Below are 56,490 nucleotides of genomic sequence, written 5' to 3'. Positions count from 1 at the left end.
GCAGCACCGGCAGCTTCGCGTACGTCACCTCGACCGGGCCCGGCGTCCCGCCGACCACGTTGCGCGCCACCGCGACCAGGTCGCCGAGCACCGCCGACGCCGTCGGGGCGCCGCCCGCGCCCGCGCCGTAGAACATCAGCGACCCCGCCGACTCCGCCTCGACGAACACCGCGTTGTAGGCCTCGCGGACGCTCGCCAGCGGATGCGTCCGCGGGATCATCGCCGGGTACACCCGCACCGACACCCCGCGCCCGTTCCGGCCGTCCTGCGCACCGCCGTCGGACGGCACCCGCTCGCAGATCGCGAGGAGCTTCACCACGCAGTCCATGCCCTGGGCGCCCGCCACGTCCGCCGCGGACACCTCGGTGATGCCCTCGCGGTGCACGTCCGCCGCCGTCACCGGGGTGTGGAACGCGAGCTGCGCCAGGATCGCCGCCTTCGCCGCCGCGTCGAACCCCTCCACGTCCGCCGTCGGGTCCGCCTCCGCGTACCCGAGCGACTGCGCCTCCTCCAGCGCCTCGTGGAACCCGGCTCCGGCGGAGTCCATCTGGTCGAGGATGTAGTTCGTCGTGCCGTTGACGATGCCGAGCACCCGGTGCACGTGATCGCCGACGAGCGACTCCCGCAGCGGCCGCAGCAGCGGGATCGCGCCCGCCACCGACGCCTCGTAGTACAGGTCGGCGCCGTACTCGCGGGCCGCGGCGAACAGCGTCGCCCCGTCCTCGGCCAGCAGCGCCTTGTTCGCGGTGACGACCGACTTGCCGGTCTTCATCGCCTCCAGGATCAGCGTCCGGGCCGGCTCGATCCCGCCGATCACCTCGACGACGATGTCCACGTCGTCCCGCGTGACCAGCGCCTGCGCGTCCGTCGTGACCAGCTCCGGATCGACGCCCGCGCGCACCCGCTCGGGCCGCCGCACCGCGACCCCGGCCAGCTCCAGCGGCGTCCCCACCCGCGCCGCGAGATCGTCGGCCTGCTCGCGCAGCAGCCGGACGACCTCGCTGCCGACGACGCCGCATCCCAGCAGCGCGACCCGCAGCGGGCCACGTTCGGGTTTCACGCTCCGACCTCCGCATCCGCATCCAGCCGCAGCAGGTCCTCGGCGGTCTCCCGGCGGACGATCACGCGCGACCTGCCGTCCTTCACCGCCACCACGGCGGGCTTCGGGACGTGGTTGTAGTTACTGGCCATCGATCGACAGTACGCACCGGTCGCGGCCACCGCCACCAGGTCCCCCGCCGCAATATCTTCGGGGAACCACAGGTCCCGCACGACGATGTCCCCGCTCTCGCAGTGCTTGCCGACAAGCCTACTGAGCATGGGGGACGCCTCGGACGACCGGCTGGCGAGCGCGCCGGTGTACTCCGCGCCGTACAGGGCGGTCCGCAGGTTGTCGCTCATCCCGCCGTCCACCGACACGTACGTCCGCAGCCCCTCGACGTCCTTCACCGTGCCGACCTCGTACAGCGTCACGCCGCCCGGGCCGATGATCGCCCGGCCCGGCTCCACCGTCAGCCGCGGCATCGCCAGCCCGTACGCCCGGCACTCGTGCGCCACGATCTCCCGGAGGCCGTCCGCCATCGACTTCGGGTCGTGCGGCTCCTCCCCCGGCACGTACGCGATCCCGTAGCCGCCGCCGAGGTCCAGCTCCGGCAGCTCGATCCCGTGCTCGTCGCGGATCGCCACCAGCAGCTCCGCCAGCCGGTGCGCCGCGACCTCGAAGCCGTCCACGTCGAAGATCTGCGACCCGATGTGGCTGTGCAGCCCGACCAGCTCCAGCTGCCTGAGCGCCAGCACCCGCCGGACCGCCTCCAGCGCCGCCCCGGAGCCCCGTGAGAAGCCGAACTTCTGGTCGTCGTGGGCCGTCGCGATGAACTCGTGAGTGTGCGCCTCGACGCCCGTCGTGACCCGCACCATCACCTTCGGCCGGACGCCCCGCTCCTGCGCCAGGTACCCGAGCCGCGCGATCTCCTCGAACGAGTCGACCACGATCCGCCCGACCCCGGCCTCCAGGGCCTTCTCCAGCTCCCAGGGCGCCTTGTTGCTGCCGTGCAGCGTGATCCGCTCCGTCGGGAAGCCCGCCGCCAGCGCCACGGCCAGCTCGCCGCCGCTGCACACGTCCAGCCCGAGGCCCTCCTCGTGCAGCCATCGCGCCACCGCCGTGCACAGGAACGCCTTGCCCGCGTAATGCACGTCACCATCGTGGAACGCCGCCGCGTACTCCCTCGCCCGGGACCGCACGTCCTCCTCGTCATAGACGTACAGGGGCGTCCCGTACTCCTTCGCCAGGTCCCGCACGTCGACGCCGCCGATGGTCAGCACGCCGTCCTCACGGGTCGCGCCGCGCGGCCACACGTGCGCGTCCAGGGCGTTCAGGTCCTCCGCCGGCCCCGGCGGGTGGTCCTCGGGCAGGACGTCAGCGTGCCGGGGCCCGGCAGGGTGAACTCGACTCATATCCGCTCTCTAGGGGTCTCACCGATCATCTTCAGGCCGTTGCCGAGGGCGATGCGCGCGGCCCGCGCCAGTCCGGCGCGCCCCGCGTGCACCGCCCCGGGTTTCTCGTCCCCCAGGGGCACGGCCGGGCACCGCTCATGGACGTCGTGGTACGCCCCGGCGACCCTCTCCAAGCAGAACGCCAGCGGCCCGGCGTCGCCTTCCCGCTCGGCCTGCGCGGCCCGTCCGGGCACCTCCGCGAGGGCCCCCACCAGCCGCGTCTCCGCGTCCGCGGGCTCCACCAGCGCGCCTTCACCGACCCCGAGCTCCCGCGCCCACCGCCCGGCCCAGCAGGCCCGCGCGTACGCGTACCGGACCGAGAACCCGGGGTTCTCGAACGTCCGCGGCCGGTCGGCCCACGCGAAGCGCGGGACCCGGGCCAGGCCGTAACCGGGATCCCGCAGAATGCCGTTCACCACATCCGCCGGCGGCACCTGCACCCGCACGAACCCGCGCCCGCTGACGGACCCTCCTACCCGCGCCGCGACCGCCTCCGGGCTCACCCCCAGCACCAGCGCCACGGGGCTCTCGAAGACCCCGGCGCCACGGGCGAGGACGAGCACCTCATCGGGCACCGCGACGTCCAGCCCGCCCTCGGCGACGGCAGCGCGCGCCGCCGCCACCAGGGCATCGCTCACCTCGGCCGGAGTCACTCTGGTGAGACTATCCGACCACTATCTGGACACCGCAGCGAGTTTCCGCACCGTCTGGATCAGCTGGTTCGGGTCGAACGGCTTCGTCACGTAGGCGTCCACGCCGATCTCGTGCCCGCGCCTGACGTCGTGCTCCTGCGCCCGCGCCGTGATCATCACCACCCGGATGTGCGCGGTCCCCGGGTCCTCCCGGAGCCGGACCGCCGTCACCCACCCGTCCAGCCGCGGCATCATCACGTCCAGCGTGATCACGTCCGGCCGCACCTCGACCACCTTCTCCAGGCAGTCCTGACCGTCCACAGCGGTCGAGACCTCGAACCCCTCGAGTTGCAGGTTCACGGCGATGAGCTGCCGGATCACCTCGTCGTCGTCGACGACCAGCACGCGTCCCAGGGGCTCGGTCACGGCCTTGAAGTTAGTCGACTCCACCCTGGAACGCACGGCGAACGTCCACGTACGCGTCACCCCGCCAACCCTGGTAACCTTCAACACGCGCCGCACCGCGACGCAAGGGCCCCCTTAGCTCAGGGGATAGAGCAACGGCCTCCGGAGCCGTGTGCGCAGGTTCGAATCCTGCAGGGGGCACCTCGAAACGATCAGCCAATACCCCGGTTGACCAGGTACAACACCGGTCTCCGGGGTTTCGTGTATCTGCAGCCGCGCACCAGCGAAAGCCACCGCCCGCCGCCGTTCACGGAACATAGGCGGAACGGCCCCGAGCCCATCCGCCCAAGGCCCGTCCTCGCCGTCGAGGGGCGGCGGTACTCAGGCCGCTGCGCGGCCCCGCCCCAGGCCGCCCGGAGCGTGCGACGTGGGCGCCGGTCGCCGGCGACCAGGCCGAACGGCGCATCGCGTCAGCTTCACCGGCGTCGTCCCAACCAGTCGCCGCGGGGGCCGCACCGCCGCCGGTCATTCAGCGAAGCCACCGGTGCCAAAGAACCCATGTGCACCACAACAGGGCTGCCCCGATGAGAGCCTCCAGGCACCGCACCCACCACTGCCCGTCCCCTGCCAGCGCCAAGACCAGCACCAGAACCAATCCCAGCCAGCCGAGCAGCACAACCGCTATGCGTCGAAGCACGCGAGACAGCATTCCGGGAGCTTAAACCGCGCGGGAGGGCCTCGTTCATAGCTGAGCTTGAAGGGTGCGAGGCTCCCCCGAGCCGATGCGTTGAGGATGGCGGCTACGCCGCACACCCAAGGCGGTCGCGGGGACCGGATACCACGTGACGAGAGCGCCGCGGAGACGTCCCAGACGCTATCCGGCCCAGTGGCAGCGGCTGGCCCTTGGCTCCTCGCCGTTTCCTCCTGTATCGGGCCGGATTCTCAGGTGGCGAGCGTGTCTCGGAGGTATTCGACCAGGCCACGCTCGCTTTGCTCGCGGGTAGCCCGGGGCCGGCCGCACGGGAACCACCGTGATCGGACCAGCCTGGCAACTTGCAGGAGTGCGCTGCGCAGGTCAACTCTCCAACTCGGCGTTCAATTTCGCCAACTGCGCGTCGTAGATGCTTCGCAGCCCCTTCGGAGCGAAGGTGCGCTCGAAGAACCCGCCCACACCGCCGGCTCCGTCCCAGGTCGTCCGGACCTGAACCCGCGTACCTCCGGTCACGGGCGACACGGTCCAGGTGGTGACCATTGAGGAGTTCGCGTCCTTTTCGACGAGCGTGTCGGCCGAGGGGACGCTGACCGAGAAAAGGCAGTCGCGCACCCGCTTGCTCGTGGCGGCGAGCTTCCAGTGCACCACCGTGCCCTCGCCCTGCCCGCCCTCACGCACGTCGTACTCGCTGTAATGCTCGGTCAGCATCCTCGAGCGCACGCCCCTGTAGTCGGCGAGTGCTTCGAACACCCGCTCCGGGCTCGCCTTCAACGTCTTCTCCGCGGTGACCACGACTTGTCCCATGCCTCACATCCTGCCCCACCCCTCCCTGGGACCACCGCACGCCACCCCCTGGCGTGCCGAACCTTAAGCGGGTCCAGGGCTGCATCGGAGGTCTCGTACTTGGCCCGTGGCCGACCAGCGTCCAGGTCGCTTGAGACACCTACGCTGCCGGGCCTCACGCCAGCCACCTCGCCGGAGCCAGCTCCTCCACCTGACCGGCGTCCGATACCGACGGGGCGCTCGCTCATGAGCCGACGGCATCGCTGAACGGTCGCGACTGCAAGCTGGCTATTCGCGTTGATATCGGCGCTGGCTACGTCTCGCGCCTCCTACAGCGATTACTTATGGTTGGTCGGGGGCTACAGTCAGAGAATGGAGTGAGTCAATCCGACAACCAGCCGCGAGAAGCACGGTATCCGTTGATGCGTTGATCAGCGCCCCGATACCCGATGGCCGCAACCGCCTTTTCGCCCACTCGCGAGCACTGCACGACAGGCGGCATCCCCCGCGCGCTGAACAGGTGGCCTACGGCATCGCGGTCTTGTCCAGGCTTGCTGGCATCGCAGGTCTCGCGGTCACCGGCGACAGCCGTAGTGTGACGCGAGGGGGGCGAGAAGTAACGACATTGCACTCCGGGGGGTATGACTCTAGGCGAGTTCGGGGGTATGGGAGCATCAGGTCCCGGAATTGTTCCTCTTGGCCTTGGTCGAATCCATGCGACCACATCGCCTTGTTCATTCTCGTCGCAAGCCAGCGCCCTTTCGGCGTGGCTTTTGGGCAGGTTGTGCGGATCGCCCTGGCGACCTCTGATCAGCACGGGCTCGGAGCCCTGGCGGGTGGCCGTTCGTCTCGGACACCCGCCAGCCGCGGCTCCATAGCCGGTGTCACAGCGGAGTGAAGGAATCGGTTGTCGGGGAGTTCGCGGTCGGGGCGATGAAGACTCGACCGTCGGTCAGGTTGTAGAACCAGCCGTGGACGCGCAGGCGGCCCTGGGCGAGGCCACGAGCGATCTTGGGGTAGCGGCGGAGTTTGTCCAGCTGGGCCAGGAGGTGGAGATGGCCCGGATCGACCGGGGGCTCCGTCGCCGAGGGGCGAGAACGCTTGTTGGTGCGGGTGAGCCACCACCATGTGGTGAACGCGCTGATGGACAGGCCCCCTGGCCTGAGTGTGCGGACGGCGCCGCAGTCTGAGTGGCCACAGACCACGATGTCGGTGACACCCAGGACGCCGACCGCGTACTCGATGGTGGCGGCTTCACCGGTAGGGCGGCCGGGCCGGTGCGGCGGGACGACATTGCCGACATTGCGCAGCTCGAAGAGCTGGCCCGGCTGGGCTCCGGTGAGGAAGGCAGGAGAGACGCGCGCGTCAGAACAGGCGATGAACAGCGCTTCGGGCCGTTGCGTCGCCGTGGCGTTCGGTCCGGTCCGGACGTGCGGACTCGTGGGCGGATGCGGGGTGATGGTGCGGGCATGCTTGATCAACGACTCCATGGCGGATCTCCCATGGTCGGTACGGGTTGAGGGGATCACGGGCAGGGCCGCGCCGCTCGCGAAGAGCGAGATCGCGGGCGGTTCGCCCGAGGCGCACGGGTGTCTGTCAGAGACGGAAGATCTGCAGCGATGACGGCGTCAAGGGACGTGCCGCCATCGTCCGGGCACGCCATCTCGTCAACGACGAGTGATGGACGCCAGAACCGTGTTCCAGGTCTGCGCTTGCCCCGGCCACGCAAAGATGGCAGCCCGAAGCCGCTCCGGAAGCGATCAGCTCCTCGCCGACGAGCCGTTGACGTGGTGCGATGCCGCGCTCGCATTGGCCGGCGGTGCACCAGCGGGGGTGGGCGTCCTTCCCTCCATGGGAGGCGGCGACGACTTCTTTCGCGGGGGGCGTCGGCCGTGCGGCCTGTTCGAACTGCGGGCCTGCCAGAGGCAGGCGGGCGGTCTCGTGATGTCCGTCGGGATTGGCGGCGAGATGTCCGGTCAGCAGCAGGGCGAGCACCAGCACCAGCAGGCGTGTCGTACAGGTCGGGCAGGTCGCCATCCTGGTGTCCATCCGATCCTCGGAACCCTCGTACCAAGCCACCGAATATCACTATGCGTGACCAAGCATAGCGTGTTCATTACCGAACGTCACTGCCGCTGGAGAGAAACGCGAGGGAAGACGTCCGATGCAGTGGCCGCGGCCGGGCAGGTGCGTCGTCGCGGCGCCCCTCTGGCGGCTACGGGCTCTGGTCGCCTTGCTCGAGGGCGAGACGTGCATCTGCGACTCGGCCGTTGTGGCGCGCGCGGTGTGTCGGCGGTCTTGTGCCGACCAGCGGTGGCTCGGCGGAGCGCTTCGGCCCTCATGGCGGCGGAGGTCGTCTCTGGGGCGGTCCGTATGCTCAACGACGCCGCCTCCCCTGGTGGCGATGCGCCTGGCCGCCAAGCCTCCGCTAGGCGGCCTCAAGCGGGCGGAGATCCTGTCCGCCCAGGCGACGGGCTCACTGATCCCGTCGGCTTACGAGCGATCCGCCGTTCTCACCATCCGAGCTCACCGCCCTGATCGGCGTGCTGATCAATCTCGGCGCGGCTCACCACCGGGTCCGCCCGCGCCGTCGCCTTTCTGATCGCCCTCGTACTCAAGGCCGGTATCCGCCCACGTCCTGGTCTGCGGGTATGTCCTGCGCGACGATGCGTCCGCCATCCTTCTGGTCGGCGACGGAAGCCGGCAGGGCCGGTCGCATGTGCGACCGGTCCTGCGGCTCGAGAAGGTGGCTCGCGGTGCTACTGGCCGAGGGCCCGGCGCAGCGTGCGGAACAGGTCGGTCTGGTCGGTGACGCCGACCAGGTTGGCGGCCTGAGGCCCCTGGGCCGCGATCCGGACCTGGGTGCCGGTGTGCTCCTGCGACTGGCCGACGGTGTTGGTCGCGTAGTTGATCTGCATCGGGGCGCCGTCCGCCGTGACCAGCGTCGCGCTCTGCCCCGGGCTCTTGGCCTCGATCGGGATGATCTGGCTGGTGTGGCCGTGGTCGGCGCTGACGACCACGAGGGTGTCGCGGTGGGTGCGGGCGTAGTCGAGGGCCGCCTTGACGGCCTTGTCGAACTGGGCCGTCTCACCGATCTGGCCGCACGGGTCGGCGGCGTGGTCGCGCTTGTCGATCGACGCGCCTTCGATCTGCAGGAAGAAGCCCCGCTTGGACTTCTTGGTCTGGGCGTCGAGCAGTCCGATGGCCTTTCCGGCCATGTCGCTCAGGTGCGGGCCGCTGAACGAGGCGTTGGGCGCGCACTTGGCCGGGTCGGTGCCGCCGACCTTGGCCGCGGGCCCCGTCCACTCCTGCGGCATGTTGCCGTCGGCGAACAGGCCGAGCAGCTTCTGGCCGGGCCTGGCCGAGGCCAGCCCGGAGGTGTCGGTGACGACGTTGTAGCCGGCGGCCTTGGCCTGGTCGACGACCGTCTTGCCCTTGAAGGGGCCCGCCTTGATCGTCTGCGCCCAGCGGGCCTTGCCGCCGCCCAGGTAGAAGTCGGCGCCGGTCTGCACCTGCTGCTTGGAGATGGAACCCGGACCGCCGTTGGCCTTGTCCTGCACGGGGCAGTTGGCCATGCCGGCCGGTCCCTGGCAGGAGCGGTCCGCCACGTGCGCGGCCAGCACCGCCGGTGTGGCGTCCCCCAGTTCGGCGGTCGTCACGTCACCGGTACGGAAACCCGCCTTCTTGGCGATCTCGAGGATGGTCGGGACCGGCTTGCCGTCCGGGGTGACCGAGATCGCGCCGTTGTAGGTCTTGTGGCCGGTGGCCCAGCCGGTGCCGCTGGCGGCGGAGTCGGTCACATAGTCCGGCAGCTTGGGGTTGTTCTTGTTGACGGAGTAGGTCGTGTACGCGCCCGTCAGCGGAAGGGTGTCCAGCGCCAGCCGCCCGGCCGCACCCTGGGTGTAGTTGCGGGCGATGGTGATCTCCGAATCGCCCATGCCGTCACCGATCAGCAAGATGACGTTGCGCGCCTTCCCGCCCTCGATCGCGGAGCGGACCGCACCGGTGCGATCGCCGTTCGAGGCGAAGGTGGGGGCGGCGGCAGCGCCCAGCGCCGCCAGCAGAGCGACGGCGGAGACCGCCATCCGCCGAGTCGGTCGCCACGAAGAGGTCATAGGTCGCGCTCCTCAGTAAAGATCTTCCCGATGCCGGGAGGAGACCATCAGGCCCCGGCGGACCCACGCCCCGTCGGGCGTGACGTGACGATGAAATCTCCACGAGCGCGCTTGCGACACGCCTGGTCACAGGCAAATGGGGACCGCCGAGCGCCCGCTCCTCAGCGGGATCCGCCGCCGTCACGGAGGGAACCGGCCGTGTCCGGCTGTTGAGCCTTCTGACCTGGGGTGATGTCGTCGATTGACATTATGCAGGTGATTACCTGCATAATGGGCGGCGTGAATCGGGAAGCCACTGCGATGGACGCGGCCTTCAAGGCGCTGGCCGATCCGACGCGGCGCCTGCTGCTCGACCGGCTGCGGGAGCACAACGGGCAGACGCTGGGCGAGCTGTGCGAGCGCCTGGAGATGGCGCGCCAGTCGGCGACGCAGCACCTGAACGTGCTCGTCGACGCCGGCCTCGTGACCGTGGTGCGGCGCGGCCGGCAACGGCTGCACTACCTCAACCCGGCACCGATCCACGAGATCGAGCAGCGCTGGATCGCGGGGTTCGACAGGCCGCGGCTGGAAGCGCTCAGCGCCATCCGGAATCAAGCCGAGGAGTACGCCATGACCGAGACGACCGTCTCCGTGCCGACCTACGTGTACGTCACCTACATCCGCGCGAACGCCGAGCAGGTGTGGCGCGCCCTGACCGACGCCGATCTGACCGCGCGCTACTGGGGCCACGCCAACGTCTCCGACTGGCGGCCGGGCTCCCCCTGGGAGCACCGCCGCACGGACGGGTCGGACGCCGTCGACGTCGTCGGCCGGGTGCTCGAGGCGGAGCCCCCGACCCGTCTCGTGATCACCTTCGAGGACCGCCCGGACGCCGGGCTGGAGCGGGAGCCGTCGGTGGTCACGTTCCTCGTCGAACCGCACGAGGAGATCGTCCGGCTGACCGTGACCCACGAGAACCTGCCCGACCGGGACATGCTGAACGGGATCTCGCGGGGCTGGCCCGCCGTGCTGGCCAACCTCAAGTCCCTGCTCGAGACCGGCGACGTCCTTCCGCAGGCGCCCTGGGAGATGTCCGACGCGCACGCCTGACGCCCCGCGCCCCGCGGATCCGCGATCACCAGCAGAGAAAGGACGTCCCATGGAGACCACCCGGCTCGAGGCGGCCTACCGGGCGCTGCTCGACGCCGCCGCCACCGTGGACGGGTCCGGCGGAGCGGGCGCCGTGCCGCCGCCCGGCGAGTGGACGGCCGACCAGATCCTGGCGCACGTCTCGCTCATCACGTCGACCACGATCGCGGCGGCGTCGGCGGTCGCCTCCGGCGTGCACACCGCGTACGACAACCGCATCGCGCTCGACACCTGGACCATCGACCGCGTCATCGCGCTCGCGGGCGGCGCTGCCGGGCTCCGCGACCGCGTACGGCGGCAGGCGGACGCCCTGTGCGCGCTCGGCGGGCCGGCGTTGAGCGACGCCGAACTCGACACCCCGGTGCCCACCCGGCTGCTGTCCAACGGCACCTGCCTGGTCGATCAGCCCATGCCGCTGCGCGACCTCCTCGGCGGACTCGCAGAGACGGAACTGCCCGGCCACACGCGGCAGATCCTGTCCCTCCTCACCGCGCCCGCGGGCATGAACTCCTGAGCATCGCGTCCTGTCCGAGGCGTCATCGCATCACGGCGGGCGGACGGTGCCCGAGGTTCGCCATCGGCGGCAGGTCGGCCGACCGGTGGCGGGGCACCTCGCCCGCCGTGGCTGCGCGGTGCCGATGTTCACCATGCGGCTCGGCCGGGCCGACGCGGGCGCCGCCCCGTCCCTCGCGCCACGCCTACTCGCTCTGCGGACGGTGCCGGCGGATCGTCTCGGCGACGATGCCGGCGGTCACCCGCAACGGGGCGGTGTCGTGGCCGGTGCGGCTCAGGACGAGGGCTCCCTCGAACGCGGCGAAGACGTAGGTCGCCAGGTCGTCCGCGGGTTCGATCCCCTCGGACGCGAAGCGCCGCGCCGTCGCGGCGCGCCAGCCGGCGAACACGTCGGCGCAGGCGTGGCGCAGCGGCTCGCTGGTGGTGGCCGCCTCCAGCGCGACGGTGGCGATCGGGCAGCCGTCGGCCCATCCCGACCTCTCCAGGGCCTCGGCGCTGAGCCGGAACATGTCGCGGACGGCCTCGTCCGCGCCTCCCTCGGCCCGTTCGTAGACGAGGTCGAACAGCCGCAGGTAGCGCGCGCCCGAATGGCCGACCGTCTCGATGCCGAGCTGTTCCTTCCCGCCGGGGAAGAAGTGGTAGAGCGAGCCCCACGGCGCCTCCGCCTCCGCGGTGATCTGCTTCAGCCCGGTCGCCGCGTACCCCTGCTCGCGGAACAGTTGCGCCGCCGCCTCCAGCAGCCGCGCCCGCGTGTCGGAACCCATGCCGGCAGCCTAGCCCTTGCTCTCGCTAGATCGATCTATCTAGTATCGCTCGGCATGATCCGCACCGCGCGCCACGGCGACGTCCACCTGATCACCCTCGACCGCCCCGACCGCCGCAACGCCGTCGACGGCCCCATGGCCGAGGCGCTCGCCGAAGCCGTCGGCGCCGCCGAACGCGACGACGAGGTCCGCGCCATCGTCCTCACCGGCGCCGGCGGCGCCTTCTGCGCCGGCAACGACCTCAAGGCCATGGCGGCGGGCGACTTCCCCGTCCCCACCCCGGACGGCCCGCCGCCCATGCGGGTCACCCGCACGCCTCCGGCCAAGCCCGTCGTCGCCGCCGTCGAGGGCTACTGCTTCGGCGGCGGCTTCGAACTCGCCCTCTGGGCCGACCTGCGGGTCGCGTCCGCGACCGCCGAGTTCGGCACCCTCAACCTGGCCCACGGCCTTCCGTGCCTGGACGGTGCGACCGTGCGGCTCCCCCGCCTCGTCGGCCAGGGCCGGGCGCTCGACATCCTCCTGACCGCGCGCCGCGTTCCCGCCGACCAGGCCCTCGCGTACGGCCTCGTCGACCGCCTGGTCGACGCCGGCCAGGCACTGGAGGGGGCCCTCGAACTGGCCGGTGCGGTGGCGCGCCTGCCGGTCGAGGCGCGGAACGCCGCGCGCCGCTCCGTCCTGGAGCAGTGGGCACTGCCGGAGGACGAGGCGGCCGGGAACGAAGCCCGCCTGGCCCTCGGGGCGTGAAGCTCGGAAGCGCGGGTGCCGCGACCGGTCAGCGCGCCGTCCAGATGGCGATCGCCAGGGCGGCACGGTCCTCGAAGTCGAGGGGGTCGCGGCCCGTCAGCGCCTGGATCCGGGACAGCCGGTGGCGCAGCGTGCTGGGATGCAGGGACAGCGCGCGGGCCGTCGGGCCGACCGCGCCGCCCCGGTCGAGGAACGCGCTCAGCGTCTCGACGAGCCGCCCGTCGTGCGCCTCGTCGTAGTCGGCGAGCGGACGGGCGATCTGGTCGGTGAACGGGGCGATCTGCTCCCGGTCCAGCCGTCCGAGCAGCGCCCGGAACGTGGCCAGGCCGGAGGCGTGCACGACGTCGCCGGTGCGGCGCGCCGCGTCCAGCGCGGCCCGCGCCTCCGCCAGCGACCGCGGCAGGTCGAGGAGGGGGCCGGGGGTACCGATGCCCGCCACGTCCGTCCCGGCGTACTCGTCCCCCGTGATCATCAGCGCGACGTCGTCGTCCAGGCCGAGGACGCCGGGCGCGCCGGACGCCTCGGGCGCGTCCGCGGCCGGCATCGCGACCGCGACCAGCAGGCCCGGGTCGAGCCCCGCCTCCTCGACGCGCAGTCGCAGCGCCTCCGGCGACGCCAGGCCGTGCTGGATCTCGTGCAGCAGCCGGCCGATCTCCTCCCGCTCGTCCCACTCCTCGCGGGTGGACGCGAGCCGCTCGGCGAACCACTCGGAGAAGCCGAGGAACGGGACCCCGGCCGGGACCTCGACGAGCGGCAGCCCGAGCCGCTCGCAGTGCCGGCGGAGCGCGTCCGGGACGGCCTCGGTGACGTCGCCGACGCCGTAGGCGATCGCGCCGGCGCGTCCCGCCTTCACCGACGCGGCGAACGCGGCGCACGCGTCCGCGTCCCGCAGGGCCGCCCCGACCGTCAGGACGACCTCCTGGCCCCGCAGGTAGGGGGCGGGATCGAGCAGCTCGGTCGAGTGCGCCGAGCGGATCGGCCGGTCCAGCCCGGCGGACCCGGCGACCAGCCGCAGCCGGAAGCGCGGGACCTCCAGGAGGTGCCGGACGGTGAGGCGCGGCATCGAGGGATCGCTGGTCACACCGTCACCTTCTCACCCCGGCCCGGCGGGGTGGACGGGCCGGGCTCCCGGTTCCGGCGAAGGTCACGGCAAGCCCCGCGTCCGGCAGTGCATTTGGCCAAGAATCGGCCATGACCCTTGCCACCTGGGCTAATGCCGGGTTTGCCTGGGTGCTCAGGAGATGGGGAGTGCGCATGCGTGAGCGAGTCGCGCTCGTGACCGGGGCGGCCGGCGGGATCGGCGGCGCGATGGTGCGCGAGCTGGCGGGACGCGGCTGGACGACGGCCGCGCTCGACCTGGGCCAGGCCCCGGACGCCGCCTACACGGCCGGGGTGGACGTCGCCGACCCGGCCCAGGTCACCGCGGTCGTCCGCCGGATCGAGCGGGAGATGGGTCCGATCGAGGCGGCGGTGTGCGCGGCGGGGCACTACGCGATCGTCCCGGTGTCCGACATCGCGTGGGAGGACTGGACCCGCATGCTCCGGGTCCATCTGGGCGGGCTGGTGAACGTGTGCCGGGCGGTGACGCCGGGGATGGCGGAGCGCGGGCACGGCGCCGTCGTCGGCGTCTCGGCGGGCCTCGCGCTGGGCGGCGGCGACGCGGAGGCGCACTACGCGGCGGCGAAGGGCGCGGTGATCGGGCTCGTCCGGTCGCTGGCGGCGGAGCTCGCGCCGTCCGGGGTGCGGGTGAACGCGGTCGCGCCGGGCCCCACCGACACGCCGCTGCTGCCGCCCGACTCGCCGTGGCGCCGCCCCGCCTTCGTCCAGGCCCTCCCGACGGGCCGGCTGGCGTCCGCGGAGGAGATCGCGCTCGCCGCGGCCTACCTGGTGGAGGACGGGACGTTCTGCGCCGGCGAGATCCTGTCGCCGAACGCCGGGGCGGTGATCTGATGGCCCTCGCGCTGGTCACCGGCGCCGGCGGCGTCCTCGGCGCCGCCGTCGCGCGGCGGCTGGCGTCGCGGGGGCACCTCGTCGCGCTGAACGACCGCCCGGACCGGCCCGTCGGCGAGCTCGCCGCCGAGCTGGACGGCATCGCCGCGCCCGCCGACGTGTCCGACCCCGACGCCGTCCGCGACATGGTCGAGCACATCGAGCGCCGCACCGGCGACCACATCGGGATCCTCGTCGCGAACGCCGCGTACAGCACCCTCGCCCCGTTCGCCGAGCACGACCTCGACGACTGGTGGCGGGTCGTGGACGTCAACCTCGGCGGGACGTTCGCGTGCGCGCAGGCCGTCCTGCCCGGGATGGTGGAGCGCGGCGGCGGCCGGATGGTCCTCGTCTCCTCCGAATGGGGGGTGGTCGGGCGGCCCGACGCGACGGCGCACTCGGCGTCCAAGGCGGGGATCATCGCGCTCGCCAAGTCGCTCGGCCGCGAGCTCGCCCCGCTCGGCATCGCCGTCAACGCGATCGCGCCCAGCATGGTCGGCACCCGGCTGATGGAGGTGGACGCGGCGGCCGCGGGCGTCACCGCCGAGGAGATCCGGGCCCGGTACGCGGCGCGGGTGCCGCTCGGCCGGATCGCCGCTCCGGAGGAGATCGCCGCGGCGATCGCGTTCCTGGCCGACGACCGGCTGCCCGCGCTCGTCGGGCAGATCCTGCACGTCAACGGCGGGACGACGCGTACCCGCGCGTGAATCCGCGCACCCGTCAGTCCGGGAGGGCCTCGACGGAGCGCCGGACCTGCGCCTCCAGGACGGCGAGCAGGTGCGCCGGGAGGTCGATCAGCGACCGTTCCAGCAGGCCGGGACGGTCGGCGACCGACTCGATGGCCCGGCGGCTCTCGGCCTTGGTGAGCGTCCGCCCGTCCGCCTTGCGGAGCGCGATGAGGCCCTCGCGCCAGCCGTTGCCGACCTTGCCGTGCGCGCGCGCGTGAATGTAGGCGAGGACCCGGTCGGCGGCGTCCTCCGGACGGTCGTTCCGCTCGGCCAGGACGAGCGCCATGCCGGACGACGGGGCGCCGCGCAGCATGCGCTCGACCCGGTACCCGGGGCCTACCAGCCGCCGGAACTCGCGCTGCCCCTCCGCGTCCCGCAGGAATGGCAGGTCGTTGCGGCAGACGAGCCCGACGCGCGGCGCGTTGGCGGCCAGCAGCGCCCGGACCGCCGACGCCTCGAACCCCGGATACAGGTTGATCAGCACCGTGCCGTGGCCCTGGAGCCCGCGCGGCAGCGGTGCCGCCATGAACTCGCGCAGCGGGACGCGGCGCCCGGCGGCCTTCGCGGGCCAACCGTCCCCGACCAGGAGCGGATCCTCGGCCGAGGCGAGTTCGGCGACGCGCGCGGCCGCCGCGTCGTCCAGGGCACCGGTGCCCGCCTCCACCGACTGGGCGCCGTGCGTGTACATCGCGGTGCGCGGATCCTCGGCGGCGGCGCGGACGGCCCCGGCGGTCCGCTTCGTGGGACGCAGCACGTACAGGGCGGCCGTGCTGCCGATCGCCTGCGCCCCCACGTACCGGTTGAAACCCGGCAGCATCGCCTCGTACGCCAGATGCAGCGGATTCAGCGCCTTCTGCACGGCGAGCCCGAGCGCCGGCTGCTGCTCCCCGTACCCGTACGCGACCAGCACCCGCCCGTTGCGCTGGTCCCCGAGCCCCTCCAGGCCCCGGGCGACGAACAGCCCCACGCCCTCCGGCGTGTACGGCGGATCGGTGAAGACGAGCTGGCACGATTCCCGCAGCGATGCCGGAAGGCCGAGCCGCAGGTCGGCGGCGTAGCAGCGGACGTCCCAGCCGCGCCGGGCCGCCTCGGCGTCGATGAACGCCAGCAGCCGCTCGTCGATGTCGGCCACGCTCACCCGCAGCCCCTCCGCGCCGCCCGCGGCGAACAGGCCCAGCGAGGTCAGATCATGGTCGCCGACGCACAGCACGTGCGCGCCGCGCAGGTCGAAGCCGTCCAGCATGAACCGGGCCCGCTTCAGCACGGTCTCCGGGGTCGCCGGCACGTGGTCCAGCGCCTGCACGGGAGGCGGCGCCGCGCCGACCAGCGCGTCCATCTCCGCGAGCGACGCGGGATCACGGCGGACCCGCTCCGCCCACGGGTCCGGGACCTCCACCGGCTCGCCGAACAGCTCGCGGTACTCACCGACGTACCGCCGCTCGATCCGCCGCCCGTCACCCTCGGTCTCCAGGTGCGGCCCGAGCGCCCGGAACACCGCCTCCACCGTCCGCCGCGACGTGCCCGTCCGCGACACGGCCTCCTCGACCGTGTGGAACCCGCCGTCGGCGAGCAGCCGCCCGATCCGGTCGATGCGCCGCGCGTCGATCCCGAACCCGGCCCGCAGCTCGCGGACGGCCTCCGTGGCCGCGCGCGCCGACTCGTCATCTGTCATGTGCGGGCCTGATCCGTTCCGACGGGGACGAGTGCGCACCGATCCTAGTGACGCGGCCGCGGATGCGCCCCGCACGACCGGCGTGGCACGATCCTGCCATGCCGATCGACCAGCACCTGCTCGCCGCGTTCCTGCTGACCTCGATCATCGCGATGCTCGTCCCCGGCCCGGACATGCTCTTCATCCTCGGCTGCGGCATGCGCGGCGGCCCCCGCGCCGGCCTGCTCGCCACCGCCGGCGTCGCGACCAGCGAGGCCGTCCACGTCGCCGTCGCCGCCGCGGGCCTCACCGCCCTGTTCGCCGCCGTCCCGATCGCGTTCACGACCGTCCGCCTCGTCGGCGCCGCCTACCTCGTGTTCCTGGGCGTCCAGACCATCCGCCACCGCAACGACCAGGACGACGCCCCCGCCGCCGCGCCCTCGAACCGCCGCGCCTACCTCAACGGCCTGGTGACCAATCTCCTGAACCCCAAGATGGTCACCTTCACCATCGCGTTCCTCCCCCAGTTCATCGACCCGGTAATGGGCCGGGTCTGGCTCCAGTTCGCGTGCCTCGGCGCCATTCTGATCGCCCTCGAATTCCTCGTGGACGGCACGGTCGGCGTCCTCGCCGGCCGGATAGGCGAATGGCTTCGCCGCCGCCGGACCGCCCGCCGCCGCCTCGACGTCGCGACCGGCTCCCTCTTCATCGGCCTCGGCCTCCGCCTGGCCGCCAAACCCTGACGCCGCCAGGATCCGGCCGCCCGAATGGGATCACGCCGCCCCTCCGAATTGCACCATCCCTGACGCCTGGTCAAGCCGTGTGACAGAGTCGACGGCGCGTCCGCGACGGCGCCAGGGACCAGCGGGACGGGAGCTGGAGGGGGACACCGGAATGCCGCCTGTCGATCCGAGATCGGTACCGCCCGGGGCCTACGGCAACTGGCCGGGCCTCAACCAGACCGGCGGGCTCCGCGTCGACCGCGCCCGCCTCCGAGCCATCGCCAAACGCCTCGAATCCGACCTCGAAGAACTCCTCGAAGCCACCAAGGACCTCCACCAGGCCAACGGAACCCCCGACGCGGCCTACGGCACCTGGGACGCGGCGACATCCCTCGTCCCCAGCATCGTCAGAGGCCGCGCAGTACTGGCCGACCAGCACGGACGCTTTCTCTTCGAAGCGTTGAACACCATCAAGCTGCTCCGCCGCACCGCCCAGTCTTACGACGACGCCGAGTCCGAGCTCCGACGGCGCGTCGCTGCCATCGAGAAGCAACTGCGCGAAGCCCCATGGGCGTCCAGCACACCACGTGAACCGACGAAACCCGGCAACGACTCTCCCCGGCCAGGTCCGGGGTCGTTGAAGTAGCGGAGGCCGCGATGACGGACAACATGGGCAGCGTTCCCATGCGCGCGAACGCCCCCGCCGGGTCGCCGGCCGGCTATGACCTGAAGAGCATCGAGCACTACCTGCAATCCACTGATCCTGCCGCGGTCACCGATGCAGGGCAGGCGTACCTGCGCTTCGCCAAGGCCTACGAGCGGATGACTCAAAGCCTCGCCCAGGTCGGTCACGACCTGAACGAGGCATGGCAGGGGACGGACGCCTCCGCCGCCCAGAGGAGAATGCGCGATCTCTGGACGTCGAGTCACATGATCAGCGTCACCGCGGGCGACTTCGGCACGGCGATCGAGCGTCACGGCTCCGAGTACCTGGCCTGGTACAAGAACAGCATGCCCCAGCCGAAGACGGACGCCGAGGCCCGCTCCTGGATGCAGGGGGCGAACGAACGGATCAGCGAGACCTGGACGGCACTGCCGCCCGACATCTCCACCGGTCTGTCGAGTCCCTACATAGGGCACGGCGATCCCCTGCCCACGGGCGGGTCCGGTGTTCCCGGTGCCCCGGCCGGCGCCTCAGGCGGTTCCGGTGGTGCGGGCAGCGGGCCTGCTGCATTCTCGCCTCATCATGGCGCGGTAGGCGGATCGAACGGATCGGGAGGCGAAGTACTGCCCTCGACCGGCACGGGGCATTCAAGCGGTGCACCCCTCACTGTTCCGTCCGGCCAAGAGGCGCCGGGCGGCGGGCCGCAGCTTGGTCAATCGCCGAACGGCTCGCAAGGCCCCGCGAGTGGCGTCGCGCCCGGCGGCCAGGGCACGGACCTCTCGGGGGCCAGTCCTCCCGGGTCCACAGGCGTCGGAGACACCAGCCCTCCCTCCTTGACATCGCCTGGTTCGGCACCGCCGATGACCACGCCACAGCCTTTCGACGGCGGGAAGCCCGGGCTCGGGTTCTCCGCTGGCGGCGCACTCCCTCCTCCCGGGCCCATCGGACCGGGCCTCCCAGGACGTACTGCGCTCGGCCTGCCGGGCGGCGGTTACGGACTGCCTGAAGGCGGCTCTCGTGCGGAGCCCGGAGCGCTCGACAGGAACGGCGTCATCGGCCGAGGCCGGCTGGGCCCGCCGACCGCCTCGCAGGCCGGCGCGGCCGGTGAGGGTCCCCTCGCACGTACCGGCCCGGCCGCGATGGGCCCGATGACCGGTGCAGGCGGCTCGCCTCACGGGGACCGAGAGCGCGAGCGCAAGTCCTGGTTGAGCGAGGACGCGGACGTGTGGAACGAGGACGCCCCGGTGGCGCCCCGTGTCCTCGGCTCTGAGTCCATCCGTTCTCAGGACGGCACCGGCGCGAAGAGCGGACGCGCGATCCGCACCGGCCGACCTCGCAGGGATGACGAGTGAGGCTCTTCCTCCGTCTTGCCGCGAGCACGGCGGTACCGTGCCTGATCGCGACGGCGGTTCAGCCGGCTCAGGCGGAGCCCCGGCCGCGGGAGGACGAGTGGTGGTTCTCCGCGTGGGACGTCCAGGACTCCGTCTGGCCGCTCTCGAAGGGGGCCGGCGTGACCGTCGGCCTCCTCGACTCCGGAGTCAACGCCGACCTTCCCGAGCTCTCCGGGGTCGTCCTCAAGGGCGGTGACACCGCGGGCGGAAAGACCGACGGCCGGAAGGACCTCTACACCAACGGCGGGCACGGCACCACGATGGCCGTCATGATCGCAGGCCAGGGCGGGGGCACCAGCGGCTTCGTGGGAATCGCTCCCGAAACCAAGATCCTTCCGGTCCACGTGCTGGTCAGCGACGTCCTCGACCCCGCCCAAGCGTCCCCCGACCAGCAAGCGATCGCCAATGGGATCCGCTTCGCCGTCGACAGGGGCGCCAAGGTGTTGAACCTGTCCTTGGGGTCCCCCGCACCCGGGGGGCCCGACCAGTGCTCCAGCGAGGTCCGCGACGCGGTCGCCTACGCCATCCAGCACGATGTCGTGACCGTCGCGGCATCGGGCGACAGCGGGGGCGGCGACAACCTCCCCGAGGCCCCCGCTTCCTGTCCAGGCGTGCTCGCCGTCGGCGGCATCAACTCGGACCTGCGGCCATGGACGGGGACCCAGCGGCAGCCTTACGTCGCGGTGGCGGGCCCGGCGAGCGGATCCGTCTTCGTCAGCAACACCGGCAGGCTCTACGCCAAAGCCGAAGGGACCAGCGCGTCGGCGGCGCTGGTTTCGGGGGCTGTGGCGTTGGTCCGTGCCCGTAATCCGAACATGTCCGGCCGCACCGTCGTTCAGCGGCTCCTCGCGACGGCGCTGCCGATCAACAAGCCCGTCCCGGACGAGGCGACCGGCTACGGCGCCATCCGCATCGCCCGCGCGATGGACCCTGTGAAGTATCCGGTGCCGGCGGACGCCCCCAACCCCGTCTACGACAGGTTCGACCAGTTGCAGGGAGCGGCGCACAAGGCGACGGCGGCACCCGCGGCCTCGACCACCGAGGGCCGCAAGCCGTCCGGTGGGAGCTCGCCTGTCGTCTACGCCGCCGTCGCAGGGGTGGCGGCGCTGCTCGTCGGCGGCTTGGCCTTCGTCTGGCGCCGCGCCCGCCGCCCGTCCGCGTTCTAGAGGCCGAGGCGGGTCAGATAGGTGCGGGTGGTGTCGGGGTCGCCGGTGTGGGCTCGGTAGCCGTCGGGGCGGACGAGGACGAGGGTCGGGGCGGTGATGCCGTAGGCCGCCTCCGCTTCGGGGTTCGCGGTGATCGGGACGGTGCGGACGGCGGGGCCGCAGGCGGGGGCGGGGGTGTCGAACGCCAGCAGGGTGAAGTGGGGGCCGCGGAAGGCGTCGAAGAGGGTGGTGCCGTCCGCGAGGGGGGCGTCGGGGGCGCGGGTGCCGCCGTGGGGGCCGGACGAGAGCGGGCTGTCGGGGTAGGCGAGGAGGAGCTGCTGGGTCTTCTCGCCGCGCTTGTGGGCGTCGGCCTGGCCCTCGGCGGCCTTGCGGTAGAGGGCGGTGCTGATGCCGAGGACGCCCGCGGCGACGGGCAGCCGCTCCTCCTCGTAGGTGTCGAGGAGGGACGGGGACGCGCCGGACAGGACGGCGGCGAGCTTCCAGCCGAGGTTGTAGGCGTCCTGGACGCCGGTGTTGAGGCCCTGGCCGCCGGCGGGCGAGTGGACGTGGGCGGCGTCGCCGGCGAGGAACACGCGGCCCGCGCGGAACCGCTCGGCCATGCGGATGTTGACGCGGTAGACCGACGCCCAGCCGAGGCCGGTGAGGCGGATGTCGTCGCGGCCGCTGCCGTCGGCGAGGTGCTTCTGGTAGGTGGCGAGGGTGAGGTCGGGGTCGTCGCCGGGGGCGAGGACCGAAGTGAACTGGAAGTCGGACGTTCCGGGCAGCGGGCACAGGCCCACGCCGGGGGTGCGGGTCTCCAGGTCGGCCCACATGTGCCAGTGGTCGCGGTCGAGGTCCGGCGTCCGGACGTCGCCGATGAGCATCCGCTCCTCGTCGCGGGTCTCGCCGAGGAAGGGGACGCCGAGGGCCTTGCGGACGGTGCTGCGGCCGCCGTCGGCGCCGACGAGGTAGGCGGCGCGGACGGTCGTGCCGTCGGTGAGGCGGGCGGTGACGCCGTCGTCGTCCTGCGTGAAGGCGGCGAGGCCGACGGCGTCGACGCACCCGCCGAGGGCGGTGAGGCGGTCGCGGAGGATCTCCTCGGTCCGCCACTGCGGCACCATCAGGACGTTCGGGTATGGGACGCCGGGCGTCGGCGGGACGGGCTCGTGCATGCGGCCCTCCCAGACGACGTCGGTGCCGGAGTAGGCGCGCAGCGGCGGGTAGGGGGCGCCGGCCGCGAGGACGGCGTCGATCACACCGAGGTCGTCGAGGACCTCCAGGGTGCGGGGCTGGAGGCCCTTGCCGCGGGAGCCGGCCGGGTGGCCGGGGTCGACGAGGCGGTGCGGGACGCCGCGGCGGGCGAGATCGATGGCGAGGGTGAGCCCGGTCGGGCCGGCTCCGGCGATGAGGATCATGGACGCCAGGGTGGGCGCGGTCCCTGGCACATCGCTGGCAGGGCGCTGGCAGCGGCCGTCAGTCGCGCTCGTAGCGGTAGCCGCGGCCCCGGAGGGTGGTGATGCTGCCGGGGTCGGCGCCCTGCTGGGCGAGCTTGCGGCGCAGGGCGGAGATGTGCACGTCGAGGGTCTTGGTGGGGCCGAACCAGTTGGTGTCCCAGACCTGGTCGATGAGGTCCTCGCGGGTGACGACCTCGCCGGCGCTGGACACCAGCCGGGCGAGCAGGTCGAACTCCTTCGGGCGCAGCGCGATGTCGGTGCCGGCGTAGCTGGCGCGGCGGGCGGCGAGGTCGAGGGTGAGGCGGCCGGCGGTGACGAACCGCTCGTCGGACCGTCCGGCGCTGCTGCGGCGCAGGTGGGCGCGGAGCCGGGCCATCAGCTCGGTGAGCCGGAACGGCTTGGTCAGGTAGTCGTCGGCGCCGGCGTCGAGCGCGACGACGACCTCGAACTCCTGGGTGCGGGCGGTGAGCACGACGATCACCGCGTCGCGCAGGACGGTGCGGAGCCGCCGGCAGAGGGTGACGCCCTCGATGTCGGGGAGCCCGAGGTCCAGGAGGATGAGGTCGGGGGCGCGGCGGGCCGCGCTGTCGAGGGCGTCGCCGCCGGTCGCGGCCCAGTCGGCCTCGTAGCCGTGCGCGGCGAGGGCCTCGGCGAGCTCGCTGCCGATGGCCTCGTCGTCCTCCACGACGAGCACGTAGGGTGCGGCCATGGTCCCGATGTTACGGACCGGGGCGGTCACGTGCGGGCCGGGAGGCCGGCCGTCCGGGCGCCGGGGCGCCGGGACGGGCAGAACGAGCCGCGGGTGGTGGCGGCGACGACGTCGGTGACGATGTCGACGGCCTTGCCGAGCCGCGAGCCGGGCTCGTCCGCGCAGTCCCGGTGGACGTGGACCGCGTGGCCGAGCCCGACACCGGCCAGCGCCGTGACGATCAGTACGCCGATGAGCAGCCTGCGTATGATCATGCCTCCCCCTTCCGACGCCGGCCTCAGGACGCAACCTAGTCCGGAGCGCGTCAGCGGCGGCTGTGCGGTGGGTTAGGGCGTCGCTTACCTTGCCGGGACGCGGGCGCGGGGCGGGTACGGCACGTCCGGGCTGCGGTTATCCTCCGGGCGGGAGGCGAGTGTGGACGCGGTTCCGAGGACGGCGCCGCTGCGGCGCAGGCTGCTGGTCACCATCGCGGGGATCACCGCGGTGGCGGTGCTGCTGCTGATCGTCCCGCTGGCGGTGGCGGTGCAGCGGCTGTACCGCAGCGAGGCGCAGACGAAGCTGGAGCGGGACGCGACGCGGGTCGCGGCGACGGCGCCGGACGACGAGGCGCGGCATCCGCGTCCGATCCGGCTGCCGGAGGGGCTGAACGAGCGGCTGCGGGTCGGGATCTACGGGATCGACGGGCGCCGGCTGACCGGGGAGGGCCCGCCGTACTCGCGGGCGGCGGCGCAGGCGAGCGACGGGCGGCTGCACCAGCGCGACGAGCACGGCCGGCTGGTGGTGACGGCGCCGATCCCCTCGGACGAGGGGGTGACGTCGGCGGCGCGGGTGAGCATGCCGGAGCGGGTCGTCGCGCGGCGGATCGGGCGGGCGTGGTGGGTGATGGCGGCGCTCGCGCTGCTGATCATCGGGTTGGCGGCGTTCGTGGCGCGGTACCAGTCGCGGCGGCTGGCGCGGCCGCTGGAGCGGCTGACGCTGGCGGCGCAGGCGCTCGGGGACGGCGACTTCACCGTCCGGGCGCAGTCGTCGGGGGTGCTGGAGGCGGACGAGGCGGGCCGGGCGCTGGAGGTGACGGCGCGGCGGCTCGGGTCGATGCTGGACCGGGAGCGGGCGTTCAGCGCGGACGTGTCGCACCAGCTGCGGACGCCGCTGACGGGGCTGCTGCTCGGGCTGGAGTCGGCGCTGGAGCGTCCGGGCGCGGACCTGTCGGCGGCGGTGCGGACGGCGGTGCGGCGCGGGGAGCACCTGCGCGACATCATCGACGATCTGCTGAGCCTGGCGCGGGACGCGGGGCCGAACCGGGAGCGGCTGGACGTCCCGGCGATGCTGGAGGAGTTGCGGCGGCGGCCGTCGGACGGGCGGCCGCTGGAGGTGGCGGCGCGGGGCCCGCTGCCGGAGGTGCACGCGTCGGCGTCGGCGGTGCGGCAGATCCTGGGGGTGCTGCTGGACAACGCGCAGGTGCACGGCGCCGGGCGGGTGACCGTGGAGGCGAGCGACATCGGCGGCGGCCTCGCGATCGACGTGTCGGACGAGGGGCCGGGCGTCACCGAGGCCGAGGACATCTTCGCGCGGCGGCACTCCGGCGGCGAGGGGGAGGGCGGGCACGGGATCGGCCTGGCGCTGGCGCGCGCGCTGGCGGAGGCGGAGGGCGGCCGGCTGGTGCTGCGCCGCCCGTCCCCGCCGATCTTCACGCTGCTGCTGCCGGCGTCCGAATCGGCCGCCGACGAGGGCGCCTGACCGGGACGCCGCGCCGGGACGCCGCGCCGGGCGGGCCTCACTCGGCCTTGAGGTGGACGCCGAACCAGCGGAGCGTGGCCGGGACCATCCGGCGGAACGTGCGGTAGTTGTGGCCGCCGGACGGCAGGAACAGGCTGTCGGCCCGCATCGGCGGGCGGATCCCGGCGAGGAACCGCTCGTTCTCCGGGTAGGTCTTCTCCCCCACCCGGCAGGACGCGACGAGCAGCGAGATCGGCGGCGCGGGAAGGTGCTTCTCGCGCCACAGCAGGTTGCTCTCGTTCTGCAGGTTCTTGTTGCCGTCGAACAGCTTGCCGGTGGTGAGGTCCTGGATGGTGGAGAAGTAGCCGGACAGCGACGCCGCCGCCGAGTACCGGTCGGGGTGCTTCATCGCGATCTTGGTGGCGCAGAACCCGCCGGTCGAGTCGCCCATGACGCCCCAGCCGGCGCGGCCGACGGCGACCCGGTAGTGGGCCTGCATCGCGAGCGGCACGTCGGTGGCGAAGAAGCTCTCGACCTGCGGCCCGCCGGGCACGTCCGCGCACTCGGTGTCGCGGGGCGGCGCCTCCGTCGGCCGCATCAGCACGTAGATCGCGGGCGGCACCCCGGCCCGCTCGGCCTGCCGGACGAGATCGGGGAAGCGCATCGTGTGCAGCAGCGCGCTCGGGTGCCCCGGGTAGCCGGTCAGCACGATGACCACCGGGAAGCGGGTCCGCGCGTACGCGGGCTGGTAGTACTGCGGCGGGAGCAGCACGTAGGTCTCGGCGCTCAGGCCCGTCGCCTGGCCCTGGAAGCGGTATTCCTCGGTCGCTCCGGAGACGGCCGGATCGCGTTTCGCGGCGGCGGTGCCGATCCTTTTGATCGTCGCGGTGTCGATCTGCTTCACCGGGCCGCCGGCCTTCGCCATGACGTGCTTGATCCGGGCGGGCGCGGCATTGGTCGCGAACAGGTCGTCCCATCCGGAGTAGAACTCGAAGTGCGCGTTGACCGCGACGAGCACGGCGAGCAGCGTGACGGCCTGGGTGCCGACGAGCAGGCCGATCCTGGCGGCGACGGTGACGGGTCCCGAGCGCGCGCCGCGCGGCCACCACCACACGGTGAACACGAACAGGACCGCCACCACCAGGAACAGCAGTGCGATGAATCCGCCTCCGGTGAGTCCCATGCCCTCCCCCTAAGGCAGTCCGGTCTTCGTCCGACCGCCAAGTTAGCCGCCACCGCATCAGCCGCATGACAACGCCGGGTTAGCTCCGCGTTAACCCGACTCCGGGCGGATCGGGAGGAATGCCGCCTGATCTTGACGCGAGGTATATGGGGAATTTATTTCACGCTGCTATGCTCGTGTTATCGGCGAATAGGCTGCCTTTCTCGAACACGGGCTCACGGAATTCGGCTCACGAGGCCGGGACGCCACCCGGCCCGGCCCGCGAAACCGGAAGGAAAGGCAGGCCATGGAAGAAGGACGGCCCAGCAGCACCGCGCTGTCGGCCGCGGCGGCCCGCGCCGCGCACCCGCTGGTGGACGAGCGGCCCCTCATCTTCGCCGACCCGCTGGTCGCGCGGCTGCTCGGCGGGCTCGCCGACGAGATGATCGGCTACCACCGCGGCAGCGGCGACCACATCATCCTCGCGGGCACCCGCGCGATCACCACCGTCCGCAGCCGCTACGCCGAGGCGCGGGCGGGCGCCTTCGGCCAGTACGCCGTCCTCGGCGCGGGACTCGACACCTACGCGTTCCGCGCGCCGGAGGGAAAGCGCGTCTTCGAGGCCGACCATCCCGCGACGCAGGAGTGGAAGAAGGGCCTGCTGGACGCCGCCGGGATTCCCGTCCCCGGAAACGCCGCGCTCGTTCCGGTCGATTTCGAGGAGCCGGACGGGCCCGTCCGGAAGCTGGCCGCCGCCGGGTTCGACACCGCCCGCCCGGCGCTGGTGAGCTGGCTCGGCGTCAGCTACTTCCTCACGCCCGACGCGGTCGCGGGCACCCTCGCGGAGATCGGCCGCCTGGCGCCCGGCACCGAGCTGGTGATGGACTACGCGCTGCCGCCCGGCCTGCGGGACGCCGAGGGCGACGCCTACGCCGAGGTCGCCGCGCAGGTCACGCGGGACGCGGGCGAGCCGTCCCGGTCCCGGTTCGCGCCGGACGAGGTCGACGCGCTGCTCCGGGTGCACGGCCTGGACGTCGTCGAGAACCTCACCCTGGAGCGGGCCGTCCCCCCGGAGGCGTGGCGGCGCACCGACGCCCTCCGTCCCTTCGACTACTTCCGCCTCCTCCGCGCCGTCGTCCGTTGAGCCTCGGCGAGCCGCCGTCTTCCGACCGGCATGGCGGCGGCTCGCCGCACGTCACCGCGGGGCGGGGCCGTGGAGGCGGACGGCGCTCAGGGCGAGCGCGATCTCGACCAGGTCGCGCGGGTGGGCCAGGGTCCGGCCGGTGAGCTGCTCGATCTTCCGGAGCCGGTTGAGAACGGTGTTGCGGTGGCAGAACAGCCGGTCGGCGGCGCGGGCGGCGGAGCCGTCGCAGTCCAGCCAGGCGGTGAGGGTCGCGAGCAGCACGTCCCGGAACGCGGGGTCCACGCCGGTGAGGCCGCCGAGCGCGACGTCGCCGAGCCGGCCGGCCAGCCGCGGCTGGGACAGCACCAGCGCGTCGGGGAGGCGCCGGTCGAGGCGCGCGATCTGGGAGCCGGGGCCGCGGCAGGTCCGCAGCGCCAGTTCGGCCAGCCACCGCGCCCCGCCCAGTTCGGCGAGGTTGTGCACGACGGGGCTGACGCCTGCGTGGGAGCGGGCGTAGGGGCGGACGGCGTCGACGAGGTCGTCGAGCTCCGCGGTGCCGAGCGCGACCAGCGCGACCTGCGCGTCGGCGCGCAGCCGCCAGATGAACCGCATCCCGCCGATGTCGCCGGGGCGCCGGTCCCGGCCGCCCGCGAGCTCGCCGGAGAACTCGCCGTCGAGGCCGCCCGCGAACCCGCTCTCGAACCCGCCCTCGGCGCCCAGCATCACCACCGCGTACCGGCCCGCCGCCGGCAGCCCGAGGACGGACGCGGCGGTGGCGAGCAGCCCGCCGTCGGCGCCCTGCCCGTCCAGGAGCGCGTCCACGATCGCCTGGACGCGCTCCTCGCTGCGCCGCGCCAGCGACAACTCGGTCTGGTGGTAGGCCGCGGCGGCCGCGCCGGACTGCTCGTCGATGGTGTCCCAGGTGCGGGTCGCCTGCCGGACGAGCGCCGGCACGTTGCCGGGGTCGTGCCGCCCGACGGCCTCGACGACGGCCTCCCAGAACACCCGCCCGGCGAGCCGGTAGGAGCGCAGCAGCTGGTCGAGCGGCTGCCCCTGGTGGGCGCGGCGCCGGCCGAGCCGGCGCGCCCAGTCCAGGTCGGTGCGGCCCCGGGCGGGGTCGAGGATCACCTCGAAGCCGTGCCCGAGGCCGACCCGGCAGACCTCCCACAGGTCGGCGCGCAGCTGCTCGGAGCGGTCGCCGTCGTCTCCGGAAAGGATCTCGGCGGCGAGCCGGTCGGCGAGGTCGGGCAGCCGGTCGGTCAGCCGCGCCACCGCCTTGCGCAGGACCGCCCGGTCCGCGTCCGCGCGGCCCGGGTCCCGGTCGCGGTCCTGGCGGGCGGGGTCGGGGCGGGGCGGGTCCTGGCGGGCGGGGTCGCGGCGCGGCGGCTCCCGGTGGGCGGGGTTCCCGCGGAGGGCGTCCCGGCCCCCGGCGTCCGCGCGGTCCGTGGTTCCCGACCGGCTCGCCGTCATCGCCCGCCACCTCCGGCACAACGCAGGGGGCCTCATCGTGCCACCCTGCGTACTGTGGGACCACCGATCCGGCCCCGCACTGTGCCGGCGCACAACCGCGGCCCGGTCCCGTTGCGCGGGCGCCCCGAAACAGAACGGGGCTCTGGACCGTCCGGCCGGTGCGTGCTCCTCTGCTCACCATGGGTGTGTTGTCTGGACACGATCGGCTGTACGGACGCGACCGGGAACTCCGGGTCGTCGAAGGGCTCCTCGGCCGGGCGCGCGGCGGGCACGGCGGGGCGCTGACCGTCGTCGCCGACGCGGGCATGGGCAAGACGGCCCTGCTGGACGCCGCCGAACGGACCGCCGCCGAGGGCTTCCGGGTGCTCACGGCCATCGGCGTCCCGGCCGAGGCGGACGTCCCGTACGCGGGGCTGCACCGGCTGCTGCGGCCCCTGTCGGACCTCGCCGGGGAGCTGCCGCCGGCGTTCCGGACGGCGCTGGCGCCGCTGTCCGGCGGCGACGCCCCGGCCCCGTTCGTCCTGTACTCGGCGGTCTGCGAGCTGCTGAGCATCGCCGCGCGGTCCGGGCCCGTGCTGTGCCGGGTGGACGACGCGCAGTGGCTGGACACGGTCACGCTGGAGGCCCTCGCGTTCGCGGCGCGCCGCGTCGGGGACGAGCCGCTCGCGATCGTCTTCGCCGCGCGCACACAGGCACCGCTCACCGGCATCCCGCACCTGCGGCTGCCGCCGCTGGACGAGGAGGCGAGCCTGCGGATCCTGCAGGACGCCGTCGGCGATTCCCTCGGCACCGAACTCGCGGAGGAGGTCGTCGACCTGGCGAGCGGGTGCGCGCTCGCCGTCCGGGAGCTGGCCGGCGGGCTGACCTCCGCGCAGCTGTCCGGCGGGGCCCCGCCGCCCCGCGCGCTGCCTCCCGGCAGCGTCCTGCGGACCCTGTTCCGGCGCCGCCACCTGCGGCTCCCGCCGGGCGCTCAGCGGCTCGTACTGATGGTGGCGGCGGACGAGTGGCTCGGCGCGGCGACGGTGGCGCGGGCCGCGCGGACGGCCGGGATCGGCGCGCGGGAGATCGAGGCGGCGCGCGAGTCGGGCCTGCTGCGGCTCGCCGACCACGCGGTCGCCGGGGACGACGCGGTGGTCGTGCGGGACCGGCTCGTCCGGTCGTCGCTCTGGGCGGAGGCGTCGCGGGCCGAGCGGCGGGCCGCGCACGCGCTGCTCGCGCAGGTGCTGGTGCAGGACTGGCAGCGGCCGTCGCTGATCTGGCACCGCGCGGCGCTGTCCGGCGAGGCCGACGACCGGATCGCCGACGAGCTGGCGGAGGCGGCCTCGCGGTCCCGGCGGGCGGGCCGGTACGGCGACTCGTGGCAGGCGTGGCAGCGCGCCGCGGCGCTGACGTCGGAACGCGGCGCGCGCGCGGACCGGCTGCTGGCCGCCGCCACCGACGCCTGGGCGGGCGGGCGCGCGCGCCGGGCGCGGGCCGTCCTGCGGCAGGTCCGGCCGCTGGACCAGGACGGCGCGCGCGCGGGGCTCGCCGAACTGCTGCGCGGCGGGATCGAGGCGGGATCGGGATCCCCGGCCACCGCGGTCCCCATGCTGCGGGACGCCGCCGAACGGCTCGCCGGGACCGACGGCGCGGTGGCGCTCGCGGCGCTCATGTGGGCGGCCGAGGCCGCCGACGCCGCCGGCGACCACACCGCGTACGCCGAGATCGCCGAGCGCGCCGCGCACCTGCCCGGCGTGCCGGCCACGCCCCGGACCGACCTGATGCGCGCGCACCTCGCCGGGATGGCCGCGACGTTACGCGGCCGCTACACCGAGGCGGCGCGCCTGCTCGGCCGGGCCGTCCGGCTGGGCGAGGCGCTCGCCGGCGGCTCGGCGGGCGACACCGGCACCGGCACCGACTCTGGCGACGACTCGGCCGCGCAGGCGTGGGCGGCGCTCGCCGCCCTCGCCCTCGGCGACGGCCGAGCGCGCGCGCTCGCGGCCGGGGCCGTCGCGTCCGCGCGGCTGCGGGGCGACGCGCCCGCCGAGTCGTACGCGCTGGCGACCGCGGCGCGCTGCGAGACGCTCCTCGGCCATCCGCCGGTGCCGGTCGCCGCCTGCCACGAGGGACTGCGGCTGGCGCGGGCGACCGGGCAGCACGGGCACGCCGCCGAGCAGCTCGCCGCGCTCGCGCTGGTCGCCGGGTTCAACGGCGACCGGGACGCGGCGCACCGGCACCTCGAAGCGCTCTCCGGCGGCGCGGACCGGCGCGGGCTCGCCGGGGCCGACCGGCGCGGGCTCATCCGCGCCGCCGCGTTCGGCGCCTGGGCGCCCGCCTGCCTCGACCTCGCCGCGGACCGTCCCGCCGACGCCGCCGCGCGGCTCCGGCTGCCCGGCGGCGCCGGCCTGGCGCATCCGCTCGCCCGGCTGCTCGCCGCACCGCACCTGGTGGAGGCCCTCGCGTACACCGGCCACCGGCAGCCCGCCGTCCGCGCCGCCGAGGACTTCACCCGCTGGGCGGAGGCGACGCGGACCCCGGGACGGCTCGCGCTCGCCCGCCGCTGCGCCGCCCTGCTCGCCGAATGCGACGACGAGGCCGCCGCCCACTACACCGAGGCCCTCCGGCTGCACGAGTCGGCGGGCGCGGTGTTCGAGCTGGCCCGCACCGAGCTGCTGTTCGGCGCCCGGCTCAGGCGCGGCCGCCGCCCGCGCGCCGCCCGCGAGCACCTGCGCACGGCACTGCGGATCTTCGAGCGGTACGGCGCCGTCCCGTGGACCGGCCAGGGCCGCGCGGAGCTGCGCGCGGCGGGCGACGCGGGCCCGGCCCCGGACCCGGAGACGGCTGCACCGCGCACCGCCTCCGGGCCCGGGGAGCCGCCCGCGCTGACCGGCCTCACCGCGCAGCAGGCGCACATCGCCCGGATGGTCGCCGAGGGCGCCACCAACCGCGAGATCGCGGCGCGGCTGCTGCTCAGCCCCCGGACCATCGACCACCACCTCCGCAACGTGTTCACCCGGCTCGGGATCCGGTCGCGCGTCGAGCTGGCCCGCATGATCCGCTGACCGCCCGCGAACGCCCTGCCTGCGCGAACGCCCTGCCTGCACGAACGCCCTGCCCGCACGAACGCCCTGCCCGCACGAACGCCCTGCCCGCACGAACGACCGTCCGCGCGGACGGTCGTCCGCGCGGACGCCGTCGGGCTACCGGGACGCCTCCTCGTACTCCTTGTCCTTCTCCTTGGCGCCGTCCTTCTCCTTGCCGCCGTTCTTGCCGCCGGAGCCGCCCTTGGCCTTGCGGCCGTTCCCGGACTTCTCCTCCTCCTTCAGCGCGTCCTCGTGGGTCTTGACGACCTCGCTGTCGCGGATCTCGCCGCGCCAGCCCTCCACCTCGTCCTGGCGGGTCAGGGACTGCGTCATCACGTACCGGCGGAAGTGCTTGAGCTCCAGCCGGACGCGGCGGCCCTGCGCGCGCCAGATGTTGCCGGTCCGCTCGAACAGGCCCTGCGGGTGGTACTCCAGCACCACGAGGACGCGGGTCAGGTTCGGGGCCAGCTCGTGGAAGCTGACCGTCCCGTCCACATGGCCCTTCGCGCCCTTGGAGCGCCAGACGACGTGGTCGTCCGGGACCTGCTCGACGATCGTCGCCTCCCAGGTCCGCTTGGACCAGAAGATCTTCGCCTGCCAGTTCAGCTTCTCGTCGTCCGCCTGGTCGACGCTGATGACCTTCTTCATGAAGGACGGGAATTCCTGGAACTGCGTGAACTGGTCGTAGACGAGGCGGCGCGGCGCACCGATGTCGGTGTGCTCGATGATGTTGGTGACCTTCACCTTCTTGCCGCCGCCGCCCTTGCCGCCGCCCTTCTTCAGGGCGCCGCCGACGGTGTCCTTGAGCCGGCCGAACAGGCCCTTCGCCTTGTCGGCGGGCTTCCCGGCGGTCTCCTTGGCGGTGTCCGCGGCGTTCTTCGCGGCGCTCTTCGCCGTCTTGCCGGCCGAGCCGCCCGCCGTCTCCTTCGCGGCGGAGCCGCCGCCCTCGTTCTGCTCCTGCTCCTCGGTCTCGTCGGCCCGGTCGTTCCTGCGGCCGAGCGCGCGGCTCGCCGCGACGGCGGCGCCGGCGCCGAGCAGGACGCCGCCGGTGGCGCCGAGCGCCTTGCCGCCGGGGATGCCGCTCGGCAGGTTCTGCGTGATGCGGCCGAGGCCCGACGGGCTCCGCCGGCCGACCGGCAGCCGCCGAGCGATCTGTCCGATGGGCACCGGGCCCACCCTGGTTCCGCGATTCATGGTGCGTATCCTCCGCAGGGGTTCGGTTTCGGGGGTCTGTCTCACGAGGTCCTGACGACCTCGCCCTCATGGATCTCGCCGCGCCAGCCCTCGACTCCGCCGGGGGCCGTGAGCGAGCGGGTCATGACGTGGCGGCGGAAGTGCTTGAGCTCCAGCCGGACCCGGCGGCCCTGCGCGCGCCACAGGTTGCCGGTCCGCTCGAAGAGGCCGCCGGGGCGGTACTCCAGGACGAGCAGGACGCGGGTCAGGTCGGGCGTCAGCGCGTGGAAGCTGACCGTCCCGTCCACCCGGCCCTTGGCGGCCTCGGAGCGCCAGACGATGTGCCGGTCCGGGACCTGCTCGACGATCGTCGACCGCCAGGTCCGGCTCGACCAGAAGACCCTCGCCTTCCAGTCCAGCTTCTCGTCGGACGCCTGCTCGACGCTGATCACCTTCTTCATGAAGGACGGGAAGTCCTCGAAGCGGGTCCACTGGTCGTAGACCAGCCGGCACGGCGCGCCCACGTCGATCTGCTCGACGATGGCGACCAGACCGCCGCGCCGCCCGCCGCCGAAGATCCGCTTGAGGGTCTCCTTCAGCGCCGTCCAGCCGAAGCTGAGCAGCGCACGGCCCGGGGACTTGCCGTCGGAGAGGGCCCGGGCGCCCGCCAGCGCCGCCCGGACCAGCGGCCCGCCCTGTTCCGCCTCGGCCGCCAGCCGCCGGACGGAGCGCTCCAGCCGGGCCTCGAAGCGGGCGACGACCCGGTCCGCGGCCCGGCGGCCGGCGCGGCCGGCGGCGACCGCGGCCAGCGCGCCGCCCGCACCGGCGGCGAACCCGGTCCGGAAGTTCATGTGCTCGTCACCTCGCCGTTCATTCGGGGTCGTGCGGCGGGCTACCCCCTTAAAGAACGGCAAAACAGGACGCAGGCCAGCGTTCGGCGGTCGGGGCGAGCCGCCGACTCCGGACCGTCACAGCAGGTCACAGGGCCTCCGCGCAGAGTGAGGGCACCAAAAGCGGGCGATCGGCGCCCGAAACCCGCCGACCAGACCAGTCCAGCGTGCACACCGGACCACGCCCCCCTCCGGTAACGGTTAAGCCTCTTGCGTAATGCACCCCTTGAACTGGTACGGACCAGTGTTTATCTTCATGGCCACCACGCGCGTTTGTGCTCAGTGAGCATTCGCACCGCGCACAATTCTTCATGCGCGAAAGGGAGGAGGCCGGGCGGCCGACGCCGCCCGTGGGAGGACCACGCCAAAGGGTCATGCGACGGCACGCCGCACGACCGGTCCGGGGTGGCGTGAACATGCGGGCCGAAAAACGACGCACGGACGCGCGGGAGCGTCCGCAAGTGCGAGCCGAAGAAGGCGGGACAGATGAAACGGCACCTCATCGGCGCCATCGCCGCGGGCCTCACCGTGGCACTCGGCGTCAGCGGATGCGGCAAGGGAAGCTCGTCCGGCGGAGACGACTCCGACGGCAAGACGATCAAATTCGTCGCGGCGATCTACGACGACAACACCAAGCCGTTCTGGGACGCTCTGATCAAGGACTTCGAGGCCAAGAACTCCGGGTACAAGGTGAACCTGGAGATGGTCGACTGGACCCAGATGGACGCCAAGGTGAAGACCTACGTCCAGACCAAGCAGGTCCCCGACATCCTCAACTACAACTCGTTCTCCGACTTCGCCCGGGACGGCCTGCTCTACAAGGCGTCCGAGGTCGTGTCGCCGGCCACGCTCAGCGACTTCACCCCCACGTTCGTCGAGCAGGCCAAGTTCAACGGCGAGCAGTACACGCTGCCGTTCATCTCCAGCGCCCGGCTCATGTTCTACAACAAGGACCTCTTCAAGAAGGCCGGCATCACCGACCCGCCCAAGACCTGGGCCGACATCAAGGCCGACGCCGAGAAGGTCAAGAAGGCCGGCGCCATCGGCTACGGCCTGCCGCTCGGCCCCGAGGAGGCGCAGGCGGAGTTCTTCTCCTGGGCGATGAACGACAACGGCGGCTGGGTCGACTCGTCCGGCAAATGGGCCATCAACCAGCCCGCCAACATCGACACCCTCAACTTCCTCAAGGACCTCAACAAGTCCGGGCTGACCCAGCCGAACCCGGAGAGCACCGACCGCAAGACGGTGTTCAACCAGTTCGCCCAGGGCAAGGTCGGAATGGCGATCGGCGGCCCGTTCACCAAGGCCGGATTCATCACCCCGGCGAACCCGAACCTGAACTTCGGGGTCACCTCGCTGCCGGTGAAGAACGCGGGCTCGCAGCCCAACACGCTCGGCGTCATGGACGTCCTCGACGCCTTCAAGAAGAACGACGGCAAGAACAAGGAGGCCGTCAAGAAGTTCCTCGACTTCTTCTACCAGAAGGACAACGTCTCGCGGTTCCTCGCCAAGGAGGGCTTCCTGCCGACGACGAAGTCCGCCGGTGACGCGCTCAGCTCCGACCCGTACATGAAGCAGTTCGTGGACGCGCTGCCGACGAGCAAGTTCGCCCCCACCAGCAACCCCGCGTGGTCCGCGGTGGCGGGCGCCGTCAAGCAGAGCCTCGGCACCTCGGTCGCCGACAAGGACCCGAAGAAGGTGCTCGACGAGATCCAGCAGACCGCCGAAAAGGCGAGCTGAGTGCAGGACGTCGCCGTGAAGCGGGACGCCGGGCTCCGTCCGGCGTCCCGCGCCTCCCTGCCCAGGCGCGTCGGGCGCGCGCTGGTCCCGCTGCTGTGGCTTGGCCCGTCCATCGTGCTCATCGCCGTCGTCGTGCTGTGGCCCGTCATCGAGATGGTCCGCACGTCGCTGCTGAAGATCAGCTCGTCCGGCGTCACGCTCGGCAACCGCGGCTCGGCCAACTACACCGACCTGTTCGACGAGGACGCCCTCATCCCCGTCGTGCTGCGCACGCTGCTGTGGGTCGCGGGCATCGTCGTCGTCACGATGGTGCTGTCGCTGGCGATCGGCCAGCTGCTCAACGCCCGCTTCCCCGGCCGCCGCGTCGTCCGCTGGGCCGTCATCGTCCCGTGGGCGGCGTCGGTGCTGATGACCGCGCTGATCTGGAAGTGGATGCTGGACAACTACTCCGGCATCGTCAACCGCGTCCTGCTCGACCTGCACGTCATCGACAAGCCGGTGAACTGGCTCGGCCACCCCCACCAGGCCATGGTGTGGATGATGTGGGTCGCGGTGTTCGTGTCGCTGCCCTTCACCTCGTTCGTCATCCTCGCCGGGCTCCAGTCCATCCCGTCCGACGTGTACGAGGCGGCGCGGGTCGACGGCGCCGGCGCGTTCCGCACCTACTTCGGGATCACGCTGCCGCTGCTGCGGCCCGCCGTCCTGATCGCCTCCATCATCAACGTGATCAACGTCTTCAACTCGTTCCCGATCATCTGGGCGATGACCGCGGGCGGTCCCGGGCACGCCACCGACACCACCACCACCTTCATGTACAAGCTCGCGTTCTACGACCAGCACGTCGGCGAGTCCGCCGCGATGGCCGTCGTCAACTTCGTCCTGATCCTGGTGATGGTGCTGGTGTACCTGCGGGCCACGCGCTGGCGGGAGGAGGTCCGATGAAACGCTCTCCCGTCCGCAAGGTCGTCCTCACCGGGGTCGGCTGGCTCGTCGCGCTGATCTTCGTGGCGCCGTACCTGCAGATGTTCCTGACGTCATTGAAGACCGAGCACGAGCTGACGAAGTCGCCCGGCACCTACCTGCCCGGGGACTGGCAGTGGTCGAACTTCGTGGACGTCTGGAAGGCCGCGCCGATCTGGACCAACATGCGGGTGTCGCTCATCGTCGCCGCCGTCGCCACCGTGGTGACGCTGGCGTGCGCGATGCCCGCCGCGTACTACACCGCCCGCAACCGGTTCCGCGGGCGCGGCGCGTTCCTGCTGCTCGTCCTCGTCACCCAGATGTTCGCGCCGACCGCCCTGGTCATCGGCATCTTCCGGGAGATGGTCGCGCTCAACCTGACCGACACGCTGATGGCGCTGATCCTCGTCAACGCCGCGTTCAACCTGCCCTTCTGCGTGTGGATCCTGCACGGCTACTTCTCCAGCATCCCCAAGGAACTGGAGGAGGCCGCGTTCCTGGACGGCGCCGGACGCATCGGCGCGCTGTTCCGGGTGACGCTCCCGATCTCCGCCCCGGGAGTCATCACCGCCGTCGTCTACACGTTCATCTCCGCCTGGAACGAGTACATCGTCGCGTTGACCGTCACCGCGTCGCCCAACCGGCAGCCGCTGACCGTCGCGATCCCGTCGTTCGTCACCCAGTACCAGGCGCACTGGCAGTACCTGTTCGCCACCTCGCTGATCGCTATCGTTCCCGTCGTGATCCTCTTCGTCTTCATCGAGCGGTACCTGATCGGCGGCCTCACCGCGGGCTCGGTCAAGTGACCCTCATCGCGATCGACGTCGGCGGCACGTCGATGAAAGCCGCCCTCGTCCCCGCCCCGTCCGGCACCGCCCCGTCCGGCACCGCCGGATCCGGGGTCGGGGCGGGCGGGGAGGTGCTGCTCTCCGAGTCGTGGCCGACCGACCGCACCGACCCCGTCGGCGGCATCCTCGACTTCGCCGCCCACATGGCCGCCCGCGCCGAGGCGCTCGGCCGCCCCGCCCGCGCCGCCGGGATCGCCGTCCCCGGCATCGTCGACGAGACGTCCGGCATCGCCGTCCGCGCCGCCAACCTGGGATGGCGGGACGTGCCGCTGCGGCATCTGGCGGAGGAGCGGCTCGGCGTCCCCGTCGCCGTCGGCCATGACGTCCGCACCGGCGGCCTCGCCGAAGCCGTCCTCGGCGCCGGACGCGACGCGGGCGACTTCGTCTTCATGGCCATCGGCACCGGCATCGCCGCCGCGCTGATCCTGAACGGCACCACCTACCCGGGCGTCTCCGGATGGAGCGGCGAGGTCGGGCACATCGTCGTGCGGCCCGGCGGCGAGGACTGCGCCTGCGGCAACAAGGGCTGCCTCGAGACCTACGCCTCCGCCGCGTCCATCGCACGCCGCTACACCACCGGCCACGCCGCCGTCCCCGCCGCACACAGCACGTCGAACGGCGCAGGGGGCACCGCCGTGGACGCCGCGACGAGCACCGCCGCCGGCAGCACGATGGTCAACGCACCCGGCACCCCAGCCAGCGCGGCATTCAACGCGACGGGCAGCGCGCCAGGCAGTGCGGCAGGCAGTGCGGCAGGCAGTGCGGCAGGCAGTGCGGCAGGCAGTGCGGCAGGCAGTGCGGCAGGCAGTGCGGCAGGCAGTGCGGCAGGCAGTGCGGCAGGCAGTGCGGCAGGCAACGCGCCAGACAGCGCGGCGAGCAACGCGCCAGACAGCACTGTCGGCGACGCCAGTAGCACGGTGGGCAGCACGACAGGCAGCGCAGTCAGCGAAGCCGGTAGCACGATGGGTAGCGCGGCAGGCAGCGCGGTGGGCGTCGCCAGCAGCACGACAGGCAGCGGCGGTGCAGGCGGCAGCGAGGTCCACGGCGCGAGGCTTGGCGAGGCAGACGGCACGGCACCCGGCGACGAAGGCGGCCCAGGCACCATCCGCGCGGAGGACGTGATCGCGCGGGCCGGCACCGACGACCTCGCCGCCCGAATCTGGTCCGAGGCCCTCGACTGCCTGGCCGACAGCCTCGCCGCCACCACACTGCTCCTAGACCCAGGGCTGTTCGTCCTGGGCGGCGGCCTAGCCCAAGCGGGGCCGCTGCTACTCGAGCCGCTTCAGTCGCGGCTCGCCGAGCGCCTCCTCTTCCGTACCGCTCCCCCGCTGGCCGTCACGCGACTCGGGGACCGCGCCGCCGTCCACGGCGCCGCCCTCCTCGCCGCCCGACTCCTCTGACCCCGCCCGGACATGGCTGACCTACCTCCCAGGTGGGTAGCCTTCCGAGGCGTCGCACCTTCAGCCCGGCCAACTCCGGGGTGGTCGATCCCCCCGAACGGTCGGCCTCCTCGGAGTTGGTCATCGCGAGCTGACAGCCGACCTCACCGCCCACACCCCTAGCCCGGCGCGACGATCACCAACATCCCGAGTGCGGCATCTGACATCCGTCCGGCACTTCCTCGTTGATGTCTTCGTGGGTCGCCGCAGTCGCGGAACGGACTCAGCAGTCGCCGACTCCTGGAGCAGCGGGCGTTTCCGCCGAACTCAACTTTCCAGCGAAGCCCACCTCCGGCGCACCCGACCACTCGGCCGAGACCTCCCGATGCGGGCAACCTCCTGGCGCTACAGGCTTCTCGGCGAAGCTGCAGCAGCGCCGTCACGGCTCGGCCAATCGACCTCTCCGGCGAGGCCCACGACATGGCAACCAGTGCGGCCGGATCGCCGGTGCGGGCGGCCGGCTAGCCGTGGCGGATGCGCCGCAGGGCGTCAAGGAACTGCCAGCGAGGGGGAAGCGGATGACGCGCGGTGTCGACTTATTCAGATGGCTCATTAACTCGGCCGAGACTTGATACTGGCCGGGATCCCAGGGTCTTCAAGTGCGGTCATCGATGTTACTGCGGCCATCCGTCAGCGGGCTTGACACTTGCAGATCACGCGGCGTTCTAGCGACCACCGAGAATGGGTGTTCGGGTGGTGGGGTGGCGCTGGCGTACGGGGCCGCCCCTCCAAAGTCAAGGGCGCCTTCGGCGTCGCTTCGCGATGGACTTCGTCCACCCTTGACTTCGGAGCCTCTGCGGCCCCTGAGGCAGCGTTAGGGGCAGGCTCCGCCTGCCCCGCCCCGGGTCGCGCCACCCCACCACCCCCTTCCGTAAGGGGCCAAGTCCCTCCAGGAAGGCGCCCCAAAGGGCCCGCTGTTTTTCCCGCCGAAAAATACCGAACAGAATGTGCCGTGAACAGCCATAAATGTTGGTCACACAGGGTACCATTTACGTATGCAATCAGTGACGGTCGAGTTTGAGGCCGCGTCCACTATGGAACTGGTGAACGCGCTCTCAACCATCGCCACTGAACTCGCCTCGCGAGAAGCCCCGGAATCGGCGGCCGCGTGCCTGGAACTCACCGAAACCCTCGTGGCAGCCTCCGATATGCAAGAAAGCGCGCTCGCCGCTTTCATCGGCCGAGTCGACGCCACCAAAGAGCAGGCCCGGTGGGGATATCCCTCCACCCAAGCATGGCTGCGGTCCCGGCTGGGCATGCGCGACAACCGGGTGAAGGAGCGCCTCACTCTCGCCCGGCAGCGGCATCGCCTGCCCGAGGTCTGCGCCCAGCTCTCCTCCGGACACCTGTCCCACGGCTACGCCATCACGGTCGCTGACTCGGTCTCGCGCCTGGACGACACCGACTGTGCCAAGGCGGAGGCGACCCTGCTCGGCTTCGTCGACCAGGGCTTCTCGGCGGGGAAGGTCGCTGCGTTCGGGCGCCGCATCCGTGACCTCATCGCCGACCGCGACGACACCGAAGACGCCCCCGACCAGGACACCAAACGCGGCTACGACAAGTCGTGGCTCACGACCACGCGTTCGCTGGACGGCGGCCGGTATGTGAAGGGGTGGCTGAACCCCGAAGACGCTGCGATCTGGGACGGCACTCTGGCTCCGCTGGCCAAGCCGGCCGGGCCTGATGACCGCCGCGACCTCCCCGAACGCACCGCAGCGGCACTGTCCAGCGTGCTGTCGGGTGGCCATAAGGCATCCAAGGTCACCGTGATCTGCGACCTGGACACCCTCACCGGAGGCAACACCCCGGCCCGCCTCACCGACGGCACTCCGATCCCCGCCGCCCAGGCCCGCCGCATCGCACTGGCCGCCGGAGTCTCACCCCTGCTCCTCGGGCGCGGGAACACCCCGCTCTACCTGGGATATCGGGAACGGTTCGCCTCCGCAGCGCAGCGGCAGGTGCTTGAGACGCTCTACTCCTCTTGTGCGGTACGCGGATGCGAAGTGCCCGGGACACTGTGCGAAGTGGACCACGTGCACGGGTGGGCGCTCGGGCGATCGCCGACCGACATCGATCAGCTCGCGCTCACCTGCGGGTGGCACAACCGGTTCAAGCACACCAACCCCGACCAGATCCAGATCACCGAAGATCACGACGGGCGTTACGTCTACCGGCTACTCCCACCAGCCGACGCCAGAGGACCCACGACCGGGACCGGACCACCGGGCAACATCGGCCCACCCGACAACCCCGCCCTCGACTGGGCCGCATAACGATCACGTCCGATGCCACACAGGCAGCGTCGCTGTCGCCCTCTGGTGGGGTTTGGGTGCCGGGCGGGTAGCGTCGGCGGCATGATCAAGTGTTGGCTCGTGCGGGCGTTCGTTAACGCCGCAGGTGAGCATGGCAATCCTGCGTTGGTCGTGGTGGAGCCGGAGGCAAGCTCGGTCACTGCCGGGGAGCGCCAGGAGTTGGCGACGCGGCTGGGTGTCCCTGCCACCGTGTTCGTCGTGGATGCGGCGGCGGGGCGGGTCAGCATTCACAGCAACTACGGGCAGTCGATCCGGTTCGGCGGGCACCCTCTTCTGGCCACTGTGGAGGCTCTGCACAGGATCGGGCGGGCGCCGGAGGAGCTGATCCCTGAGGCCGGGCCGGTGCCGTGCCGCAGGGACGCCGACGGGACGGTGTGGCTCACGGCGCCGGCGCGGTGGTCGAAGCCGTGGCGGCACTACCAGATGAGCAGCGCCGCCGAGATCGACGCGCTCACCGGCCTGCCCGACGGCGAGGACTTCACGCAGGTGTGGGCCTGGGAGGACCAGAAGGCCGGGCGGGTGCGGGCGCGGCTGTGGGCGCCTCGTATCGGGAAGGGCGAGGACGAGGCGTGCGGCAGCGCCTCCATGCTGCTGACCCAGAAACTCGATCGTGGCCTGGAAGTTCTGCACGGCCGCCACCGTGCCGTCATCCGCACGCGGCCCGTGGATGATGTCCGCGTGGAATTGGGCGGGCGTTGTGCGGTCGAATCGCCTGGGAGTGATGTCCGCGCCGCACTCGACGAGCTTTACGCAATGGCATAGAGCCTGCTCGGTCACGGAAGGGGGTGGTGGGGTGGCGCGACCCGGGGCGGGGCAGGCGGAGCCTGCCCCTAACGCTGCCTCAGGGGCCGCAGAGGCTCCAAAGTCAAGGGTGGACGAAGTCCATCGCGAAGCGACGCCGAAGGCGCCCTTGACTTTGGAGGGGCGGCCCCGTACGCCAGCGCCACCCCACCACCCGAACACCCATCCCCCGTATCACTAGAACTTCCCCGTACCACTAGAACTTTCCCGTATCGCTAGAACGCCCCGCTAAGACCTCATGCGGCCCTGAATAGGGCCCTCGGATGCCCTTCGGGTAGAGCGTCCCAAGACGCTTCCGATGAGTTAGCGTGCGGCGGGTGGATCTCTTCGAACGGTCGTGGACGGCGCTGCTCGCGGCGGTCGCGGGACTTTCCGACGAGGACTTCGAGCGGCCGTCGGGCTGCGCCGGGTGGCTTGTGCGGGACCTCGCGTGCCATCTGGTCATCGACGCCCAGGACGTCCTGATCACCCTGGTCACGCCCGCCGTGACGGAGCCGACCGCGGACGCGGTGTCCTACTGGGACGTCGGCGACGAGCCTCCGACCGGTGACGACCCGCTCGACGCGCTGATCCCGCGGCTCGCCGCCGCGTACGGCGAGCCGCGGTGGCTGAAGTTCCATCTCGACGACGTCGGGTCGGCGGCGGGGCGCGCCGCGGGGCTCGCCGACCGCGCGGCGCGGGTGAGCACGCAGGAGAAGGTGCTGACGGTCGGGGACTTCCTGTCCGCGTACGTCCTCGAATGGACCCTGCATCACCTCGACCTGGTCGCGCATCTGCCGCCCGTTGCGGGGCCTTCGGCGGAGGCGCTCGCGGCGGCCAGGGCGTTGCTCGAGGGGATCGCCGGGGCGGCGTTCCCCGGTTCGTTCTCCGACACGGACGCGCTCCTGGTCGGTACGGGGCGGCGGGCGGCGACCGGGGCGGAGCGGGCCGCGCTGGGCGGTCTGGCCGCGCGGGTTCCGCTCATCCTCGGCTGAGCCGCGCCGGACGGCGCCGTCCGCTCAGCGCGAGGTGAACGCCTCGGTGGTGCGGCCGGGGCTGACGAAGGCGAAGACGGAGTGCGGGTCGTAGCCGGAGAACAGCAGCCGGATGATCACGATGGCCATCGCCTCCAGGTTGCGGGCCTGGCGGAGGTCGCCCGCGTCCAGGGGCTCGGCGCCGAGGTCGGTGATCAGGGTGCGGGCGGCGGCCTTGCCCTCTTCGGCGCCCGCGTACGGGACGGCGAGGGGGCGTCCGTCGAAGGCGGGCGGGTCCATCGCCCACACGGACGCCTGCGCCTGGTTGAACGCCTTGACGACGTGGGCGCCGGGCGCGAGGCGGGCGATCTCCTCGGCCATGGACGTGCCGTCCTGGTAGGTGACCTGCGAGAAGTCGGTGACGTCGACGGCATTGCCGCAGTCGATCACCGGCTTGCCGGCGAGGGCGCCGCCGGCGGCGGCGATGGTCTCCTCGAGTCCCTCGCGGCGGACGGCGACGAGGACGGCGTCGCCGAACTCGGCGGCCTCGCGGAGGGTGCCCGCGCGGGCGCCGATGCGTGCGGCGAGGGCGGCGGCCTTCTCGGGGGTGCGGCCGCCGATCAGCACGTCGTGTCCGGCGCGGACCCAGCCCGCGGCGAGGGACTCGGTCATCATTCCCGCGCCGAGCACACCGATCTTCATGATGCCTCCCAAGGTCCTTTCGGGGTCTGCGAAGGAATGTAGGAGGCCGTGGGGAACCTGGTGGTTCCCTAAGCCGGGCGGGCGGCGAGCAGCGCGTCGGTGTTCTCCTCCGCCCAGCGGGACAGGGCGCAGACGGGGACGAGCAGGCTGCGTCCGAGGTCGGTGAGGCGGTACTCGGTGCCGGGCGGGGCGGTGCGCAGCTCGCGGCGCTCGACGAGGCCGTTGTCGGTGAGGCGGCGCAGCGTCTGGGTGAGCATCTTGTTGCTGATCCCGCCGATCTTCCCGCGGAGCTCGCCGTACCGGGCGGGGCCGCGGCCGAGGGCGATGATCACGACCACGGACCACGTGTCGGAGATCAGCGCGAGGGTGGTGCGGGCGGGACAGTCGGCGAGGAACACGTCGTAGGCGACCACGCCCCGCAGGCTACGCCTTCGCGGCGGGGCGGCGGGCGCGGGCGAGGAGCGCGGCGGCGGGGCCGGTGGGGTCGGCGCCGGTCCGCCAGACGGCGCGCAGGGACCGTTCCACCGTCATCCCGGCGATCTCGACCGCGGTGAGGGTGCCGGCGGCGAGATCGGCGGCGACCACGAGCTCGCTGATCAGCGCGGGACCGGCGCCGGCGACGACCGCGTTGCGCACGGCGGTGCTCGACCCGAACTCCAGCAGCGGCGGGACGGGCCGCAGGCCGTGCGCGGCGAACGCCTGCGCGGCGGCCTCCCGGGTGCCGGAGCCCGCCTCCCGGGTGATCAGCGGGGTGCCGGCGACCTCCGCCGGGTCGACGGGGCGGCGGCGCCGCGTCCAGCGGTGGCCGGGCGGCGCGACGAGGACGAGCCGGTCCCCCGCGACGGCGCGGGAGCGGAGCCCGGACGGGCGGCCGGGCGACTCGATGAAGCCGAGGTCGATCTCACCGTGCCGGGCGAGTTCGCAGACCCGCGAGGAGTTGGTGACCTGGAGGCCGACGTGCAGGCCGGGGTCGGCGCGGCGGAGGTCGCCGATCCACGCGGGCAGCAGGTACTCGGCGACGGTGAGGCTGGCCGCGACGGTCAGCTGCGCGGTGCGGGCGCGGTGCAGGGCGGCGGCGCCGTCGGTGAGGGCGGTGAGGTCGTCGAGGACGCGGCGGGCCCATCCGGTGACGAGGGCGCCGTCGGCGGTGAGGGCGGAGCCGCGTCGGGTGCGGTCGAGGAGGCGCAGCCCGAGCCGGCGCTCCAGCCGGGACAGCCGCTTGCTGGCCGAGGGCTGGCTGATGCCGAGCTCGGCGGCCGCGGCGGTGAGGCTGCCCTGGTCGGCGACGTGCACGAGCAGCTGGAGCGATTCCACGTCCGGGGGTTGTGCCATGCCCCCAGGTTATGACGTGAGGTCGGATCGGCCGCTTCCGGCGCGGTCCCGGGTCCCCGAGGGTCGGACCCATGAGCACAGTGGAGGCGGTGCGGGCGGAGCGGGTCCGGTCGTGGACGAGGCGGACGGGCCCTGGGGTCGCGGTGGCGGCGGCGGGCGCGGCCGCGGCGATGGTGATCAACGGGTGGGTGCCGGCGCTGAGCGCGCTGACGGTGGCGGTGCTGCTCGGCGTGCTGGTCGGAGGCGCGCTGCCCGAGGCCACCGCGTACGGACTGCAGTGGGCGACGCGCAAGTTCCTGCGGATCGGTGTGGTGCTGCTCGGCCTCCAGCTCAGCGTGGCCGAGGTGCTGCGGCTCGGGCCGGGCATGCTGGCGGTGGTGCTGGTCACGGTCCTGGCGGGGTTCGCGGGGACGCTGGCGCTCGGCCGGCTGGTCGGGGTGCCGAAGGGGCTGGCGCTGATGGTGGCGACGGGGTTCTCGATCTGCGGGGCGTCGGCGATCGTGGCGATGGACAGCGTCGCGCGCAGCCGGAAGGAGGACGTCGCGACGGGCGTGACGCTCGTGACGATCTACGGCAGCGCGGCGATCGCGGTCGTCCCGTTCCTCGGGACGCACGTGTTCGGGCTGAGCCGGGAGTCGCTCGGCATGTGGGCGGGGCTGAGCGTCCACGAGGTCGCGCAGGTCGTGGCGGCCGCGTCCCCGGCCGGTGCGGCCGCGGTCGGGACGGCGGTGATCGTGAAGCTGACCCGGGTCGTGCTGCTCGCGCCGATGGTCGCGGGGATGGGCGTGGTCGAGCGGCGCGCCGGCGTCCACGCGGACGGGAGGCGCCCGCCGATCGTGCCGCTGTTCGTCGTCGGGTTCCTGGTGATGCTGGCGCTGCGCAGCACCGGCATGGTCCCGGGCCCGGTGCTGGCGGGCGCCAAGGACGTCTCGACCGTGCTGCTGGCCGCCGCGATGTTCGGCCTGGGGTCGGCGGTGCGCGTCAAGGAGCTGGTGCGGACGGGCCGGCGCGGGCTCGTCCTCGGCGCCCTGTCGACCCTGCTCGTCGGCACGGTCGCGCTGACCGCGCTCACCCTGATCCCCCGCTGACCGCGGGCCGTCACCGCATGACCGTGGTGAGCACGGTCAGCGCCGACTCCTTGCGCAAGCGTCGGCGAGGCGGGCCCGGAACGAGGACCGCGCGCCGGCCCGACGGAAGCGAGATCTCACGGCTTCGGACCTTCTTCACGTTTCCCGGCACTGTGATCATCGTCGGTGAAACGCCCCATGGAACGGTCCCACAACCGGAGGATGCCTCGGTGACCCAGACCATCAGGACCATCCCGTTGCGCACGATCGCTCCCGTCTTCCTGCGCGACCCGCTGGCCGCGGTCGAGCGCATCGGCGCCGAGTCGGGAGGGGAGGTGGTGCGGATCAACCTGGGCGGCGTCCGCCCCTTGCTGGTCACTCGGCCCGACGATCCTGATCCGCAACAAGGGCAACTACGTGCGCGAGGGATGGCTGTGGCGCCCGCTCAGCCGGCTCATCGGAGATCCGTCCGGTGCCGACGAGCTGTGGTGGACCAAGCGCGAGGTGTTCGCGCGGCTGGTGTCGGGCCCCAGCATCCGCGACTTCGCCGACGAGATGGCCGCGACCATCTCGACCGCCGTGGCGGAGATGGCGGCACGCGGCCGCGACGGCAGAGCACTGGACGCCGGCGAGGAGATGGCCCGTATCGTCTACCGCGCGATCACCCGGGTCCTGATCGGTAACAAGATCACCGATGAGCAGGCCGACCGGCTCGGCGCCGCGCTCCGAACCACCTCGGCCTCGATGCGGCCGCGGCTGATGTTCCCTTTCGTCCCCAACGCGGTGCCCTTCGCCGGCGACCGCCGCTTCCGGCGTTCCGTGGCCGGTATCGACGAGATGGTGTTCCCCATCGTCGATCGGGCCCGGCGCCGGGGCCCGGACGGGCGCGACATCGTCTCGCGGCTGCTGGAGGCCCGGACCTCCGACGGGCGCGGATTCACCCGCCAGGAGCTACGGGACGGCATGGTGTCCCTCTTCGTCGCCGGCACCGAGACGACCACCATCGCGATGACCTTCCTATGGACGGTGCTGCGCCTCTATCCCCCGGGCTGGATGCTCCCGCGCAAGGTGGTCGACGACGACGTGATCGGCGGGGCGCCGGTCAAGGCCGGCGGTCTGATCGTGATGAGCCCCTACCTGACCAACCGGCTGCCCGAACTCTGGGACCGGCCTGAGGAGTTCGCCCCGTCCCGCCACGACCCGGGCGCGCAGCAGCCGGCCTTCTCCTACCTGACCTTCGGCGGAGGACCGCACGCGTGTGTCGGCAAGCCGTTCTTCCTGGCAGAGGTCCAGCTCATCATCGCTGCCGTGCTCAGTACGCTGCACGTCACCGTGCTGGGGGCGCCATCGGCTCGACCGCAGCTCGGCCTGACACTGCGGCCCCGTGAGCGCACGATGCTCAGGCTCATCCCTAGGACGGCGACAGGTGGTGATGGCCGCGTCTCCGGTGATGGCTGACGTGTGAGCGGGTCCGGCTCGTTCGTCGCAAGCCGGGCAAGGGCTACGACCTGTCGTTGTCGTCCTAGTCGTCGATGGCGGCGTAGGCGGTGGTCCAGAAGTCCTGGAAGTGGCGCGGCGGCTCCGGGGAGGTCATGGCGCGCTGGGTGAAGACGATGCCGATCATGTCCTCGCCGGGGTCGGCGTAGGCGGACGTGCCGAGGCCGCCCGTCCAGCCGAACCGGCCGGGGCGGACGAACAGGTCCTCGCGGCGGCCGTCGACGGCGAGGCCGAAGCCCCAGCCGCCCGAGCCGAGGAACACCCCGCTGCCCGCCTTCTGCTCCGGCGTCAGCCGGTCGGTCGTCATCAGCTCGACGGACGGGCGGGACAGCAGCCGCCCGCCCGGACACCGGCCGCCGTCCAGGAGCATCCGCAGGAACGCGCAGTGGTCGTCGACGGTGGACAGGAGGCCGGGGCCGCCGCTGCCGGCGGGGAAGACCGGCGGGCGGTCGTAGGCGCCGTCGCGCGGGTCGGCGCGGCGGACGAGCGCGCCGGTGGCGGGGTCGGAGGTGTAGGACGCGGCGAGCCGCCCCGTCCGCCCGGCGGGCACGGTGAAGCCGGTGTCGCGCATCCCGAGCGGCTCGAAGATCCGTTCGCGGAGGAACTCCTCGAACGGGCGCCCGGTCGCGCGGGCGATCAGCACGCCGGCCACGTCGGCGCCGGTGTTGTAGAGCCAGCCGGCGCCCGGCTGGTGCGCCAGCGGCAGCGCGCCGAGCCGCTTCAGCCACTCGTCGGGGCCGCAGGGCGGGCCGTCCGGGCCGTTGTCGACGCCGGTGTCGAGCATCGCCCGCATGATCGGGGGCGGGCCTTCCGGGGTGAACGTGACGCCGTAGCCGAGCGTGAAGGTGAGCGCGTCGCGCAGGGTGATCGGCCGCTCGGCGGGGACGGTGTCGTCGAGCGGGCCGTCGAGGCGGCGCAGGACGCGCCGGTCGGCGAGCTCGGGGAGCAGGTCGTGCAGCGGGTCGTCCAGGCGGAGCCGGCACTCCTCGACGAGGATCATCGCGGCGGCCGCGGTGACCGCCTTGGTCAGCGAGGCGATCCGGAAGAGGGTGTCGCGCCGCATGGGGGCGTCGCCGCCGGCTTCGAGGGCGCCCGCCTCGATCACGTGCGTGCGCCCGCGCCGCTGGACGAGCGCGACGAACCCGGGCAACTCACCGCGGTCGACGAAGCCGGTCATCACCCGGCGCATCCGGTCCAGCCCCGCGGGCGACAGCCCGCCGTCGTCGCTCATCGTCGCTCCTCATGGTCGGCTCTTGCGGGTATGACCGTCCCGCGGCCCGTAACTCATCGGTCCCGGGCCGGGTTCAGGCGACGGGTTCGAGGGGCGGACGGGTGTCGAACTGCGTCTCGTACAGGTCGGCGTAGCGGCCGCCGGCGGCGAGGAGCTCGTCGTGCGTGCCCCGCTCGACGATCCGGCCCTCCTCGACGACCAGGATCTGGTCGGCGGCGCGGACGGTGGACAGCCGGTGCGCGATCACCACGGCGGTGCGGCCGTCGAGCGCCTCGGCCAGCGCCTCCTGGACGGCGGCCTCGGACGTGGAGTCCAGGTGGGCGGTCGCCTCGTCGAGGATGACGACGCGCTGCCGCGCCAGCAGCAGGCGGGCGATCGTGAGCCGCTGCCGCTCGCCGCCCGACAGCCGGTAGCCGCGCTCGCCGACGATCGTGTCGAGGCCGTCCGGCAGCCCCTCGATCAGGGCGTCGAGGCGGGCGCGGCGCAGCACGTCCCACAGCTCGTCCTCGGACGCCTCGGGGCGGGCCAGCAGCAGGTTGTCGCGGATCGACTCGTGGAACAGGTGGCCGTCCTGCGTGACCATCCCGAGCGTCGCGCGGATCGAGGCGAACGACAGGTCGCGGACGTCCACGCCGCCGAGCCGGACGGTGCCGGAGTCGGCGTCGTACAGGCGCGGCAGCAGCTGCGCGATCGTGGACTTGCCGGCGCCGGACGAGCCGACGAGCGCGACCATCTGCCCGGGCTCCGCGCGGAACGACACGTCGTGCAGGACGTCGACGCCGCCGCGCGTGTCGAGCGCCGCGACCGCTTCGAGGGAGGCGAGGGACACCTTGTCGGCGGCGGGGTAGCCGAACGTGACGCCGTCGAACTCGACCGCGACGGGGCCGTCCGGGACGGTGCGCGGCTCGGGCCTCTCGGCGACCAGCGGGCGCAGGTCGAGCACCTCGAAGACGCGCTCGAAGCTGACCAGCGCGCTCATCACCTCGACGCGGGAGCCGGCGAGCGCGGTCAGCGGCGCGTACAGCCGGGTGAGCAGCAGCGCGAGGGAGACGACGGCGCCGGCGTCGAGGTGGCCGCGCAGCGACATCCAGCCGCCGAGGCCGTAGACCAGCGCGAGGGCGAGGGCGGACACCATGGTCAGCGCGGTGATGAACACGTGCTGCACCATCGCGGTGCGGACGCCGATGTCGCGGACGCGGCGGGCGCGCGCGGCGAACTCGGCGGACTCGCGGTCCGGCCGGCCGAACAGCTTGACCAGGGTGGCGCCGGGCGCGGAGAACCGCTCGGTCATCTGGGTGCTCATCGCGGCGTCGTGCAGGGCCGCCTCGCGCCTCAGCCCGGCGAGGCGGGTGCCCATCCGGCGGGCGGGCAGCACGAAGACCGGCAGGAGCAGCAGCGCCAGCAGCGTCACCTGCCAGGAGATGCCGACCATGACGGCGAACGTCAGCAGCAGCGTCACGAGGTTGCTGACCACGCCGGACAGCGTGTCGCTGAACGCGCGCTGCGCGCCGATCACGTCGTTGTTGAGCCGGCTGACCAGCGCGCCGGTGCGGGTCCGGGTGAAGAACGCGATCGGCATCCGCTGGACGTGGTCGAAGACGGCGGTGCGCAGGTCGAGGATGAGCCCCTCGCCGATGCGGGCCGACAGCCACCGGTTGGCGAGGCCGAGCCCGCCCTCCGCGACGGCCAGCACGGCGATCAGCACGGCCAGCCCGACCACGGTGGACGCGGCCGACCGGTCGACGATCGCGTTCACCACCCGTCCGGCGAGCACGGGGGTGGCGACGGCGAGCATCGCCAGCAGGACGCTGAACAGCAGGAACGCGGCCAGCGGGCGGCGGTGGGGGCGGGCGAAGGCGGCGATCCGGCGCAGCGTCGCCTTCGAGACCGGCCGGCGGTCGTCCTGGGCGTTCATGGCGTGGTGCAGCGACGTCCACGCGGTGACTTCCATGTCCATTCGGGCGGTCCTCAGTCGTCGGCGGCTCGGGAGCCCCATCCTCGAACCTCAACGATCGTTGAGGTCAAGTCGTCGGCGAGCGCCATCGTCGCGCGCGGGTACGACAATCCGGTGTCGATCACCGATAATCCGAGTGATCGGCAACGGAGGGGGCGCAACGTGGGGACCGACACCGGCATCGCCGACGGCATCGACGTCGGGAAGGCGCGGGCGGACACGCCGGGGTGCGCGCGGGTGGCGCACCTGAACAACGCGGGCGCGGCGCTGCCGCCGGCGCCCGTGATCGAGGCGGTCGCGGAGCACTTCGCGCTGGAGACGACGATCGGCGGCTACGAGGCGGCGGAACTGAGGGCGGACGCCGTCGAGCACTTCTACGGCGCGGTCGCCGGGCTGATCGGCGCGCGCGCGGACGAGATCGCCTACGTGGAGAACGCCACGCGCGCCTGGGACCTGGCCTTCTACGCGATCCCGTTCGCGGAGGGCGACCGCATCCTCACCACCACCAGCGAGTACTCCAGCAACGCGATCGCCTACCAGCAGGTCGCGGCGGCCAAGGGCGCCCGCGTCGAGGTGATCCCCGACGACGCGAACGGCACCCTGGCCCTGGACGCGCTGGAGGCGGAGCTGGCCAAGGGGGGCGTCCGGCTCGTCTCGCTCAACCACATCCCGACCTACAACGGGCTGGTCAACCCGGCCACGGAGGTCGGCCGGCTGTGCCGCGAGCACGGCGTCCTCTACCTGCTGGACGCGTGCCAGTCCGTCGGGCACCTCGCCGTGGACGTCGCCGAGATCGGCTGCGACATGCTGTCCGGGACGGGCCGCAAGTACCTGCGCGGGCCGCGCGGCACCGGCTTCCTGTACGTCCGGCGGGAGATCGCCCGGACGCTGGAGCCGCCGTTCCTCGACCTGACCGCCGCCGAGTGGAGGGCGCCCGACGGCTACGAGATCCGGGACGACGCGCGCCGCTTCGAGACGTGGGAGCGGTACGTCGCCGGGCAGATCGGGCTCGCCGTCGCCGCCGACTACGCCTCCGCGCTCGGCGCCGCCGCCATCGAGGAGCGCGTCACGGGCCTCGCCGCGGCACTGCGGCGGATGCTGGCCGACCGGCCAGGGATCACCGTCCTCGACCGGGGCGAGCGGCCGTCCGGGATCGTCACCTTCACCGTGGACGGCCATGACGCCGCCGCGGTCAAGGTGGCGGCGCGGGGCCGGGACGTCAACGTCAGCGTCGCCCAGCCGAGGACGCACGGGTACGACCCGCACGGCCTCGACGCGGCCGTGCGGGCGTCCGTGCACTACTACAACAACGAAGAGGACCTGGACCGCCTGGTCGCGGCCCTCCCCTAGCCCGCCGGGCGGGTCGTCAGAAGGTGGAGCGGGCGGCGCTGATGTCGGCGAGCGCCGAGGCGGAGTCCTTCTCGATCGCCAGGTCGCCGATGGAGACGATGCCGACGGGACGCCCGTCCTCCAGGACGGGCAGCCGCCGCACGGCCCGCTCCCGCATGATCTGCGCGGCCTTGTCGAGCGAGTCGTCCGGCCCGATGGTCGCGGTGACGCTGCTGGCGAGCCCGCCGATGGCGGCCTTGGCCGGGTCGCCGCCGGCGGCGAGCCCGCGGATCACCAGGTCCCGGTCGGTGACCACGCCCAGCAGGTCGTCGCCCTCGGCGACCAGCACGGCGCCGATCTCCTCGTCGCGCATCGCCCGCGCCACCGTGACGATGTCGAGGTCCGGGGACACCGACGTCGGGGAGCCGGTCATGATGTCGCGGATCTTCCTGGCCATTGCACACACCCCTCGAGGCTCGTGGGAGTACTGCTGGGAGCATTGGGACGATTCCGGCTCTACCCGACAAATTGGCTGCCACTCATCGCGGTGCGGACCGCCGGCTCCGGGAGCCGGCGCTACCCCCTGAACGGCGCGAACACCGTCCGGGCCGCCGCCGGGACCCACGCCAGCCGGTTCGGATCGTCCGGCGCGGGACGCACCGGAACCGTCGCGTAGCGGACCCGCCCGGGAGACAGGTCCTTCAGGCTCCCCGCGAGCGACTCCATCGCCTTCAGATCGAGGCCCGGCGACGTCCTCACCGACCCGGCCGCCGCCGCGAGGAACCGCGCGAACCGCACCGGGTTCCTCAGCTGCTCGCCGTGCGCCGCGTCCAGCAGCGCCGCCATGAACCTCTGCTGCCGCCGGACCCGCGCCAGGTCCGACCCATCGTCCAGGCCCCGGCGGGCCCGCACGTAGTCCAGCGCCCGCCGCCCGTCCAGGCGCTGCCGCCCCGGCGGCACCAGCACCCGCCCCGACGGGTCGGTGACCGCGTCCGGCACGGTGTACTCGACCCCGCCGAGCGCGTCCACCATCGTCTCGAACCCGGAGAACTCGATCACGATCGTGCCGTCGATCCGGACGGACGCCGCGTCCTCGACGGCCTTCCCCACGCACGAGGCGCCGCCGTAGGAGAAGACCGCGCCGATCATCGTGCGACGCGCGGGGAACTTCCGTCCCCCGGGCCCCTCGCACGCCGGAACGTCCATCAGCGAGTCCCGGGGGATGCTCACCACCGTCCCGGCCTTGCGGTCGGCGGGCAGGTGCACCATCACCACCGTGTCCGCCCGCGCCGGCCCCCCCGCGCGGCGGTCGGACCCCAGCACGAGGACGTTCAGCGCCTTCCCCGTGATCGCGGACGAGTCCGGCGCGACCGGCCGCGCACCGCGCCCGTGCAGCACGCACGCCGGCACCAGGATCGCCGCCGCCGTCACCGCCGCCACCAGGCCGAGCAGCGTCCAGCGCCCCCCGGGCAGCCGGGACCGGCGGCGGTCCCGCGCCGCGTCCAGCAGCCGCCCCCGCTGCCGCGCCAGCGCCGGCGGCGGCTCGCCCCCCAGTTCGCGCCCGAGGTCGCGGAGCAGTTCCAGGTCGTCCACGGTCACTCCTCCTCGTCCATCGGGTTGGTGTCGCCGAGCGCCGCGCGCACCTTGCGCCGCGCCCGGTTCAGGCGGGACCGGACCGTGCCGACCGGTATGCCGAGGGCCCGCGCCACCTCCTCGTACGCCAGGTCGCCCCACGCCACGAGCAGCAGCACGTCCAGGTCCCGGCGCGGCAGCCCGGCCAGCGCCTCGGCGAGCGCGGGACGCGACGCCCACGCCGTCACCCCGGCCGCGACCCGCTCCGCCGGGCCCTCGACCGGCCCGTCCACCGGGCTGCGGCGCAGCGCCCGGTACCGGGCCGCCTCCGAACGGTGGTGCCGCGCGACGAGCTTCGTCGCGATCCCGAACAGCCACGGCCGCGCGTCCCGCTGCGCGAGGTCGTAGCGGTGCCGCTTGCCGAACGCGGCCAGGAACGTCTCCCCGACGACGTCCTCGGCCGCCTCCGGGCCGAGCCGGCGCGACACGTACCGGTAGAGCATGGCGGAGTAGCGGTCGAACAGCGCTGCGAACGCCTCGGGATCGTCGAACGACCGCCCGATCAGATCGGCGTCGCACGCCGGGACCTCGGGCGGCGCGGTCATCTCGGACACCATGGCATGCGGACCGGCCTTCTCGTCGGGGACAGTGTCAGCGGTGTATCTCCGCAACCCCGCCACCGGGTTCACGGGCGTCATCGGAGCCCCGGGACAGCGGCCCGCCGCACCTTCGAAGATCACTGATGCATAACAGCCCGAACCTCGTCGCTAAAGTGGACATCTTTCAAGGTGCACGGGGGATCCACGGCGAAGGACCACCCCCCGCCCGCATGCATGATCATCGAGCTTGGAGGGGCAGGCCCGTGAACGACGTCCCGCAGGATCCGGAGCCCGCCGAGCGCCCGGAGGACGCCGAGCACGAGCCGGGCCGGACGGCCACCGCCGAGTTCCGCATCCCGGCGCCCGCCCCGGCGAAGAACGCCTCGCTGACCAGGCCCGACATCCGGCGCCCGGCAGGGCCCGCCGGGGGCGCACCGCCCGCGGCGGACGAGCCCGAACCGTCCGGCGAGGAGCCCGGCGAGGAGCCGGACGAGGCTTCCGCGGGCGAGGAGGCGGACACGACCGCCTCGCAGGAGGACGAAGCCCCCGACGAGACGCCCGAGCAGGACGCGCCGCGGGAGACGGACGCGGAGCCTGAGAGCGCGGAAGCGACGGCGGAGGTAGAGGCGGAGGCGGCAGAGGAGCGTCCCGAGAGGCCGCAGGAGTCGCAGGAACCCGCGGACGCGCAAGAAGAAGAGCCCGAGGCGGGCACCGCGCAGACCGACCTGGAGGAGCACGCCGAGCCGGCCGAAGCAGCGCCGGACGCGGGCCCCGGCCGTGACCAGGACCCGCCTCCCGCGCCGCCGGAGGACGCCGAGCCCGCGCAGGACGCCGAGGACGAGGACGAGCCGGCGCCGAGCGCCGAACCACCCGGGACCGCCGAGCCGGAGACGTCCTGGAACGACGAGCCCGAGACGTCCTGGAAGGACGAACCGGAAACGTCCTGGCAGGAAGAGCCGGACGGATCCTGGCAGGAAGAGCCGGACGGGTCCTGGGAGGACGAGCCGGACGAGCCGGAAGCGCCCGCGGCGTCCGAGGAGAGCGAGGCGCCGGACTCGGAGGAGCACGAGCGGCCGCGGGGCCCGGAGGCGCCGCCGTCACCGGCGGACTCGCCTGCCGCGGTGACGCGGGTCGAGCGGCTGCCGGCTCCCTGGCAGGTCCCCGCGCCGGAAGCGCCGGCGGCACCGCCTTCGGAGGAACGGCCGCGCGAACAGGGCTGGTGGGAGTCTCCGCGCCAGAGTTCCGGCCCGGTGGTGTGGGACGCGCCGCGGCAGGCGCCCGCGGGCGGGTTCCGGCCCGAGTCCGTCCGGTGGGACGCGGCGCCGGGCGCGGCACACCAGGGCGCGGCACCCCACGGCACGGCACCCCACACCGCTGCGCCGCAGGCCGGGGCGCCGCAGGGCGCGGCGGTGCCGGTGCGGCCCGTGCAGAGCGGGCCGTGGGAGGTCGCCGTACCGCAGGCACCCGCTCCGGCCCCGCCCGTGGCCGAGGCGGGGAAGCGCCCGAAGCGCCGGGGGTTGATGATCGTCCTCGTCGCGGCGCTGGTGCTGGTCGTGGGCGTGGTGGCCGGGCAGCTCATCCGGCCCGTTCCGGATCCGACGGTGAAGCTGAGCCTCGCGTCCGGCCACGTGTTCCCGGGTGCGGCGCCCGCGCTGCCGTGGCCGGCGGTGGGCCAGTCGACGGTGTACGTGGACGGGCTGGGGACGATGGGGTCGTCCGGCGGGTCCGCGCCGACGCCGACGGCGAGCGTCGCGAAGGTGATGACGGCGTTCGTCTACCTGCGCGACCATCCGCTGGCGACGGGCCAGTCCGGGCCGGTGCTGGCGGTGTCGCCGCAGGGGGTGGCGGAGATCCCGGCGCGCAAGAGGCGCGGGGAGTCGCTGCTCGGCATCACGGCGGGGCAGCGGCTGACCGAGCGCAAGGCCCTGGAGGCGCTGCTGATCATCTCGGCGAACGACCTGGCGCACGAGCTGGCGCGCTGGGACTCGGGCGGCGACCAGCCGTTCGTCGCGAAGATGAACGCGGCGGCGCGGGAGCTCGGGATGACCGGCACCCGCTACACCGACCCGAGCGGCTACGACTCGGGGACGGTCAGCACCGCCGAGGACCAGGTGAAGCTGCTGCGGGCGGCGATGAAGGTGCCGGCGTTCACCGAGATCGTGAACCGGCGGGCGTACGTGCCGGACGACGGGAGCCCGGCGCGGCCGGGCGGCAACGTCCTGGTCGGGCAGTACGGGGTGGTCGGCGGGAAGACCGGCTACACCGACGCGGCCGGCGGGAACTACGTGTTCGCCGCGCGCCGGAAGGTCGGCGGCGTGCCGACGCTGATCCTGGGCGCGGTGATGGCGCAGAAGTCGCCGAGCGCGCAGGGGGCCGTGGCGGCGGCCGGGCGGCTCATCCAGGCGGTGGAGGGCTCGATGACGGCGGCGACCCTGGCGCCGAAGGGCGCCAGGGTCGGGACGGTCGACGACGGGCTCGGCGGGTCGACGCCGCTGCGCGCCGCGTCCGCGGTGACGGTCGTCGGGTGGCCGGGGCTCCGGGTCTCGGTCGGGATCCAGGGCGACCCGCCGCACCAGGGCGCCGCCGGCGAGCGGGTCGGCCAGGTGACGGCGGGCGCCGCGCGGGTGCCGCTGGTGCTGGGGTCGGCGCTGGACGAGCCGTCGTACCTGAAGCGCCTGATCCGGGTGAACTAGCTGTTCTGTCTATGGAGGTTGGGGACGCGGCTGGCGGGTGGTTGGCCGTCGAGTGCGGTGTGGCCGCGGTGGTGATTGTAGGTGTGCAGCCATTGCGGGAGTGCTCGGCGGCGTTCGGCTTCG

The 56,490-nt window shown here is 73.0% G+C and carries 50 protein-coding genes, 1 tRNA gene and 1 pseudogene (1 of these 52 only partly in view); 24 read left to right on the top strand and 28 right to left on the bottom strand.

The window, feature by feature from the left end:
- The 4 genes in view from J4557_RS13655 to J4557_RS13640 are tightly spaced (at most 21 nt apart) and all read right to left on the bottom strand, a layout consistent with a single transcriptional unit that may run on beyond the window.
- Positions 1-1,060, bottom strand: the 5' portion of a protein-coding gene (locus J4557_RS13655) for a homoserine dehydrogenase (RefSeq protein WP_307799748.1). It extends 266 nt beyond the left edge of the window; 1,060 of the gene's 1,326 nt are visible here — the first part of the coding sequence; the start codon lies at positions 1,058-1,060; its stop codon lies off the left edge, out of view.
- A complete protein-coding gene (gene lysA / locus J4557_RS13650; RefSeq protein WP_208266893.1) occupies positions 1,057-2,454 on the bottom strand; it encodes a diaminopimelate decarboxylase in 1,398 nt (465 codons plus the stop codon). Before lysA ends, J4557_RS13655 begins: the two co-directional genes overlap by 4 nt.
- Positions 2,451-3,146 (bottom strand): DALR anticodon-binding domain-containing protein, encoded by a 696-nt coding sequence (locus J4557_RS51650; protein ID WP_208266892.1) that lies wholly within the window; start codon positions 3,144-3,146, stop codon positions 2,451-2,453. Before J4557_RS51650 ends, lysA begins: the two co-directional genes overlap by 4 nt.
- Before the next feature lie 21 nt (positions 3,147-3,167).
- Complete coding sequence (locus J4557_RS13640) at positions 3,168-3,530, bottom strand: response regulator transcription factor (protein WP_190862106.1); 363 nt, start codon at positions 3,528-3,530, stop codon at positions 3,168-3,170.
- A gap of 129 nt (positions 3,531-3,659) precedes the next feature.
- On the opposite strand from J4557_RS13640, the gene J4557_RS13635 reads away from it, so the two are divergent.
- Positions 3,660-3,731 (top strand) — tRNA-Arg (locus J4557_RS13635).
- Between the two features lie 874 nt (positions 3,732-4,605).
- Here J4557_RS13635 and J4557_RS13630 read toward each other — a convergent pair.
- From J4557_RS13630 to phoA, 4 genes are all read right to left on the bottom strand, one after another.
- Positions 4,606-5,046 (bottom strand): SRPBCC family protein, encoded by a 441-nt coding sequence (locus J4557_RS13630; RefSeq protein WP_208266891.1) that lies wholly within the window; start codon positions 5,044-5,046, stop codon positions 4,606-4,608.
- An 863-nt stretch (positions 5,047-5,909) separates the two neighbouring features.
- Positions 5,910-6,515 carry a carbonic anhydrase gene (locus J4557_RS13625; RefSeq protein WP_208266890.1) on the bottom strand — a complete coding sequence of 202 codons (606 nt, stop codon included), beginning with the start codon at positions 6,513-6,515 and terminating at the stop codon, positions 5,910-5,912.
- A gap of 106 nt (positions 6,516-6,621) precedes the next feature.
- A complete protein-coding gene (locus J4557_RS13620) occupies positions 6,622-7,074 on the bottom strand; it encodes a hypothetical protein (RefSeq protein WP_208266889.1) in 453 nt (150 codons plus the stop codon).
- A 710-nt stretch (positions 7,075-7,784) separates the two neighbouring features.
- Entirely contained in the window at positions 7,785-9,110 is a 1,326-nt protein-coding gene (gene phoA, locus J4557_RS13615) for an alkaline phosphatase (protein ID WP_243775717.1), read from the bottom strand.
- 309 nt (positions 9,111-9,419) lie between these two features.
- Between phoA and J4557_RS13610 the strand changes: the two genes are divergently transcribed.
- On the top strand, positions 9,420-10,229 hold the full coding sequence (locus J4557_RS13610; protein WP_307799747.1) for an ArsR/SmtB family transcription factor: 810 nt from the start codon (positions 9,420-9,422) through the stop codon (positions 10,227-10,229).
- Positions 10,230-10,278: 49 nt separating this feature from the next.
- Positions 10,279-10,782, top strand: a complete 504-nt coding sequence (locus J4557_RS13605; RefSeq protein ID WP_208266887.1) for a DinB family protein — start codon at positions 10,279-10,281, stop codon at positions 10,780-10,782.
- A 184-nt stretch (positions 10,783-10,966) separates the two neighbouring features.
- On the opposite strand, the gene J4557_RS13600 is transcribed toward J4557_RS13605, so the two are convergent.
- A complete protein-coding gene (locus tag J4557_RS13600; RefSeq protein ID WP_208266886.1) occupies positions 10,967-11,545 on the bottom strand; it encodes a TetR/AcrR family transcriptional regulator in 579 nt (192 codons plus the stop codon).
- Between the two features lie 54 nt (positions 11,546-11,599).
- Between J4557_RS13600 and J4557_RS13595 the strand changes: the two genes are divergently transcribed.
- Positions 11,600-12,289, top strand: a complete 690-nt coding sequence (locus J4557_RS13595; protein ID WP_208266885.1) for an enoyl-CoA hydratase-related protein — start codon at positions 11,600-11,602, stop codon at positions 12,287-12,289.
- A 28-nt stretch (positions 12,290-12,317) separates the two neighbouring features.
- Here J4557_RS13595 and J4557_RS13590 read toward each other — a convergent pair whose 3' ends face one another.
- Positions 12,318-13,370 (bottom strand): PucR family transcriptional regulator, encoded by a 1,053-nt coding sequence (locus J4557_RS13590; RefSeq protein WP_208266884.1) that lies wholly within the window; start codon positions 13,368-13,370, stop codon positions 12,318-12,320.
- A gap of 173 nt (positions 13,371-13,543) precedes the next feature.
- Between J4557_RS13590 and J4557_RS13585 the strand changes: the two genes are divergently transcribed.
- Positions 13,544-14,239: an SDR family NAD(P)-dependent oxidoreductase gene (locus J4557_RS13585; RefSeq protein ID WP_208266883.1), complete on the top strand. Its 696-nt coding sequence runs from the start codon at positions 13,544-13,546 to the stop codon at positions 14,237-14,239.
- Positions 14,239-14,985, top strand: coding sequence for an SDR family NAD(P)-dependent oxidoreductase (locus tag J4557_RS13580; protein WP_208266882.1), 747 nt, complete (start codon positions 14,239-14,241; stop codon positions 14,983-14,985). Before J4557_RS13585 ends, J4557_RS13580 begins: the two co-directional genes overlap by 1 nt.
- Before the next feature lie 13 nt (positions 14,986-14,998).
- Here the strand turns inward: J4557_RS13580 and J4557_RS13575 are convergent, their stop codons facing one another.
- Positions 14,999-16,678 carry a bis-aminopropyl spermidine synthase family protein gene (locus J4557_RS13575; RefSeq protein WP_208266881.1) on the bottom strand — a complete coding sequence of 560 codons (1,680 nt, stop codon included), beginning with the start codon at positions 16,676-16,678 and terminating at the stop codon, positions 14,999-15,001.
- Between the two features lie 98 nt (positions 16,679-16,776).
- Between J4557_RS13575 and J4557_RS13570 the strand changes: the two genes are divergently transcribed.
- From J4557_RS13570 to J4557_RS13555, 4 genes are all read left to right on the top strand, one after another.
- The gene (locus tag J4557_RS13570; protein ID WP_208266880.1) at positions 16,777-17,400 is read left to right on the top strand and encodes a LysE family translocator; all 624 of its coding nucleotides are present in this window, start codon (positions 16,777-16,779) and stop codon (positions 17,398-17,400) included.
- A gap of 151 nt (positions 17,401-17,551) precedes the next feature.
- Positions 17,552-18,025: a hypothetical protein gene (locus J4557_RS13565; RefSeq protein WP_208266879.1), complete on the top strand. Its 474-nt coding sequence runs from the start codon at positions 17,552-17,554 to the stop codon at positions 18,023-18,025.
- An 11-nt stretch (positions 18,026-18,036) separates the two neighbouring features.
- A complete protein-coding gene (locus J4557_RS13560; RefSeq protein ID WP_208266878.1) occupies positions 18,037-19,395 on the top strand; it encodes a hypothetical protein in 1,359 nt (452 codons plus the stop codon).
- Between the two features lie 158 nt (positions 19,396-19,553).
- Positions 19,554-20,600, top strand: coding sequence for a S8 family serine peptidase (locus J4557_RS13555; RefSeq protein ID WP_208266877.1), 1,047 nt, complete (start codon positions 19,554-19,556; stop codon positions 20,598-20,600).
- Here the strand turns inward: J4557_RS13555 and J4557_RS13550 are convergent.
- The 3 genes from J4557_RS13550 to J4557_RS13540 are packed head-to-tail and all read right to left on the bottom strand — an operon-like array spanning position 20,597 to position 22,996.
- Positions 20,597-21,994 (bottom strand): FAD-dependent monooxygenase, encoded by a 1,398-nt coding sequence (locus J4557_RS13550; protein WP_208266876.1) that lies wholly within the window; start codon positions 21,992-21,994, stop codon positions 20,597-20,599. The genes J4557_RS13555 and J4557_RS13550 overlap by 4 nt on opposite strands.
- Positions 21,995-22,052: 58 nt before the next feature.
- Positions 22,053-22,742, bottom strand: coding sequence for a response regulator transcription factor (locus tag J4557_RS13545; protein WP_208266875.1), 690 nt, complete (start codon positions 22,740-22,742; stop codon positions 22,053-22,055).
- A 26-nt stretch (positions 22,743-22,768) separates the two neighbouring features.
- A complete protein-coding gene (locus J4557_RS13540; protein WP_208266874.1) occupies positions 22,769-22,996 on the bottom strand; it encodes a hypothetical protein in 228 nt (75 codons plus the stop codon).
- Positions 22,997-23,156: 160 nt separating this feature from the next.
- Between J4557_RS13540 and J4557_RS13535 the strand changes: the two genes are divergently transcribed.
- Positions 23,157-24,479 carry a sensor histidine kinase gene (locus J4557_RS13535; RefSeq protein ID WP_208266873.1) on the top strand — a complete coding sequence of 441 codons (1,323 nt, stop codon included), beginning with the start codon at positions 23,157-23,159 and terminating at the stop codon, positions 24,477-24,479.
- A 37-nt stretch (positions 24,480-24,516) separates the two neighbouring features.
- Here the strand turns inward: J4557_RS13535 and J4557_RS13530 are convergent, their stop codons facing one another.
- Positions 24,517-25,641, bottom strand: a complete 1,125-nt coding sequence (locus J4557_RS13530; RefSeq protein WP_208266872.1) for an alpha/beta hydrolase — start codon at positions 25,639-25,641, stop codon at positions 24,517-24,519.
- A 286-nt stretch (positions 25,642-25,927) separates the two neighbouring features.
- Between J4557_RS13530 and J4557_RS13525 the strand changes: the two genes are divergently transcribed.
- Positions 25,928-26,764: a class I SAM-dependent methyltransferase gene (locus J4557_RS13525; RefSeq protein ID WP_208266871.1), complete on the top strand. Its 837-nt coding sequence runs from the start codon at positions 25,928-25,930 to the stop codon at positions 26,762-26,764.
- A 51-nt stretch (positions 26,765-26,815) separates the two neighbouring features.
- Here the strand turns inward: J4557_RS13525 and J4557_RS13520 are convergent, their stop codons facing one another.
- Entirely contained in the window at positions 26,816-28,213 is a 1,398-nt protein-coding gene (locus J4557_RS13520) for a PucR family transcriptional regulator (RefSeq protein WP_208266870.1), read from the bottom strand.
- A 188-nt stretch (positions 28,214-28,401) separates the two neighbouring features.
- On the opposite strand from J4557_RS13520, the gene J4557_RS13515 reads away from it, so the two are divergent.
- Complete coding sequence (locus J4557_RS13515) at positions 28,402-31,254, top strand: helix-turn-helix transcriptional regulator (RefSeq protein ID WP_208266869.1); 2,853 nt, start codon at positions 28,402-28,404, stop codon at positions 31,252-31,254.
- A gap of 138 nt (positions 31,255-31,392) precedes the next feature.
- On the opposite strand, the gene J4557_RS13510 is transcribed toward J4557_RS13515, so the two are convergent.
- Together J4557_RS13510 and J4557_RS13505 are read right to left on the bottom strand one after the other, a co-directional pair.
- On the bottom strand, positions 31,393-32,442 hold the full coding sequence (locus tag J4557_RS13510; protein WP_307799746.1) for an SRPBCC family protein: 1,050 nt from the start codon (positions 32,440-32,442) through the stop codon (positions 31,393-31,395).
- Between the two features lie 68 nt (positions 32,443-32,510).
- Entirely contained in the window at positions 32,511-33,299 is a 789-nt protein-coding gene (locus J4557_RS13505; RefSeq protein ID WP_208266867.1) for an SRPBCC family protein, read from the bottom strand.
- A gap of 525 nt (positions 33,300-33,824) precedes the next feature.
- On the opposite strand from J4557_RS13505, the gene J4557_RS13500 reads away from it, so the two are divergent.
- The 7 genes from J4557_RS13500 to J4557_RS13470 all read left to right on the top strand — a co-directional run bounded on the left by J4557_RS13500 (position 33,825) and on the right by J4557_RS13470 (position 42,412).
- Positions 33,825-35,078 carry an extracellular solute-binding protein gene (locus J4557_RS13500; protein WP_208266866.1) on the top strand — a complete coding sequence of 418 codons (1,254 nt, stop codon included), beginning with the start codon at positions 33,825-33,827 and terminating at the stop codon, positions 35,076-35,078.
- Positions 35,079-36,020, top strand: coding sequence for a carbohydrate ABC transporter permease (locus J4557_RS13495; protein WP_307799744.1), 942 nt, complete (start codon positions 35,079-35,081; stop codon positions 36,018-36,020).
- Complete coding sequence (locus tag J4557_RS13490; protein ID WP_208266865.1) at positions 36,017-36,844, top strand: carbohydrate ABC transporter permease; 828 nt, start codon at positions 36,017-36,019, stop codon at positions 36,842-36,844. Before J4557_RS13495 ends, J4557_RS13490 begins: the two co-directional genes overlap by 4 nt.
- Positions 36,841-38,286 (top strand): ROK family protein, encoded by a 1,446-nt coding sequence (locus tag J4557_RS50890; protein ID WP_208266864.1) that lies wholly within the window; start codon positions 36,841-36,843, stop codon positions 38,284-38,286. Before J4557_RS13490 ends, J4557_RS50890 begins: the two co-directional genes overlap by 4 nt.
- A gap of 1,034 nt (positions 38,287-39,320) precedes the next feature.
- Entirely contained in the window at positions 39,321-40,598 is a 1,278-nt protein-coding gene (locus J4557_RS13480) for an HNH endonuclease signature motif containing protein (protein ID WP_208266863.1), read from the top strand.
- Positions 40,599-40,679: 81 nt separating this feature from the next.
- Positions 40,680-41,399, top strand: a complete 720-nt coding sequence (locus tag J4557_RS13475; RefSeq protein ID WP_208266862.1) for a PhzF family phenazine biosynthesis protein — start codon at positions 40,680-40,682, stop codon at positions 41,397-41,399.
- A gap of 356 nt (positions 41,400-41,755) precedes the next feature.
- Complete coding sequence (locus J4557_RS13470) at positions 41,756-42,412, top strand: maleylpyruvate isomerase N-terminal domain-containing protein (protein ID WP_208266861.1); 657 nt, start codon at positions 41,756-41,758, stop codon at positions 42,410-42,412.
- A gap of 24 nt (positions 42,413-42,436) precedes the next feature.
- Here J4557_RS13470 and J4557_RS13465 read toward each other — a convergent pair whose 3' ends face one another.
- The 3 genes from J4557_RS13465 to J4557_RS13455 form a co-directional block, all read right to left on the bottom strand.
- Complete coding sequence (locus J4557_RS13465) at positions 42,437-43,093, bottom strand: NADPH-dependent F420 reductase (RefSeq protein ID WP_208266860.1); 657 nt, start codon at positions 43,091-43,093, stop codon at positions 42,437-42,439.
- Positions 43,094-43,161: 68 nt separating this feature from the next.
- Positions 43,162-43,506, bottom strand: coding sequence for a winged helix-turn-helix transcriptional regulator (locus J4557_RS13460; RefSeq protein WP_208266859.1), 345 nt, complete (start codon positions 43,504-43,506; stop codon positions 43,162-43,164).
- Positions 43,507-43,516: 10 nt separating this feature from the next.
- The gene (locus J4557_RS13455) at positions 43,517-44,425 is read right to left on the bottom strand and encodes a LysR family transcriptional regulator (RefSeq protein ID WP_208266858.1); all 909 of its coding nucleotides are present in this window, start codon (positions 44,423-44,425) and stop codon (positions 43,517-43,519) included.
- A 71-nt stretch (positions 44,426-44,496) separates the two neighbouring features.
- Between J4557_RS13455 and J4557_RS13450 the strand changes: the two genes are divergently transcribed.
- The gene (locus J4557_RS13450; RefSeq protein WP_208266857.1) at positions 44,497-45,513 is read left to right on the top strand and encodes a YeiH family protein; all 1,017 of its coding nucleotides are present in this window, start codon (positions 44,497-44,499) and stop codon (positions 45,511-45,513) included.
- A gap of 10 nt (positions 45,514-45,523) precedes the next feature.
- On the opposite strand, the gene J4557_RS13445 is transcribed toward J4557_RS13450, so the two are convergent.
- A complete protein-coding gene (locus J4557_RS13445) occupies positions 45,524-45,871 on the bottom strand; it encodes a hypothetical protein (RefSeq protein WP_208266856.1) in 348 nt (115 codons plus the stop codon).
- A 38-nt stretch (positions 45,872-45,909) separates the two neighbouring features.
- Here J4557_RS13445 and J4557_RS13440 point away from each other — a divergent pair, with 38 nt between their 5' ends.
- The gene (locus tag J4557_RS13440; RefSeq protein ID WP_208266855.1) at positions 45,910-46,950 is read left to right on the top strand and encodes a cytochrome P450; all 1,041 of its coding nucleotides are present in this window, start codon (positions 45,910-45,912) and stop codon (positions 46,948-46,950) included.
- Positions 46,951-47,014: 64 nt separating this feature from the next.
- On the opposite strand, the gene J4557_RS13435 is transcribed toward J4557_RS13440, so the two are convergent.
- Positions 47,015-48,220: a serine hydrolase domain-containing protein gene (locus J4557_RS13435; RefSeq protein WP_208266854.1), complete on the bottom strand. Its 1,206-nt coding sequence runs from the start codon at positions 48,218-48,220 to the stop codon at positions 47,015-47,017.
- 73 nt (positions 48,221-48,293) lie between these two features.
- Positions 48,294-50,177, bottom strand: coding sequence for an ABC transporter ATP-binding protein (locus tag J4557_RS13430; RefSeq protein ID WP_208266853.1), 1,884 nt, complete (start codon positions 50,175-50,177; stop codon positions 48,294-48,296).
- 159 nt (positions 50,178-50,336) lie between these two features.
- On the opposite strand from J4557_RS13430, the gene J4557_RS13425 reads away from it, so the two are divergent.
- Positions 50,337-51,524: an aminotransferase class V-fold PLP-dependent enzyme gene (locus J4557_RS13425; RefSeq protein ID WP_307799743.1), complete on the top strand. Its 1,188-nt coding sequence runs from the start codon at positions 50,337-50,339 to the stop codon at positions 51,522-51,524.
- Positions 51,525-51,540: 16 nt separating this feature from the next.
- Here the strand turns inward: J4557_RS13425 and J4557_RS13420 are convergent, their stop codons facing one another.
- The 3 genes from J4557_RS13420 to J4557_RS13410 form a co-directional block, all read right to left on the bottom strand.
- Positions 51,541-51,960, bottom strand: a complete 420-nt coding sequence (locus J4557_RS13420; protein WP_208266852.1) for a CBS domain-containing protein — start codon at positions 51,958-51,960, stop codon at positions 51,541-51,543.
- Positions 51,961-52,079: 119 nt separating this feature from the next.
- Positions 52,080-53,096, bottom strand: coding sequence for an LCP family protein (locus J4557_RS13415; protein ID WP_208266851.1), 1,017 nt, complete (start codon positions 53,094-53,096; stop codon positions 52,080-52,082).
- 2 nt (positions 53,097-53,098) lie between these two features.
- Positions 53,099-53,680 carry an RNA polymerase sigma factor gene (locus J4557_RS13410; protein WP_208266850.1) on the bottom strand — a complete coding sequence of 194 codons (582 nt, stop codon included), beginning with the start codon at positions 53,678-53,680 and terminating at the stop codon, positions 53,099-53,101.
- Between the two features lie 257 nt (positions 53,681-53,937).
- On the opposite strand from J4557_RS13410, the gene J4557_RS51645 reads away from it, so the two are divergent.
- The gene (locus J4557_RS51645) at positions 53,938-56,367 is read left to right on the top strand and encodes a hypothetical protein (protein WP_307799740.1); all 2,430 of its coding nucleotides are present in this window, start codon (positions 53,938-53,940) and stop codon (positions 56,365-56,367) included.
- On the opposite strand, the pseudogene J4557_RS13400 reads toward J4557_RS51645, so the two are convergent.
- Positions 56,364-56,490, bottom strand: a pseudogene (locus J4557_RS13400) (IS481 family transposase); the annotation flags it as partial. The gene J4557_RS51645 and the pseudogene J4557_RS13400 sit on opposite strands and share 4 nt — an antisense overlap.

The organism is Actinomadura nitritigenes, from assembly GCF_017573545.1.
Taxonomy (GTDB): Bacteria; Actinomycetota; Actinomycetes; order Streptosporangiales; family Streptosporangiaceae; genus Spirillospora; species Spirillospora nitritigenes.
This window is presented reverse-complemented; position numbering and strand designations above follow the sequence as displayed.

Excerpts from the sequence above, each read along its gene's own strand:
- lysA (WP_208266893.1), bottom strand. The coding sequence starts at position 2,454 with ATGAGTCGAGTTCACCCTGCCGGGCCCCGGCACGCTGACGTCCTGCCC.
- J4557_RS13630 (WP_208266891.1), bottom strand. The coding sequence starts at position 5,046 with ATGGGACAAGTCGTGGTCACCGCGGAGAAGACGTTGAAGGCGAGCCCG.
- J4557_RS13625 (WP_208266890.1), bottom strand. The coding sequence starts at position 6,515 with ATGGAGTCGTTGATCAAGCATGCCCGCACCATCACCCCGCATCCGCCC.
- J4557_RS13620 (WP_208266889.1), bottom strand. The coding sequence starts at position 7,074 with ATGGACACCAGGATGGCGACCTGCCCGACCTGTACGACACGCCTGCTG.
- phoA (WP_243775717.1), bottom strand. The coding sequence starts at position 9,110 with ATGGCGGTCTCCGCCGTCGCTCTGCTGGCGGCGCTGGGCGCTGCCGCC.
- J4557_RS13605 (WP_208266887.1), top strand. The coding sequence starts at position 10,279 with ATGGAGACCACCCGGCTCGAGGCGGCCTACCGGGCGCTGCTCGACGCC.
- J4557_RS13600 (WP_208266886.1), bottom strand. The coding sequence starts at position 11,545 with ATGGGTTCCGACACGCGGGCGCGGCTGCTGGAGGCGGCGGCGCAACTG.
- J4557_RS13595 (WP_208266885.1), top strand. The coding sequence starts at position 11,600 with ATGATCCGCACCGCGCGCCACGGCGACGTCCACCTGATCACCCTCGAC.
- J4557_RS13585 (WP_208266883.1), top strand. The coding sequence starts at position 13,544 with ATGCGTGAGCGAGTCGCGCTCGTGACCGGGGCGGCCGGCGGGATCGGC.
- J4557_RS13580 (WP_208266882.1), top strand. The coding sequence starts at position 14,239 with ATGGCCCTCGCGCTGGTCACCGGCGCCGGCGGCGTCCTCGGCGCCGCC.
- J4557_RS13575 (WP_208266881.1), bottom strand. The coding sequence starts at position 16,678 with ATGACAGATGACGAGTCGGCGCGCGCGGCCACGGAGGCCGTCCGCGAG.
- J4557_RS13570 (WP_208266880.1), top strand. The coding sequence starts at position 16,777 with ATGCCGATCGACCAGCACCTGCTCGCCGCGTTCCTGCTGACCTCGATC.
- J4557_RS13565 (WP_208266879.1), top strand. The coding sequence starts at position 17,552 with ATGCCGCCTGTCGATCCGAGATCGGTACCGCCCGGGGCCTACGGCAAC.
- J4557_RS13560 (WP_208266878.1), top strand. The coding sequence starts at position 18,037 with ATGACGGACAACATGGGCAGCGTTCCCATGCGCGCGAACGCCCCCGCC.
- J4557_RS13550 (WP_208266876.1), bottom strand. The coding sequence starts at position 21,994 with ATGATCCTCATCGCCGGAGCCGGCCCGACCGGGCTCACCCTCGCCATC.
- J4557_RS13545 (WP_208266875.1), bottom strand. The coding sequence starts at position 22,742 with ATGGCCGCACCCTACGTGCTCGTCGTGGAGGACGACGAGGCCATCGGC.
- J4557_RS13540 (WP_208266874.1), bottom strand. The coding sequence starts at position 22,996 with ATGATCATACGCAGGCTGCTCATCGGCGTACTGATCGTCACGGCGCTG.
- J4557_RS13530 (WP_208266872.1), bottom strand. The coding sequence starts at position 25,641 with ATGGGACTCACCGGAGGCGGATTCATCGCACTGCTGTTCCTGGTGGTG.
- J4557_RS13525 (WP_208266871.1), top strand. The coding sequence starts at position 25,928 with ATGGAAGAAGGACGGCCCAGCAGCACCGCGCTGTCGGCCGCGGCGGCC.
- J4557_RS13520 (WP_208266870.1), bottom strand. The coding sequence starts at position 28,213 with ATGACGGCGAGCCGGTCGGGAACCACGGACCGCGCGGACGCCGGGGGC.
- J4557_RS13505 (WP_208266867.1), bottom strand. The coding sequence starts at position 33,299 with ATGAACTTCCGGACCGGGTTCGCCGCCGGTGCGGGCGGCGCGCTGGCC.
- J4557_RS13500 (WP_208266866.1), top strand. The coding sequence starts at position 33,825 with ATGAAACGGCACCTCATCGGCGCCATCGCCGCGGGCCTCACCGTGGCA.
- J4557_RS13490 (WP_208266865.1), top strand. The coding sequence starts at position 36,017 with ATGAAACGCTCTCCCGTCCGCAAGGTCGTCCTCACCGGGGTCGGCTGG.
- J4557_RS13480 (WP_208266863.1), top strand. The coding sequence starts at position 39,321 with ATGCAATCAGTGACGGTCGAGTTTGAGGCCGCGTCCACTATGGAACTG.
- J4557_RS13475 (WP_208266862.1), top strand. The coding sequence starts at position 40,680 with ATGATCAAGTGTTGGCTCGTGCGGGCGTTCGTTAACGCCGCAGGTGAG.
- J4557_RS13465 (WP_208266860.1), bottom strand. The coding sequence starts at position 43,093 with ATGAAGATCGGTGTGCTCGGCGCGGGAATGATGACCGAGTCCCTCGCC.
- J4557_RS13455 (WP_208266858.1), bottom strand. The coding sequence starts at position 44,425 with ATGGCACAACCCCCGGACGTGGAATCGCTCCAGCTGCTCGTGCACGTC.
- J4557_RS13450 (WP_208266857.1), top strand. The coding sequence starts at position 44,497 with ATGAGCACAGTGGAGGCGGTGCGGGCGGAGCGGGTCCGGTCGTGGACG.
- J4557_RS13435 (WP_208266854.1), bottom strand. The coding sequence starts at position 48,220 with ATGAGCGACGACGGCGGGCTGTCGCCCGCGGGGCTGGACCGGATGCGC.
- J4557_RS13430 (WP_208266853.1), bottom strand. The coding sequence starts at position 50,177 with ATGGACATGGAAGTCACCGCGTGGACGTCGCTGCACCACGCCATGAAC.
- J4557_RS13420 (WP_208266852.1), bottom strand. The coding sequence starts at position 51,960 with ATGGCCAGGAAGATCCGCGACATCATGACCGGCTCCCCGACGTCGGTG.
- J4557_RS13410 (WP_208266850.1), bottom strand. The coding sequence starts at position 53,680 with ATGACCGCGCCGCCCGAGGTCCCGGCGTGCGACGCCGATCTGATCGGG.